The 57,671-nt window shown below is 45.2% G+C and carries 53 protein-coding genes, 1 pseudogene and 1 riboswitch (2 of these 55 running past the window's edge); of the genes and pseudogenes, 34 read left to right on the top strand and 20 right to left on the bottom strand.

Translation table 11 applies throughout. The features are described from left to right. A protein-coding gene (locus FKN16_RS11555) for a saccharopine dehydrogenase NADP-binding domain-containing protein (RefSeq protein ID WP_170902729.1) crosses the window boundary here: on the top strand, positions 1–650 show its 3' portion. It extends 433 nt beyond the left edge of the window; 650 of the gene's 1,083 nt are visible here — the last part of the coding sequence; its start codon lies off the left edge, out of view; the stop codon is at positions 648–650. A gap of 49 nt (positions 651–699) precedes the next feature. Here the strand turns inward: FKN16_RS11555 and FKN16_RS11560 are convergent, their stop codons facing one another. Next, the gene (locus FKN16_RS11560) at positions 700–3,123 is read right to left on the bottom strand and encodes a formate C-acetyltransferase/glycerol dehydratase family glycyl radical enzyme (protein WP_170902730.1); all 2,424 of its coding nucleotides are present in this window, start codon (positions 3,121–3,123) and stop codon (positions 700–702) included. A gap of 2 nt (positions 3,124–3,125) precedes the next feature. Further along, the gene (locus FKN16_RS11565; protein WP_170902731.1) at positions 3,126–4,055 is read right to left on the bottom strand and encodes a glycyl-radical enzyme activating protein; all 930 of its coding nucleotides are present in this window, start codon (positions 4,053–4,055) and stop codon (positions 3,126–3,128) included. Positions 4,056–4,269: 214 nt separating this feature from the next. Between FKN16_RS11565 and FKN16_RS11570 the strand changes: the two genes are divergently transcribed. Beyond that, positions 4,270–4,944 carry a fructose-6-phosphate aldolase gene (locus tag FKN16_RS11570; protein WP_021484062.1) on the top strand — a complete coding sequence of 225 codons (675 nt, stop codon included), beginning with the start codon at positions 4,270–4,272 and terminating at the stop codon, positions 4,942–4,944. 343 nt (positions 4,945–5,287) lie between these two features. Continuing rightward, on the top strand, positions 5,288–5,800 hold the full coding sequence (locus FKN16_RS11575; RefSeq protein WP_053808269.1) for a DUF2799 domain-containing protein: 513 nt from the start codon (positions 5,288–5,290) through the stop codon (positions 5,798–5,800). A gap of 10 nt (positions 5,801–5,810) precedes the next feature. Here the strand turns inward: FKN16_RS11575 and FKN16_RS11580 are convergent, their stop codons facing one another. Beyond that, entirely contained in the window at positions 5,811–6,266 is a 456-nt protein-coding gene (locus FKN16_RS11580) for a GNAT family N-acetyltransferase (protein ID WP_170902732.1), read from the bottom strand. A 25-nt stretch (positions 6,267–6,291) separates the two neighbouring features. Then, positions 6,292–6,762, bottom strand: a complete 471-nt coding sequence (locus tag FKN16_RS11585) for a GNAT family N-acetyltransferase (RefSeq protein WP_170902733.1) — start codon at positions 6,760–6,762, stop codon at positions 6,292–6,294. Between the two features lie 132 nt (positions 6,763–6,894). Between FKN16_RS11585 and FKN16_RS11590 the strand changes: the two genes are divergently transcribed. From FKN16_RS11590 to FKN16_RS11635, 10 genes are all read left to right on the top strand, one after another. Continuing rightward, positions 6,895–8,085, top strand: a complete 1,191-nt coding sequence (locus tag FKN16_RS11590; protein ID WP_170902734.1) for an MFS transporter — start codon at positions 6,895–6,897, stop codon at positions 8,083–8,085. Further along, positions 8,060–9,028, top strand: a complete 969-nt coding sequence (gene yidZ, locus FKN16_RS11595) for an HTH-type transcriptional regulator YidZ (protein WP_024702169.1) — start codon at positions 8,060–8,062, stop codon at positions 9,026–9,028. The genes FKN16_RS11590 and yidZ overlap by 26 nt, the downstream gene beginning before the upstream one ends. Before the next feature lie 141 nt (positions 9,029–9,169). Next, positions 9,170–10,039: a DMT family transporter gene (locus tag FKN16_RS11600; protein WP_170902735.1), complete on the top strand. Its 870-nt coding sequence runs from the start codon at positions 9,170–9,172 to the stop codon at positions 10,037–10,039. A 388-nt stretch (positions 10,040–10,427) separates the two neighbouring features. Beyond that, the gene (locus FKN16_RS11605) at positions 10,428–12,602 is read left to right on the top strand and encodes an FUSC family protein (RefSeq protein ID WP_170902736.1); all 2,175 of its coding nucleotides are present in this window, start codon (positions 10,428–10,430) and stop codon (positions 12,600–12,602) included. A gap of 10 nt (positions 12,603–12,612) precedes the next feature. Continuing rightward, the gene (locus tag FKN16_RS11610; RefSeq protein ID WP_170902737.1) at positions 12,613–14,256 is read left to right on the top strand and encodes a TolC family protein; all 1,644 of its coding nucleotides are present in this window, start codon (positions 12,613–12,615) and stop codon (positions 14,254–14,256) included. Further along, complete coding sequence (locus FKN16_RS11615; RefSeq protein WP_170902738.1) at positions 14,256–14,459, top strand: DUF1656 domain-containing protein; 204 nt, start codon at positions 14,256–14,258, stop codon at positions 14,457–14,459. The genes FKN16_RS11610 and FKN16_RS11615 overlap by 1 nt, the downstream gene beginning before the upstream one ends. 12 nt (positions 14,460–14,471) lie before the next feature. Next, positions 14,472–15,362, top strand: coding sequence for an HlyD family secretion protein (locus FKN16_RS11620; protein ID WP_006740779.1), 891 nt, complete (start codon positions 14,472–14,474; stop codon positions 15,360–15,362). Between the two features lie 16 nt (positions 15,363–15,378). After that, positions 15,379–16,065, top strand: a complete 687-nt coding sequence (locus tag FKN16_RS11625) for a potassium channel family protein (protein ID WP_005396612.1) — start codon at positions 15,379–15,381, stop codon at positions 16,063–16,065. Beyond that, positions 16,058–17,206 carry an AI-2E family transporter gene (locus tag FKN16_RS11630; RefSeq protein WP_005396613.1) on the top strand — a complete coding sequence of 383 codons (1,149 nt, stop codon included), beginning with the start codon at positions 16,058–16,060 and terminating at the stop codon, positions 17,204–17,206. Before FKN16_RS11625 ends, FKN16_RS11630 begins: the two co-directional genes overlap by 8 nt. A 216-nt stretch (positions 17,207–17,422) precedes the next feature. Next, entirely contained in the window at positions 17,423–18,094 is a 672-nt protein-coding gene (locus FKN16_RS11635; protein WP_170902739.1) for a DUF2057 domain-containing protein, read from the top strand. Positions 18,095–18,228: 134 nt separating this feature from the next. Here FKN16_RS11635 and FKN16_RS11640 read toward each other — a convergent pair whose 3' ends face one another. After that, the gene (locus FKN16_RS11640; protein ID WP_047009626.1) at positions 18,229–18,993 is read right to left on the bottom strand and encodes a ferredoxin--NADP reductase; all 765 of its coding nucleotides are present in this window, start codon (positions 18,991–18,993) and stop codon (positions 18,229–18,231) included. 210 nt (positions 18,994–19,203) lie between these two features. On the opposite strand from FKN16_RS11640, the gene FKN16_RS11645 reads away from it, so the two are divergent. Then, positions 19,204–19,656: a thioesterase family protein gene (locus FKN16_RS11645; RefSeq protein ID WP_005374933.1), complete on the top strand. Its 453-nt coding sequence runs from the start codon at positions 19,204–19,206 to the stop codon at positions 19,654–19,656. A 1,023-nt stretch (positions 19,657–20,679) separates the two neighbouring features. On the opposite strand, the gene FKN16_RS11650 is transcribed toward FKN16_RS11645, so the two are convergent. Then, entirely contained in the window at positions 20,680–20,898 is a 219-nt protein-coding gene (locus FKN16_RS11650) for a VF530 family DNA-binding protein (protein WP_005396617.1), read from the bottom strand. 150 nt (positions 20,899–21,048) lie between these two features. Between FKN16_RS11650 and FKN16_RS11655 the strand changes: the two genes are divergently transcribed. Further along, positions 21,049–21,972 carry a LysR family transcriptional regulator gene (locus FKN16_RS11655; protein ID WP_031818458.1) on the top strand — a complete coding sequence of 308 codons (924 nt, stop codon included), beginning with the start codon at positions 21,049–21,051 and terminating at the stop codon, positions 21,970–21,972. On the opposite strand, the gene FKN16_RS11660 is transcribed toward FKN16_RS11655, so the two are convergent. Continuing rightward, on the bottom strand, positions 21,969–22,259 hold the full coding sequence (locus tag FKN16_RS11660) for a putative quinol monooxygenase (RefSeq protein ID WP_005480132.1): 291 nt from the start codon (positions 22,257–22,259) through the stop codon (positions 21,969–21,971). The genes FKN16_RS11655 and FKN16_RS11660 overlap by 4 nt on opposite strands. A 69-nt stretch (positions 22,260–22,328) precedes the next feature. Beyond that, entirely contained in the window at positions 22,329–22,982 is a 654-nt protein-coding gene (gene nfsB / locus FKN16_RS11665; RefSeq protein ID WP_170902740.1) for an oxygen-insensitive NAD(P)H nitroreductase, read from the bottom strand. Positions 22,983–23,149: 167 nt separating this feature from the next. Here nfsB and FKN16_RS11670 point away from each other — a divergent pair, with 167 nt between their 5' ends. Further along, positions 23,150–24,613 carry an AraC family transcriptional regulator gene (locus FKN16_RS11670; protein ID WP_170902741.1) on the top strand — a complete coding sequence of 488 codons (1,464 nt, stop codon included), beginning with the start codon at positions 23,150–23,152 and terminating at the stop codon, positions 24,611–24,613. Between the two features lie 129 nt (positions 24,614–24,742). After that, positions 24,743–27,400 (top strand): alpha-amylase family glycosyl hydrolase, encoded by a 2,658-nt coding sequence (locus tag FKN16_RS11675; protein WP_170902742.1) that lies wholly within the window; start codon positions 24,743–24,745, stop codon positions 27,398–27,400. Between the two features lie 84 nt (positions 27,401–27,484). Here the strand turns inward: FKN16_RS11675 and FKN16_RS11680 are convergent, their stop codons facing one another. Then, complete coding sequence (locus tag FKN16_RS11680) at positions 27,485–28,642, bottom strand: D-alanyl-D-alanine carboxypeptidase family protein (protein WP_170902743.1); 1,158 nt, start codon at positions 28,640–28,642, stop codon at positions 27,485–27,487. Positions 28,643–28,852: 210 nt separating this feature from the next. On the opposite strand from FKN16_RS11680, the gene FKN16_RS11685 reads away from it, so the two are divergent. Further along, positions 28,853–30,148 carry an alpha/beta fold hydrolase gene (locus tag FKN16_RS11685; RefSeq protein ID WP_170902744.1) on the top strand — a complete coding sequence of 432 codons (1,296 nt, stop codon included), beginning with the start codon at positions 28,853–28,855 and terminating at the stop codon, positions 30,146–30,148. A 58-nt stretch (positions 30,149–30,206) separates the two neighbouring features. On the opposite strand, the gene FKN16_RS11690 is transcribed toward FKN16_RS11685, so the two are convergent. Then, the gene (locus tag FKN16_RS11690) at positions 30,207–30,698 is read right to left on the bottom strand and encodes a GNAT family N-acetyltransferase (RefSeq protein WP_006740790.1); all 492 of its coding nucleotides are present in this window, start codon (positions 30,696–30,698) and stop codon (positions 30,207–30,209) included. A 322-nt stretch (positions 30,699–31,020) separates the two neighbouring features. On the opposite strand from FKN16_RS11690, the gene FKN16_RS11695 reads away from it, so the two are divergent. Then, the gene (locus FKN16_RS11695; protein WP_047009631.1) at positions 31,021–32,001 is read left to right on the top strand and encodes a rhodanese-related sulfurtransferase; all 981 of its coding nucleotides are present in this window, start codon (positions 31,021–31,023) and stop codon (positions 31,999–32,001) included. 70 nt (positions 32,002–32,071) lie between these two features. Here FKN16_RS11695 and FKN16_RS11700 read toward each other — a convergent pair whose 3' ends face one another. Continuing rightward, positions 32,072–32,377, bottom strand: a complete 306-nt coding sequence (locus FKN16_RS11700) for a DUF6482 family protein (protein WP_006740792.1) — start codon at positions 32,375–32,377, stop codon at positions 32,072–32,074. Between the two features lie 108 nt (positions 32,378–32,485). Here FKN16_RS11700 and FKN16_RS11705 point away from each other — a divergent pair, with 108 nt between their 5' ends. The 3 genes from FKN16_RS11705 (at position 32,486) to gbpA (ending at position 36,490) form a co-directional block, all read left to right on the top strand. Next, positions 32,486–33,967 carry a deoxyribodipyrimidine photo-lyase gene (locus tag FKN16_RS11705; RefSeq protein ID WP_170902745.1) on the top strand — a complete coding sequence of 494 codons (1,482 nt, stop codon included), beginning with the start codon at positions 32,486–32,488 and terminating at the stop codon, positions 33,965–33,967. Positions 33,968–34,047: 80 nt separating this feature from the next. Beyond that, positions 34,048–34,548, top strand: coding sequence for a fasciclin domain-containing protein (locus FKN16_RS11710; protein ID WP_047009633.1), 501 nt, complete (start codon positions 34,048–34,050; stop codon positions 34,546–34,548). Positions 34,549–34,820: 272 nt separating this feature from the next. Beyond that, positions 34,821–34,921, top strand: a riboswitch (cyclic di-GMP riboswitch). Between the two features lie 105 nt (positions 34,922–35,026). Beyond that, positions 35,027–36,490 carry an N-acetylglucosamine-binding protein GbpA gene (gene gbpA, locus FKN16_RS11715; protein ID WP_170902746.1) on the top strand — a complete coding sequence of 488 codons (1,464 nt, stop codon included), beginning with the start codon at positions 35,027–35,029 and terminating at the stop codon, positions 36,488–36,490. Positions 36,491–36,543: 53 nt separating this feature from the next. Here gbpA and FKN16_RS11720 read toward each other — a convergent pair whose 3' ends face one another. Beyond that, the gene (locus FKN16_RS11720) at positions 36,544–37,416 is read right to left on the bottom strand and encodes a patatin family protein (RefSeq protein WP_005397800.1); all 873 of its coding nucleotides are present in this window, start codon (positions 37,414–37,416) and stop codon (positions 36,544–36,546) included. Positions 37,417–37,595: 179 nt separating this feature from the next. Further along, positions 37,596–38,237: a MarC family protein gene (locus tag FKN16_RS11725; protein WP_046875716.1), complete on the bottom strand. Its 642-nt coding sequence runs from the start codon at positions 38,235–38,237 to the stop codon at positions 37,596–37,598. Positions 38,238–38,432: 195 nt separating this feature from the next. On the opposite strand from FKN16_RS11725, the gene nfsA reads away from it, so the two are divergent. Further along, positions 38,433–39,155, top strand: a complete 723-nt coding sequence (gene nfsA, locus FKN16_RS11730; protein ID WP_170902747.1) for an oxygen-insensitive NADPH nitroreductase — start codon at positions 38,433–38,435, stop codon at positions 39,153–39,155. A gap of 69 nt (positions 39,156–39,224) precedes the next feature. Here nfsA and FKN16_RS11735 read toward each other — a convergent pair whose 3' ends face one another. Then, a complete protein-coding gene (locus FKN16_RS11735; protein ID WP_170902748.1) occupies positions 39,225–40,124 on the bottom strand; it encodes a hypothetical protein in 900 nt (299 codons plus the stop codon). Between the two features lie 458 nt (positions 40,125–40,582). Between FKN16_RS11735 and FKN16_RS11740 the strand changes: the two genes are divergently transcribed. The 9 genes and pseudogenes from FKN16_RS11740 to FKN16_RS24560 all read left to right on the top strand — a co-directional run bounded on the left by FKN16_RS11740 (position 40,583) and on the right by FKN16_RS24560 (position 50,621). Then, on the top strand, positions 40,583–41,701 hold the full coding sequence (locus tag FKN16_RS11740) for a polysaccharide export protein (protein ID WP_006740798.1): 1,119 nt from the start codon (positions 40,583–40,585) through the stop codon (positions 41,699–41,701). A gap of 130 nt (positions 41,702–41,831) precedes the next feature. Continuing rightward, positions 41,832–42,272, top strand: coding sequence for a phosphotyrosine protein phosphatase (locus FKN16_RS11745; protein WP_031780663.1), 441 nt, complete (start codon positions 41,832–41,834; stop codon positions 42,270–42,272). A gap of 55 nt (positions 42,273–42,327) precedes the next feature. Next, complete coding sequence (locus tag FKN16_RS11750; protein ID WP_170902749.1) at positions 42,328–44,493, top strand: polysaccharide biosynthesis tyrosine autokinase; 2,166 nt, start codon at positions 42,328–42,330, stop codon at positions 44,491–44,493. A gap of 366 nt (positions 44,494–44,859) precedes the next feature. Next, positions 44,860–46,125 (top strand): DUF1835 domain-containing protein, encoded by a 1,266-nt coding sequence (locus tag FKN16_RS11755; RefSeq protein WP_170902750.1) that lies wholly within the window; start codon positions 44,860–44,862, stop codon positions 46,123–46,125. Positions 46,126–46,527: 402 nt separating this feature from the next. Then, the gene (locus FKN16_RS11760; RefSeq protein WP_005397791.1) at positions 46,528–47,832 is read left to right on the top strand and encodes a dicarboxylate/amino acid:cation symporter; all 1,305 of its coding nucleotides are present in this window, start codon (positions 46,528–46,530) and stop codon (positions 47,830–47,832) included. 110 nt (positions 47,833–47,942) lie between these two features. Next, positions 47,943–48,309, top strand: a pseudogene (locus FKN16_RS24555) (IS3 family transposase); the annotation flags it as partial. A 645-nt stretch (positions 48,310–48,954) separates the two neighbouring features. Further along, the gene (locus FKN16_RS11770) at positions 48,955–49,428 is read left to right on the top strand and encodes a DUF6795 domain-containing protein (RefSeq protein WP_234702581.1); all 474 of its coding nucleotides are present in this window, start codon (positions 48,955–48,957) and stop codon (positions 49,426–49,428) included. Further along, positions 49,428–50,243, top strand: a complete 816-nt coding sequence (locus tag FKN16_RS11775; RefSeq protein WP_249370542.1) for a lipase family protein — start codon at positions 49,428–49,430, stop codon at positions 50,241–50,243. The genes FKN16_RS11770 and FKN16_RS11775 overlap by 1 nt, the downstream gene beginning before the upstream one ends. Further along, positions 50,244–50,621 carry a hypothetical protein gene (locus FKN16_RS24560; RefSeq protein WP_249370543.1) on the top strand — a complete coding sequence of 126 codons (378 nt, stop codon included), beginning with the start codon at positions 50,244–50,246 and terminating at the stop codon, positions 50,619–50,621. Between the two features lie 9 nt (positions 50,622–50,630). Here FKN16_RS24560 and FKN16_RS11780 read toward each other — a convergent pair whose 3' ends face one another. The 4 genes from FKN16_RS11780 to FKN16_RS11795 form a co-directional block, all read right to left on the bottom strand. Then, positions 50,631–51,005 (bottom strand): YkvA family protein, encoded by a 375-nt coding sequence (locus FKN16_RS11780; RefSeq protein ID WP_170902752.1) that lies wholly within the window; start codon positions 51,003–51,005, stop codon positions 50,631–50,633. Positions 51,006–51,176: 171 nt separating this feature from the next. Continuing rightward, positions 51,177–52,301 (bottom strand): M20 family metallopeptidase, encoded by a 1,125-nt coding sequence (locus tag FKN16_RS11785; RefSeq protein WP_170902753.1) that lies wholly within the window; start codon positions 52,299–52,301, stop codon positions 51,177–51,179. 9 nt (positions 52,302–52,310) lie between these two features. Next, the gene (locus FKN16_RS11790) at positions 52,311–52,778 is read right to left on the bottom strand and encodes a YjiG family protein (protein ID WP_005458317.1); all 468 of its coding nucleotides are present in this window, start codon (positions 52,776–52,778) and stop codon (positions 52,311–52,313) included. Continuing rightward, positions 52,778–53,515 carry a nucleoside recognition domain-containing protein gene (locus tag FKN16_RS11795; RefSeq protein WP_170902754.1) on the bottom strand — a complete coding sequence of 246 codons (738 nt, stop codon included), beginning with the start codon at positions 53,513–53,515 and terminating at the stop codon, positions 52,778–52,780. The genes FKN16_RS11790 and FKN16_RS11795 overlap by 1 nt, the downstream gene beginning before the upstream one ends. A gap of 448 nt (positions 53,516–53,963) precedes the next feature. Between FKN16_RS11795 and FKN16_RS24830 the strand changes: the two genes are divergently transcribed. Further along, positions 53,964–54,251: a hypothetical protein gene (locus FKN16_RS24830; protein ID WP_084742283.1), complete on the top strand. Its 288-nt coding sequence runs from the start codon at positions 53,964–53,966 to the stop codon at positions 54,249–54,251. A 96-nt stretch (positions 54,252–54,347) separates the two neighbouring features. Continuing rightward, the gene (locus FKN16_RS11805) at positions 54,348–55,064 is read left to right on the top strand and encodes a DsbA family protein (protein ID WP_170902755.1); all 717 of its coding nucleotides are present in this window, start codon (positions 54,348–54,350) and stop codon (positions 55,062–55,064) included. A 67-nt stretch (positions 55,065–55,131) separates the two neighbouring features. Here the strand turns inward: FKN16_RS11805 and FKN16_RS11810 are convergent, their stop codons facing one another. Both FKN16_RS11810 and mtgA read right to left on the bottom strand, forming a co-directional pair. Beyond that, a complete protein-coding gene (locus FKN16_RS11810) occupies positions 55,132–57,192 on the bottom strand; it encodes an alpha-amylase (protein ID WP_170902756.1) in 2,061 nt (686 codons plus the stop codon). 180 nt (positions 57,193–57,372) lie between these two features. Beyond that, positions 57,373–57,671 carry the 3' portion of a monofunctional biosynthetic peptidoglycan transglycosylase gene (mtgA, locus tag FKN16_RS11815; RefSeq protein ID WP_170902757.1) on the bottom strand. 379 nt of this gene lie beyond the right edge of the window, so the window shows 299 of its 678 coding nt (coding positions 380–678); its start codon lies beyond the right edge, outside the window; it ends in the stop codon at positions 57,373–57,375.

Below are 57,671 nucleotides of genomic sequence, written 5' to 3' on the forward strand. Positions count from 1 at the left end.
TTGCAGCCACATTGAAAGCTGCGCTACCAGATGCAACACACTTGTCTCTCGGTTTTGACTCTCGCTCTGGTTTTTCTCCGGGCACGGCGAAAACGTCTGTCGAAGGTTTGGCTCAAGGCGGAAAAGTGCGACTTAACGGAAAAATCACCACCGTTCCGCTAGCGTATAAAGTTCGCAACATTGATTTTGGTGACGGCGAAAAACTTGCTATGACCATTCCGTGGGGCGATGTTTCAACCGCCTATTACACCACGGGGATTGAGAATATTGATGTTTTTATTCCCGGAGCGCCGAACATGATAAAAAACGCTAAACGAGCGAATTGGGTTCGCCCCCTTCTCGGCATAACCTGGGTACAAAACCTCATAAAAAGCCGTATTGAAAGAACCGTAAAAGGACCGAATGAGGAGCAAAGAAACCAATTACCCACATACGTATGGGGTAAAGCAAGCAACAAGCTCGGACAAAGCAAAACAGCACGAGTACAAACGGCCAATGGCTACAGCTTAACCGCAACGGGATCTCTGGCGATTGTAGAACACCTGCTACATACGAAGCCTGAAGCCGGTGTATACACCCCCTCTAAGCTCATGGGCTCCAATTTTGTGTCGCAGCTTCCCGGCTCTAGTGGCATAACCATTGAAGAGTAAACAAAAAGGCACCAATCGGTGCCTTCTGCATTAACAGGGGTTGAGGCCATCACAACTCGTGTTCGGTACGAGCGATGATGTCATCCTGCGCGTCTGGTGACAGCGCGGTAAAGAAGGCTGAATAGCCCGCAACTCGTACGACAAGGTCACGATATTGCTCAGGGTTCTTCTTCGCTGCCAGCAAGGTTTTACGAGAGACGATGTTGTACTGCACGTGCCAACCTTTATGGTGATTAAAGAAGGTACGAATCAGCATCGATAGCTTGAGCTTATCCCCTTCTGAAGCGACAGCCGCTGGGCTTAACTTCTGGTTAAGCAGCACACCACCCAAGATTTTATTAGCTTGAATTTTACCGACTGAGTTATACACCGCCGTTGGTCCCAAACGGTCAGAGCCCGATGCTGGACTTGCGCCTTCCGCCAGTGGTGTTTTCGCTTTTCGACCATCTGGTGTTGCCATCGTGGATGCGCCAAATGGCACGTTGGCAGAGATGCTTGATGTTCCCGCGTAGTAGCCACCACCAATTGGCCCGCGCCCATAACGTGTGTTGACAAATTGCGCCAACTCATCGATATAAACTTGGTAAGCATCAGCCAGCAGTTGGTCGACATAATCGTCGTCATTGCCGTATTTTGGCGCGAAGTTGATTAAGCGTTGGCGAAGTTGTTCGTTCTCAATACCATCGAAGTCTTCTTCCAATGCTTTTGCCAATTCCGTTTGGCTGATTTGTGCTTCTTCAAACACCAAATGTTTGATCGCCGCCAAACTGTTACCCAAATTGGCGATACCCACTTGCAGGCCAGATACCCAATCGTATTTCGCTCCGCCTTCTTTTACGGTTTTACCACGCGCCAAACAGTCATCCACCAGCGATGAGCAGAAAATATCTTGCGCTTGCTGCTCAAGCACACTGTCGACTACGGTATCGATCTCAATCGATTTACGTGTGTAGTAGCGAATTTGCTCCGCCCAAGAAGCGGTGACTTGATCAAAACTCTCGAAGTTGCCTTTTGCCAACGACTTATCATGCGGCAAGAAGGCTTTGCCCGTCGTTACATCCACACCTTCGTTAAGCGCCGCCAGCAAAATACGCGCAAAGTTAATGAAGCTCATACCCGTGCAACGGTAACCCCATTTGCCTGGAACAGCGGTTTCAATACAGCCAATAGACGCATAGTTGTAAGCATCTTCTTTCTCGACACCTAGCTTGATGAACTCTGGAATGACGATTTCATCGTTGTTGAATGCAGGCATACCGAATCCGCATTTGATCACTTCAATACAGCCCATCAAGAACTCTTGATTCAGACCTTCATGATAGCGAACACTCAAGTTCGGTTGCGTGGAACGTAGCTGACCACAGGACTCTAAAATCGCCCAAGATAGCGGGTTTACGGCATCTTCAGGTTCTCCATTCTCATTCAGCTTTTGGCCACCGATACAGACATTTTGATACAGCGGAGAACCTGCCGATGCTTTTGAGTGCGCACCAGAGCGAATCTTGTTTACTTCAAGCAATTTCAACCAACAGCTTTGCAATAACTCAAGGGCGAACGCTTTGTTCATCGTGCCACTTTCAAGATCACGCACGTAGTAGTCGTTTAGGAACTGGTCCATCCGACCGAATGAAACAGAGTGGCCATTCGATTCAATTTGCAACATCAACTGCACAAAATAGCTCAGTTGCAGAGCTTGCCAGAAGTTGGTTGGCGCATGGAAAGCCACATGACGACAGTTTTCTGCGATTGTCTCCAGTTCCGCTTTCCTCTCTGGTCGCGTTTCGTTTTGTGCCATTTCCAGAGCGAGATCGGCGTAACTCACCATGTGCTCCTGAATCGCAAGCAAGACAATTTCGACGGACTTATAAAACTGCTCTTTCTTCAACCCTTCATACGTCGACACGTCGTTATTAGCGCGATGCTGACGAACCTCATCCAGCAGACCGTTCATACCGATCTTCAGGATTTTTTCGTTATCCACCGCAAGGTGCGCGTCGCCCGAAGTCATGTTGCCCTCGGCTTTAATGATGGTGCTGGCTAGGATCTCTTGTTGCTCGTCGGTAAAAAGTCCATAGCAGCGATCTTGAACCGTTTTACCGCGCCAGTATGGCGTAATGGCGTGAATGCTTTGTTTGTCTTCTTCACTTACCGCAAAACCAGCCCCAGGTCGGTCGGCCAGTTCGTCGATTTCCGCTTCAATCCAACGCACCGTGTATTCAGGGAAGATCGGCGCAGCGCGTACTTTGCTCGCTTGGTTGCCTACAATCAGCTCGTCGTGCTTAATCCAAATGGTGCGAGTGCGTAAGTGCTCTTGTAACGCCAACGCTCGTTGCACAATCACAGGTTTGTCTTCATTTGCCTGATACGCTCGAGTATAAGCCTCTGCGCGCTCAGTACAGATAGGCGGCGTTACGATGTTGACCAGTGCCGATTTGTGGGCTTTGATTCGCTCTGGAAGGGTATGTAGGTCCATGGTTAACCTCTAACAATCACGTTAAGTTGAGTATGTTCGCTTGCGTATTGCATTGCGTTTTCTAGCAGTTCTGGATTATTTAATGGTTTGTCAGAACACTCGTAAGGCATATCGAGCAAACGGTATTTATTGATGCCGAGGGTGTGATACGGCAGCAAGTGAAGTTCTTGACAGCTTTCTAAAGAAGCAGCGAAATCAATGATCGCTTTGAGCTCATCAATGGTGTCATTGAAGCCCGGCACAACAGGAATACGAATCACAATGCGTTTCGCAATTGGTGCCAATTTTCTAAAATTGTCTTTGATGCGTTTTAACGATCCCTTCGCCCAACAGAGAAACTTTTCTTCGTCGGTGTGTTTAAGATCCGCTAACCAGCAATCGATATACGGCGCAACTTTTTCTACGTTTTTCCACGGAACATGCATGCACGACTCCACCGCCGTAGACACATGGTTTTGATGCAAACGTTCGGCAAGTTCTGCCACAAGACTTGGCTGCATCAGCGGCTCGCCACCAGAAAACGTCACGCCACCTTGGCTTTGATCGTAGAAAGGCTTGTCTTTCATCAACACTTCAAACAGGTTGTCCGATTTCGCCGCTTCTCCACATATGCTGAGCGCTTGTGTTGGACATACGTTTCGCAGCGCTATGATCTGTGCCTCGCTCATGGCTTTTCGATTGATGATGATTTGATCGTCAATGCGTCGGATACCATCGCTTGCCATGTCGCCGTTTACGGTTTGTTTATAAGCCGACACACAAAGCTGGCAGTCCGCTATACAACTGCGCTCATCAAACAGCAGAGAGTGCTTTTCACTGCGGCTTTCTGGGTTTTGGCACCAAGGACAGGACAAACTGCATCCCTTCAGAAACAGAATGGTGCGAATACCATCACCATCGTGGGTCGAGAACCTCTGAATATTGAAATACATTGCTGTCCGCCTCTTGGTTTGCTCTTCTACTTTTCACGCTTTTCTTTTTCTGAAAGCTTCATTTGATAATGAAATATTGCCACTTAACTTTCGTTTTGTGAAATTATTATAGTTTCAATTGAAATTACAATTGATCAAAATCAAGATCTCAGCGGATTGTCAGATCTATAGTGATCCCATCATCAAAACGAAGATTTTGTATAAGGTAGAACCCATGATCGAACTCTATTTAGATACTGCTGACGTGGCAGAAGTAAAACGCTTTAACCAATGCCTACCTCTGAAAGGGGTAACCACAAATCCAAGTATTTTGGCGAAATCAAAACAAGGCTTGAACCAAACCTTAGCTGGCATGCAAGAAGCGTTAGGGGGCACACCCCGTTTCCATGCTCAAGTGGTGAGCACAACTGTAGAAGGCATGGTGGAAGAAGCGCGCCAAATCCATGAATTACCTTATGATATGGTCGTCAAAGTGCCAGCAACCGAAACAGGCTTATCGGCAATTAAGTTAATGAAAAAAGAGGGAATTCAAGTGCTCGCCACTGCTATTTACTCTGCCCAGCAAGGTTTCCTTGCGGCATTGTGTGGCGCTGACTATCTTGCGCCTTATGTGAACCGTATTGATGCGATGAACGGAAACGGTGTAGAAGTGGTCGCAGACCTGCAATTGCTACTGGATCAAAACCAACTGCCTGCAAAAATTTTAGCAGCGAGTTTTAAAAATACCCAACAAGCGATGGAAGTGATGAAGTTAGGCATTGAAGCGATCACCTTGCCTGTCGATGTGGCCGCGCAGATGTTTTCTCATCCAGCAGTTCAGCCGGCTGTCGATCAATTTGATAAAGACTGGAAATCCGCGTTTGGCAACAAACTTTCATTTGAAAGTTAAGCATAAAATTATCGAAAGTCCCGTTCCTCCTCGATCGAGGGGCTTTTGATATGGGAATCTCTGAGAAAAAGTAACATTCGCGCAGGCAACTGTTTGTAGATGCGGCTTACGAAGAGATTCCCAGCCCACTAGTCTCACCTCTCCCTTCACGCAAAGCACTCTATTCGTAACATCACTACTGACGAACAACGCTCGTTCCACAAGCAAAAAATTTTTGCTTCAAGCCGACAAACTCACAAGCGAAACGCATCAATAACTCGGTAATTATTAATTTTATATATTGGAAATGAACACTGTTCATTTATAATCAGCGAACCTAACGCAGTAACAAGGAATCCACTTCATGAAACGCATTGCGCTTCTCTTTGCCATATTTGCATTACTTTCTGGTTGTAGCAGCATGTCGCCAGAACAATGCCAAACCGCAGACTGGTATCGCGTCGGCTACCAAGATGGCCGCTCAGGCAACAACCCAAACATTTTGTACGAATACATTAAAGACTGTCGCGAAGCAGGCGTAACGCCAAATCACGTTGAGTGGCAAGACGGTTTTGATAAAGGCACCATTCTTTACTGTTCGCCAGACAATGGTTACACGGTGGGTGTAGAAGGAAAAACCTACTATGGCGTTTGCTCTAACGATCTTTTCCTTAAAAACTATCAGTTAGGCCATCAAGAATATCAGCGTCAACAACGCATTAACGCGTTAGATGCGGAGATATCACGCCTTGATCATCAATTGGATGCAAACTTAGATAAAGACAACGCGAAGCGTATTAGAGAGAGAAGAAAACAACTGGCGCGTGAGCGTGCATCACTCATCTCGCCAGGAGCTAATTACTACTTTAACTTTTAGTCGCGACGGGCTACAACGCTAGGGTCATAAAGCGGCTGTTTGGATCAGGTTGATAGTCACCAAACTGCTCGCAGTACGCGAAGCCATGTTTTTCATATAGGCGATGCGCGGGTTCAAAAAATGCCATCGACCCAGTTTCCAAACTTAGACGTTGTATCCCCTGATGTTTCGCTTGCTCAATCACGTGATTGAGTAAGCGGGATGCCACACCCTGTTTTCTCGCCGACGGCGTCGTACGCATCGATTTCAACTCTGCGTGACCATCTTCTAGTTGGCTCATTGCCACACATCCCAATAGCAGCTCACCATCCCAGCCCGTCCAAAACGTGATTGAAGGCAACTTCAACTTGCTTACATCTAACGCATGCACGCTCTCTGGTGGCGATGTAGCGTACATGTCCTGTAAATGCTCTTCCAACAACGCAATCACCTGCGGCCGTTCTAAATTGTCGATTTCAATTCTCATATTTCCATCCTTGGTGTTTTTCTAGTTAAAGCGGCTGCATCATGATGTGCTGCGGTCCAACGGGGCCGCCGTGGTAAAGCTCATTGGTATCTTCAAACCCTGATTTTAAATAGCACTGATAAGCAGGTATGTTGCGGCAATTCACGGTGAGATAAAGCGCATCAAACTCGGGATAATGGCGTTTGGCGAAATCGGCAAACTGTTGAATGGCTTGCTTGGCGATGCCTTTGCCTTGATGACGGTGATCCACCAGCAAAGCACGCACGCCTAAACTGTTTTTCGAGCAAAAATCGTATTTCTCGTTGTAAGCAGCATCAAATAGAAAAAAGCCAACCACGTCATCGTCCGCCAAAATCAGATGCGGAAGCTCTGTGGGTTCAAGACGTGTAAGCATTTCACCCACATCCGCGACCGTAAACTGCGATTGCTCTTCTAGCACGCTAAGTTCGCAAGTTTGTTCATGTCGCTCAGGCGAATACTTTTCAATAGTAATCATAATCTTCCTTGTTGTTTTTATGCTCAATTCATACAGGGTATGTCGTAAATAGAAATACCTAGTGTCGTATTTCCCACTCGCAGGCAAACGTTTAGCACTCTATTATCCTCGCCATTCGATAGAGAGGTTTCCATGTCCCGTTTTTTACTTTGTAGTTTTGCACTCGTTTTACTCTACCCTACTGCCATTGATTTGTATCTTGTTGGTTTGCCTCAAATTGCGTCAGATCTCAACGCCAGTGAATCTCAGTTGCATATTGCGTTTTCGATCTATTTAGCTGGCATGGCTACCACCATGTTATTCGCGGGGAAAATTGCAGACTCTGTGGGACGAAAGCCTGTTGCCGTCGTCGGCGCGATGATCTTCGTGCTCGCGTCTTTTCTCGGCGGGATGGCTGAGCAACCAAACGCTTTCTTGATTGCTCGCTTTTGCCAAGGCATCGGAGCTGGATCTTGCTATGTCGTCGCGTTCGCGATTTTACGCGACACGTTAGACGATGAGCGCCGCGCGAAAGTATTGTCGATGCTCAATGGCATCACCTGTATCATCCCAGTGATCGCACCCGTGATTGGTCACTTGATTATGCTGAAATTTCCTTGGCCGAGTTTGTTTACCACAATGGCAGGAATGGGCATTCTCGTCAGTGTATTGGCCATTTTTGTTCTCAAGGAATCACTACCCAGCCAACAACGTGAAGAACAGACAGCGCCAGAGAGCCATCAAGAGACTTTCTTCGAGCGATTTTTTATCAGTAGGCTGATCATTACTGCGCTTGGAGTGACCACCATTCTGACCTTTGTTAACGCTTCACCAATTGTCGTGATGAGCATGCTTGGTTTTGATCGCGGTGGCTATTCTTCCATCATGGCAGGGACTGCGACGATCAGTATGTTGATTTCGTTCTCGGCGCCATTGGCATTGGGGATTTTTAAGCAGCGAACCTTAATGATGACCTCTCAAGTATTGCTCGCTTGTGCAGCCATCGTGCTCAGTGCTGCCCATTTCCATGATGGACAATCTCTTTACTATGTATTCGGACTTGGGCTGATTTGCGCTGGCTTCGCTTGTGGCTTTGGCGTGGCCATGAGCCAAGCGCTCAGCCCATTCTCTCAACAAGCTGGCGTGGCAAGCTCGTTACTGGGCATTGCTCAAGTTTGTAGTTCAGCGTTCTATATTTGGTTTATGGGTTTCATCGGCGTTAGTGCTCTGAATATGTTGGTGTTTATCTTAGTGTTAGGTAGCGTAATCAGCCTTGCTCTAATACTATTGATTCCAAAGCCTGTTCACGATACCCATTATGAAGAAATCCCTAGCGCGACTTGATTTAAACTTATTGTTCACTCTGCAATTATTGCTGCAAGAACAAAGCGTCTCGAAAGCCTCGAAAAAGCTGAACGTTACGCCCTCTACCGTAAGTAAGTCGCTCAACAAACTTCGTCATTGGTTCGATGATCCTTTGTTTGTCAAAACACCTAAAGGTCTTGCGCCAACACCTTTGGCGCAAAGCATGGAGCAAGATCTTGCAGAATGGCTGCAAATTGGCAGCCAGATTGCAGAAAAACGCAGCGATATTACGCCTAAAGGAGTGCGTTTTGATATCACGATTGAGTCGCCATTAGTGCTCACGGTACTGGACAGACTCATCGTCGCTATCCACCAGCGATACCCTGAAGCGAAAGTAAAAACCAGTAACTGGGATTACGATTCACTCGACGCCATCATTCGAGGAGAGGCAGATATCGGTTTTACCGGCCGAGAAAGTCACCCGAGATCGAAAGAGTCGTTGGATCTTCTGCCGTATTTCTTGGATTTTGAGATTCTATTCTATGACCTACCGATGGTGTATTTGCATAAAGATCATCCGGCATTACAGCAAGAGTGGAATCTCGAGACCTTTCTGAGCTACCAACACATTAATATTGTTTGGGAAAAAAGTGAAACTTGGGCGTTGGATGAAGTGTTAACGGAACTAGGGCTACAGCGCTCTATCGGGCTGACGATGTCCAACTTTGAGCAATCCCTTTTTATGGCAGCGCAGCCCACGCATGACATGATCACCACCGCGCCGCACTATTGCAAAAGCTACACAGAAAAGCTGCATCTCGATTTGGTGTGCTTGCCAATTCCGTTAGACCAAACTCAACAAGACAAGTTACTGATTCCATTTACCATGATTTGGCATAAACGCAATGCGTACAATCCCAAATTGCTATGGTTGAAAAACACCATCAAGTCATTGTACGAACAACCATCCCTACCACAGTAACACTTAGGCTAAGGTCAGGTTTTCTCTGGTGATTTTTGATGATTTTCTCGCTCTGACAGCTATAAGTAATCACTTTATCAACTAATGAAAAAGGTCGTTTGACGCTACACTCAATCCATATTTCTGCGTTAAGGGCCAAGGATGTCGACCTTTTTACTCACTGCTATTACGATGCTGGCGTTCGCTGCCAATTCATTATTGTGCCGACTTGCATTGGCCGAAGGGTTGATTGATGCAGGAAGCTTCACTCTCGTTCGATTGATATCTGGCGCGATTACCTTAATCGCATTGCTTGTCGTGAGAGGTCAGTGGAAAACCGATCGGCCAACTTCTCGCTTTCGCTTTTTTTCTGGCATGGCTTTATTTGGTTACGCTGCCCTTTTCTCTTTCGCGTACTTACAACTGGCGACAGGAACCGGTGCTTTGCTTTTGTTTGGTGCCGTGCAACTGACGTTACTGGCCATCTATTGGTGGCAAGGTGAGCGCTTTCAGTTTCTCGAAATCATCGGTATCGGCCTTTCGATTGCTGGCTTTGTTTGGTTAATGTTGCCATCTGCCACTCGCCCCGACATCTGTTCTGCACTTCTCATGTTGATTTCTGGCGTTTGTTGGGCTGCGTTTACTGCGCTCGGCAAACAAGCGCCTTCTCCAAGTAGTGGCATCACATGGGGGTTTATCGCTGCATCTATAATTGGCATACTCCTATCACCGTTGATGCTGTCCTCAATCTATCTCTCTTTGAGCGGAATCTTGCTCGCTATCACGTCTGGCGCCATTGCATCTGGCCTTGGGTATACGCTTTGGTATCAAGTCATGCGTAAGCTCTCTTTACTTCAAGCCGCCGTCAGCCAACTTTCCGTGCCAGCCATTGCTTTGCTGTTAGGTACCGTCGTACTCCACGAGTCTCTTTCACTGCATACACTTTTAACCAGTGGCATCATTCTTGGTGGTATCGCTTTGGTTTTTTTATCTCGATCCAAAAAAACAAGCAAACAACCGGCAAGCCGATAAAAAGTAATAACTTTCCCTCTCAAATACCCATTCATCATCTATGCTTTTTAAAGCAGCAAAGCTCATTGCAGATGGTACGAGCGGCCTGCTTTAGTATCAGGCGAAGGGTATAAGGTGAGAATTGGCTCACACAACGCGACGATTTTGTTTCAAAAGTGAGAATTGTCACAGATCGCGATTTTGCTCGTTTTAGGCGTTTCGTCAATAACGCCAAGGGCTAGCGCGAGATCGAGCCAAATACGCACTTTGTGTTTTGACAAAGGGTTTACAAAGCACACTTTTTCACCCGCTATATTCCGCCCCCCGAATTTATTCAGAACAAGATTCTGATTATTCACATAAGAAATTCATCAACTTATAACGATAAGCCTGAGCAAACTTTGACACTATGAACGACAAAATAAAATTCGCTATTAAAGTATCGCTTAGCCTGACTCTGGCTTATCTAATCCCGTTTGCCATGGGTTGGCCGCAAGCATCGACGGCCGCAACCACAGTGATGCTGATTGCATCCACAGGCAGTCGTCGTGAATCCCTCGCCAAAGGTACCTTACGTGTGTTCGGTACGTTGGTTGGCGCCGTCGTTGGCTTGTTACTGGTGGGATTGTTTGCTCAAGACCGCTTGCTGTACATGCTGAGCGTGTCGGTTGTGGTCTCTTTCATTTTTTACTTCCGTAATGCCTATCAAAAAGATCCAACGTTACTCATGCTGACCGGTGTGATGACGCTGATGATGTCCAATGGCGGTGACGCAGAAGGTGCGTTTCTTTATGGCGTTGACCGCGCTTATATGACGGTGTTTGGGGTGGTGGTTTACACACTCGTGGGGACTTTCTTATTCCCGACCAAAACAGAACAAAATCTAAGACAGCTCATCGAACAACTCAACCAAGCACAACGCGCGTTGTTCACCGCTATCCTGCAAAATTTCGAGCAAAAATCGGCAGGACAAGTCTCTCCTCAACAAGAGGGAGAAGAAAATCCAGAAGCAGGAGAGCCACAACCTAGCGTGGATTCTCTTATCGAACAGATGTTTGCCACCCAAAATGCGCTCGAACAGCGTTTTGCTACAGTCAGTGTGGAATGCAGCGACGTGTCGGCCTACATGAAAGAGTGGCGCTTGGCGGTTCATTTGAACAAGCAGGTAACGCAACAATTGACCGTTGCGGCGCACAGCCACTTTAGCCACCAGCAAGACCGTGAAAGCATCAGCAACTTTGATCAAGCCGTTGCGGAAATTGACGCGCTATTTGATACCTGCCAACAAGTCTGGGACGAAAAAGAGCCCGCTTTTCGTGCTCAAGAATTCAAAGTCGAATACAACCAAGCGTTGCTTGAAGACGCAGCGCACCTAGAGAAAGGCTCTGCGCTTATGCTGGGGCACCTCTTGGGGCTCATGCATCAAAACTTGTCGCGTTTGGCGGAGAGCATTAGCTGCATTGACTCTGTGACGAACAATGTCTCCTTTGACGTGCCACTGCCGAAACCGAAAGGCAAGTTTCTATGGTGGGACGCAGAAAACTTTAAAACCGCGGTCAAGACCTTTGTCACCTATTGGGTTGCAGGACTGATTTGGATTTATTTCAATCCACCAGGCGGCTACTCGTTCGTAGTCTTCTCGACCATGTTTATGTCTTTGCTGTCGTTCGTGCCTGTGCACCCGATTTTGTTGCTTGTGCTGTTCACTTTCGGCTTCTTGTTCGCGGTGCCTTCTTACGTCTTCATTCTTCCGCAATTGGATCTCGGGTTAGAACTTGGCCTGTTCATTTTTATCTACACCTTTATCGGCTTTTATCTGTTCAACGGGCCAGTGACGATTTTCTACATGGTGGGCTTGTTTGTTCTTGGTTTAGACAACAACATGTTCTATCACTTCGGGATCCTCATGACGATCATGCTGCTTTTCTACATGGTGGTATTCATGATCATTTTCGCGCACTACTTCCCGTTTAGCTCACGACCAGAACACCTCTTTTTGACTATAAAAGAGCGCTATTTTAGGCACACTCGGGATCTGTTTGACTCCTATCAGAAGCAGTCCAGTTCGATTATTACGCCGCTCAAACGGGCCTTACACTTGGTGACGCTCAACGTTTCATCGAAAAAGCTCAAGGTGTGGGGTTCGAAAATCAACCACAAACACTTTGACAAAACCACGCCAGAAGCGATTGCCGCGTTTAGCAAAGCGTGTGATGTACTCAGTAGTCACATCAATATCTTAATGGCCGCCGAGAAAAAGTTGCTGACCAATCCGCTGATTACTCAACTTCGCCAACAACACCGCGATTCCATCATTCCTTTGATGGCGGGCGCTTTAGCCAGCCATCAAGCAACACAAGAACTCGATTCCGTATTCGACCAATACAGTCAGGATTACCAATCATTCGAAGATAAACTGGAAGATTTTTTTAGTGAGTTAGATTTATCTGACTACGCTTATTCTGAGATAGCCGGTTTTTATATCTTGCTGAATTTAAAACGGAACGTGTTCGAAGCAATCAAGCATTGCAAGCAAACCTACGAGGATATCGATTGGGTGAACTTACAACAGAAGCGTTTTTAAAGGTGGGGATATGATGCTTCCAAAACTAACCAAACCAAGCCTCGCCATACTTTCTTTGCTCGGACTCAGTGCGTGTACCACTGTGGGGCCAGACTATGTTCATCCAAAGCAGGCGCCAATGCCAAGTGACTGGTCGGTGCAAAAAGCAGCCAAAGATACGCAGCAATCAGAGCAACAGCTACAACAATGGTGGCAGCAATTTAATGACTCAACTCTCAATCAGCTGGTTGAGTTGGCGAGCAAACAAAACCTCGATTTAGAAGCCGCGGGACTGCGCATTGTCCAAGCTCGTTCATTGCTTGGCATTTCGACTGGCTTGCAATACCCGCAAGTTCAAACCGTGTCAGGAAATCTAGCGCGTGCCTACGTGAATGATCAGGGTGTAAACAACGCCGCTCTGTCGTTTGATGCTGCGTGGGAAATGGATATTTGGGGCAAGTATGCTCGCGGTATTGAGTCGGCAGAAGCCGGTTATTACGCATCCATCGCGTCGTATCACGACATAATGGTCACCATCACCGCAGAAGTGGCGCGTAACTACATTAACTATCGCACGTTCCAAGAGCGCATTTTGCTGTCTCGTCGCAACATCGAAATTCAAGAGCGTGTCGTCCGCATTACACAGGTGCAGTTCGACTCTGGCAACGTTACAGAATTGGACGTTCAGCAGGCGAAAAACCAACTCTATACTACCAAAGCGGCATTACCGAGTCTCGAAGTTGCGATGAAACAATCACGTACCGCGTTGGCGTTATTACTAGGTGCATTACCGGAAGAAGTAGACGAGCTGCTGCAATCAGATGGAATGCATAAGCAAATTGCTGACTACGAAAAACAGTTCAAATCGACAGGCAGAAAATCGGCGTTATCGGGCACCGACGAGCGCTCCATTGTGCCGCGCCCACCGCTGTTGGATACCCAAGTGGACGCAAACTTAGTGATGCGACGTCCAGATTTGCAAGTCTCTGAGATGCAAGCTCGCGCGCAGAGTGCGCAAATTGGCGTGGCGGAAACCGCTCTGTACCCAAGCTTTTCGTTGTTCGGTTCTATCGGTATCGACAGTACGGTTCCCGATGGCAGCAGTTTCAGTTTTAGCGATTCGCTCACCATGGTGGTTGGCCCAACGTTCAGTTGGAATATTTTCCAATACGGACGCGTGAAAAATAACATTCGTTTCGAAGATGCTCGCTTCCAAGAAACGCTGACCAACTACAACAAAAAAGTGCTGCAAGCCGTTAATGAAGTCACCAATGCAATCGAAGCGTATGACCTGTATTTACAGCAAAAAGATTTACGCTTGCAATCAGTCAACTCTTCCATTCGTGCATTCAACATCTCCATGACACAGTACGAAAACGGCCAAATCTCTTTTGAACGTCTGCTCAACTCGGTAGAGAAAATGACCCGTGCGGAAGACAGCTACGCAACGATCAAAGGGAACGTGGCGAACCAAGTTGTTGCACTCTATAAAGCCCTCGGTGGAGGCTGGCAAACCCAAACAGGCAAACCCTTCCTCAGTGAATCTATTGCCAAGAAAATGACAGAACGAACTGACTGGGATGGTTATTTAAATGAAGAAAACCGCGTATTGCCGCCTTTGCGCCTCGAAACTCCGGATGAGACCAGTGATGAGAACAAAACGGAGGATCTCTAATGCCTCATGAACTCTCTTGGGGAGACATTTACTTTTCTCCCACGTTACTGGTGCTCTTTCTCGCCGTCACGGCAACGTGGATAACGGTGATGATATTGAACAAGACACGTCTGTCTCGCTTCATTGCTTTTCCGTCTCTGACGTTTATTGCCATCATAGTCGGTTATGTGGTGGCCATCGACAGCTTTTATATTCAATTTTAGGTGCCAAACAAGATGAAAAAACTATTCGTAATCGCACTCAATCTTGTCATTCTTGGTGGCGCAGCTTGGCTCGGCTATCAAAAATTTGAAGAGTATTTTAATAACCCTTGGACACGCGACGGCCAAGTGCGCGCGAACGTCATCAAAGTAGCTCCTCGTGTATCAGGCCCAATTGTAAATGTCGCGGTGCAAGACAACCAAGAAGTGAAAACAGGCGATTTACTGTTTGAAATCGACCCTGCGACTTACGAAGTTGCTTTGTCTCAAGCCGAAGTGGCGCTAGAACGCGCCATTGTTAGCTCTCGCGGTAAAAAAATCGAATACGATCGCCTTAAAGACATTCGCGCGAAAGACCGCGGCGCTGTTTCTCACAAGGATCTGATTCGTCGTGAAATCGCTTACGAAGAATCGCTACTGCAAATCAAATCTGCAGAAGAGCAATTAAAGTCAGCGCGCCTTAACCTCAGCTTCACCAAAGTTTATGCGACCGTCGATGGTTTTGTGTCTAACCTCGATATTCGAAACGGTACACAAGCGGTCGCAAACCAGCCACTGCTGGCGCTGATCGACAAGAACAGTTTCTGGGTGTTTGGTTTCTTCCGTGAAAACCAACTCGCACAAATCGAACCGGGTAGCCAAGCACGTGTCACTTTGATGTCTCACCCAGACACGCCAATTGACGCAACGGTTGACTCTATCGGTTGGGGTATTGCGCCGAAAGACGGCACGGTCGGCTACAACCTTCTTCCAAACGTGAACCCTGTTTTTCAGTGGATTCGCTTAGCACAACGTATTCCGGTACGAATCTCAATCCAAGAACTTCCAGAAGATGTTGATCTTCGATTCGGGCTTTCTGCGTCCATCATGGTGATGAAAGATTCATCGGCAGAAAATGAACAGTAACTAAGTGAGAAGAACCATGGTCATTGGTAAAAAACTCAAAAACATTAATGAAGAAAACAACTTCTTCTATCTAACTTTAGCGCTGGTGATTTTGTTGCTAGGGAGTGCAATGGCACAAGTGGTGGGCGAAGGGACGATTGAACACATACTGCAGGCATTCACGGTTCTCACGTTCATTGTTTGTTTTGCCAGCCTTCGCTTCGACAAAATGTGGTCTCGTTTCCTCTATACCCTGTTTGGCGTTTGGGTTCTTGTGATTGTGATCAAGACCGTTTTCAACATCCGAGAGATGAATGTAGTGATGCTTGCCCTCACCTTCGCGTTCTTTTTCGGCACTTTTAAATCCATCGCAAGGCAGATTCTTTTCACTGGCCACGTCAATAGCAACAAAGTCATTGGCTCAGTCGCGCTTTTCTTGCTGCTTGGTCTGATGTGGGCAATTGCCTATCTCATTCTTCTAGAGTTCTCGCCAACCTCATTCACTGGGATGGAAGCCATTTCTTGGGGGCAGAATTTCTCTAATGCGGCGTATTTTAGTTTCGTCACCTTAACCACGCTTGGTTATGGCGATATCAGCCCTCTAACGCCATTGGCTCAAGTCGTGGTGTATTTAGAGGCCATTACAGGTGTTTTCTATATGGCGATTGTTGTTTCAAGTCTCGTCAGTTCTAACATTGATCATCAGGTAAACAAAAATGGATAAACAATCGGTAAAAATCGACAGTAAGCTTTTCATTAGTAATATGGTGGAATCGGCAATACGCATTGGCTTGATCTTCGTCTTGCTGATGTTTACGTACGACATCATCAAACCCTTCATTCTTCCCGTTATTTGGGGTGCAATTATAGCCGTCGCTTTAATGCCACTTACAAAAAAGCTGGAGCGTGCATATGGAGGTCGTAGAGGCCTGGCAGCCACAACGATTGCTTTACTTGGTATTGCACTCTTAGTCACACCACTTGTTATGGTATCAGGCTCCATTGTAGATGGTGCAACGCATGCGCTTGAAGTATTGCAAAACGGACAAGTGAAGATCCCAGGTCCAAAACCTTCCGTTGCGGATTGGCCTGTCGTAGGTGATAAGCTCTATGAGGTGTGGACCCTATTCGCGACTAACCTTGAACAAGCGATTCAAACCTTTATGCCGCAGATAAAGTCCGCGCTCACTTCTTTGCTAGGCACACTTGGCGGTGTATTGGGAAGTTTATTGCTTTCAATCTTGTCACTTGCGATTGCAGCAGGTTTTATGACGTACTCTGAATCTGCAGCATCAGGGCTAAGAACCATCGCTATTCGTACCGCTGGTGAAAACGCTAAAAGCTGGACCACGCTTATCGCAGCAACCATTAAAAGCGTACTGCTTGGCGTAGTGGGTGTGGCGGCGATTCAAGCCCTATTGATCGGTGCTGGTTTCTTTGTATTTGGCGTTCCGGCAGCTGGTTTGCTCACTCTGATTCTGATGATCTTGTGTATCGCTCAGCTACCAGCGCTGCTTGCCGTACTACCAGTGATCGGCTTTATGTACATGACTCAAGATACAACGACAGCCACCATGTTTACTGTCTGGGTAGTAGTTGCAGCTCTTTCTGAAAACCTGTTCAAACCAATGTTAATGGGACGTGGTGTCGACGTACCAATGCCTGTGATTCTGCTCGGTGCCATCGGTGGTATGCTTTTCTACGGCATCGTTGGTCTGTTCTTAGGTGCCGTTATCCTGGCGATTTGGTATGAGTTATTTGTTTGGTGGTTGAGCATTGAGAAAGCACAACAGCAAGAAGAAATGGCAGAACAACAAGACGCTTCTGATGACCAATCAGAGCCTGGACACGGTGCTGGCATATAATAAATCAATAAGTTAAAAAGAAATTTAATCTATAACTTATGATATCAAACCGCTCTATTGCAGCGGTTTGATTCTATTTGGATCACAGTTTCCCCGTAATAAATGCGATAAAAATGACGTTCTTGTTAAATTTTCATACTTCTTACACTTGGGAGTTGCAATCGGGCAATGAACGATGCACTCTCGATGACCACTAATTTGCTTAGGATAAAAACAATGAAATTGATCAAGCCTTTAACTTGTGCGCTTGCTCTCGCAATGAGTGGCATGGCATTCGCAGATGTAACCGTGAGTGTTCCTGACAACGTTTCAGTATTAGCGGCTAACGGTGAAAAAGCAGACCTTTCGGGTGGTTTTTTCGCCTCGGAAAGAACACTAACGTTACCTGATGGCGTTAACCAAGTCGTATTTCGCTTCGCCCCTTACTTTAACCAAGGCAATGACCGTTTAAGTGTTGAAAGCGATGTTATCGTTACACGATTTGACGCTGCCAATGCCGAGCTGACGCTACAAATGCCAGAATACCGCAACCTTCGCGATGCGGAAGAAAAGATCAAGGACTTAGATTGGAAACTGGTTGATGATTCAGGCAACACCGTCGCCGTTGAGCAAGACAAATTGATCAAACCGGGTATGCAAATCGGTCGTGATTACGTACGTGAAATCGAAGATTACAACCAAGCTGGCGGTGCAGCAGCAGTGGCTTTTGCTGGCGCAGCGACCATGCAGCCAGTCACGCTTCCTGCAAAGGTTCCTGCAGATACGAAGCAAGTGAGAGCAACTGCGGTTAAATCAGATTCGACAGCAGAAGAGATGCTGCACTTCTGGTACCAAAAAGCAGACGCAGAAACCAAAGCTCGCTTTAAAGCGTACGTTAATCAACAATAAGTCTGATTAACTCTATCGATATTAAAAAAGCCACTTCATGTGGCTTTTTTGATCGAACAAGCTAGGACGTTTGAACGACTTTGGTATTGGTGATCATCATGTGTTCAATATGGTTATATCAATTTAACCAAACGCTACCAGTAACGCTCATAGATGATATTGCCTCCTGTTTTAGGACGATACTTTTCCAACCCAAGCCCTTGTAAGACTGGCAAGGTATCTTTGATCATCTGCGGGTTCCCACACATCATGACAAAACTACTTTGAGCAGAGAATGGCACATCAGCAGCGTTGGACAGTCTACCCGATTCGATGAGTTCGGGAATTCGACCTTGTAACTGGCCATCCACCACTTCCCTACTGACTATCGGGATGTACTTTAATCTGCCTTCATATCGTTGCTGTAGTTGCTCAATCAGATATTTGTAGACCAGATCTTTTTCGTAGCGAACCGCATGAACAAGCACAATTCGCTCATTATGGGGTGGTAAGTTTATATCATCCAGTAGCGATAAAAACGGTCCAATACCTGTACCTGTAGATAGCAGCCACAGATCATGAGCCTGTTTAGGAATAGAGTCGTGGATTAAGTCACCATGTGCGGTCTCACCAACATAAATACTATCACCAGATTTAAGCTTTTGGAGCCTTGGAGAAAGTTGTCCTTGAGGGTCCGCTACTATTAGGAACTCCAACCAATCGAACTGTTCGCTTGGTGCATTAACCACAGAGTAAGCACGGCTGATCGGCTTGCCCTCATCATCTAGCAAAGCAAGCTTGGTGAACTGGCCGGCTTTAAAGGTAAGAGGCGCGCCTGAGACCCTTAAACTGAACAGCTCGCCAGTCCAGTCAATGCGTTTTTCCACCTTGGCTAGATTGAAACCTTTCAGCTCAGTCATGAGACACCTCCTATTTGGTTACTCTTAGTTAAACTTACGCCTTCAACTCGATTATGTAAAGTTTCTAGTTTACATAATAAGATTGCCATTTCATTTCACATTTTAAAAACAATTTTATTACATATTAAATGATTACATCTAGAATAAATGCTCAAAGTGATAAGTCGCGTCGCAATTTGTGGCAATGCAGATGAAAAAGGAGCACTAAAAATGGACACACTGTTAAAGGACTTTCCCGTTATCACAGAGATCAAAGTCGCATGGGGTGAAATGGATGCTCTGCAACACGTCAATAACGTGGTCTATTTCCGCTACTTCGAGACAGCGCGTTTAGATTACTTCAACAAAATTAATCTGCTAGTCGACCTGCAAACCTCGCAAATTGGGCCAGTACTGAGCGAGACGCAATGCCGCTACAAGCTTCCTGTCACTTACCCAGACACGTTATTAGTCGGCTCGCGCGTAATCGACATGCAAGAAGATCGCATCACGATGGAATACCAAGTGCTGAGTAAGAAGTGGGGTAAGATTGCGACCATCGCGACCGCTACTGGTGTGATGTTTGATTTTAAGAACAACGTAAAAGCTGCGATTCCAGACCACGTTCGCCAGTCGATTTTAGACTTGGAAGGAACTGTGGGTAGCACGCATCATTTAGAGTAGCAAGAAACGAGAGATTAAAGGCGAGGTTCTCGACAGCGCTTCTTCATCGCTATCGGGAATAATGCTGAGGTACTATTCCAGCCTACACGATAAGAAAAGCTGCGTCATTCTAGCGAGCCATAGCGAGACTAAGAATCTACTTACCGCTTGCTGCAGACCCTAGAGCGATGAATAAACTCAATACAATCTGAGAGTAGATTCTGAATCACGCTCGTTCCTCGCTGTTCAGAATGACGGTTCGAGTTTAGCTCTGACCTCTATAAAACCATCTAAAAAGCTATTCCAGAGAAGCCTAAGTGACCATCCGGAATCTCTCCTTAAATGTAACAGCAGAGCTACTCTTCCAGCCTACGCGATAAGAAAAGCTGCGTCATTCTAGCAAGCCAAAGCGCGACGAAGAATCTACATACCGCTTGCTGCAGGCCATAGAGCTATGAATAAACTCAATACAATCTGAGGGTAGATTCTGAATCACGCTCGTTCCTCTCTGTTCAGAATGACGAACCTCGTTTAGGTTCTGACTCTAAAACACTATCTAAAAAAACATCCCGGACGAGCACAAGCGAGTCATTCGGAATCTCGCTTTAGACGTAATAGCAGAGCTACTCTTCCAGCCCACACGATAAGAAAAGTGGCGTCATTCTAGCGAGCCAAGGCGAGACTAAGAATCTACTTACCGTTTGCTGCAGGCCATAGAGCTATGAATAAACTCAATACAATCTGAGGGTAGATTCTGAATCTCGCTTTAGACGTATCAGCAGAGCTACTCTTCCAGCCTACGCGATAAGAAAAGCTGCGTCATTCTAGCGAGCCAAAGCGAGACTAAGAATCTACTTACCGCTTGCTGCAGACCCTAGAGCGATGAATAAACTCAATACAATCTGAGGGTAGATTCTGAATCACGCTTTAGACGTAACAGCAGAGCCACTCTTAAAGCCCACACGATAAGAAAAGTGACGTCATTCTAGCGAGCCAAGGCGAGACTAAGAATCTACATAACGCTTGCTGCAGACCATAGAGTGATCAGCAGAACGTCTCGATATATAGCGCTTCCACCTTATCTCTTGCCCATTGCGTTTTACGCAAAAACTTCAGCGAAGATTTGATCGACGGATCTTTCTTAAAACAGTTCACTCGAACGCGCTCATACAGGCCATTCCAACCAAAGTGTTCAACTAGTCGGGTGACGATTTTTTCTAAACTCAACCCATGCAGAGGGTTATTCGGCTGTTCGTTGCTCATGTTGTTGATCCAGTAGCGATGTAAGTGGCGGGCTAATCTAACTCAAAGTGACCACTTAACCTAATGTTTTCACCTTCAAAGGCGTTTAGCTTGAATTACTTTGCTCATCTCCCCTATAGTAGCTCAAACTTCACAAACATCCTTTTCACGATGAAAGCCCTCAACGACCTCAATATTTTTGTCGAAACAGCGCGCCAAGGCAGCTTTTCAAAAGCTGCTAATAGCATGGACATGACACCTGCCGCCATTAGCGCATCGATTAAGCGTCTTGAAGGGCAAATCGGTTTCCCGCTGTTTGTGCGTTCCACCCGAAGCCTGCGTTTAACCTCAGAGGGCGAACTATTTTTAGACAAAACCACGCAAGCGTTGGCAACATTGCAAGAGGGGTTGGATCAGATCTCAAGTGCACGTGGCGAGTTATCTGGTCAACTGCACATTACTGCGCCCTCCGATTTTGGTCGCAATATGTTGCTCGATTGGGTGGATGAGTTCATCGATCTCTACCCAAATGTTTCCATCAAACTAGAGCTGTCCGATAGCTTGACGGATATGTACACCAAGCCTGTCGATATTGCGATTCGCTACGGCGAGCCTGCCGACTCCAATCTGGTCGTGTTGGCTTTGTGTGGGTCAAACGAACGGATCTTATGTGCATCGCCAGAGTACGTAGCTACACATCCAGAACTCACCTCTCCTGCAGATTTAACGCAACACAACTGCTTGTGCTATATGGTCGCGGATTCGGTCTACAACAAATGGACGCTCACGCGTGACGGCGAGAAAGAACAAATCGTGGTCAGCGGTAACTTGATGAGCAACGATAGTGACTTGCCACACCGGTTAGCGATCAAAGGCAAAGGCATTGCGAATAAATCATTGATGGACATCAGCCGAGACTTAATCGAGGGAAGATTGGTGCGAGTGTTACCAGAGTGGGATTGCGGCCCAGTACCGCTCTACATGGTGTGCGCCGATCGTCGCTTACTGACGCCAACAATTCGGACTTTCCGCGACTTTATCCAACAAAAATGCTGCCAGCAACGCGCCAACGTGCTGGCAACCTTCTGTCATTAGGCGATAAATCGAAGAGGACGAATCTGGGTATATTCAACCCAATCGTTCTCTTCCAATGTTTCAAGAAACGTCGCCATGTGCGGGCTTTGCAAATGCTTATCCAAGGCCTCTTGCGATGCCCAAATTTCTTGGAACATAAATAGGCCTTCAACTTTCTCGTCAAGATACAACTCGTATTGGCAACAGCCTTCTTCTTGACGAGTTGGCTCTAGTAAACCAGCAAGCAAATTCACCACCTGATCCTTGCTGTCTGGGTAGGCTTTCACTTCTGCAACTAAGTGGATCATCGTTTTATCACTCTTTTGCGATTTATATATTGATTACAGGGTTCTACGTCACCTGTAAGCAAGCTCGAATTAGATCTCGGTGAATACGGTTTCTGCGTCCCAGCGAGACTTTGGCGTTTTCGCGTTGAAGTCATCTTCCGTGTGGTAGCCAAGCGGCACGATCACAACGCTGGTGTAACCTTTTTCGCGCAAGCCAAATTCTTCATCCAGCACTTTGGGATCAAACCCTTCAATTGGCACTGCATCGATTTCTAGCGTCGAAGCACCCAGCAGCAACGTACCCACGTTGAGGTAAACTTGTTTCTCCATCCAATGGTTCGCATCTTTCAGATCAAAACGGTGCATGTTCACAAAGTAGCTACGACCACCGCGCACGGCCGCTTTCGCTTCTTCGGTTGGGAATCGGCCATCTTTTTCTTCTTGCGCCATTAGCGCTTCAATGTAGTCGTTATCAATGCCTGTTTTCGCACAAAACACCAATACGTGAGAAGCGTTGAGAATCTTCGCCGCGTTAAACGCGTAGTTCTCTTGTGCCGCTTTAGCGATGCGCTGTTTACCTTCTTCTGTGCTTGCCAGAATGAAATGCCAAGGTTGAGAGTTCACACTCGATGGACTAAAACGAACCAGCTCTTTAACTGCATCGATTTTTTCTTGAGGTAGCTTGCGTGTTGGGTCAAACACTTTCGTTGAGTAACGAGATTTTGCAGCTTGTACGATATCCATGAGGTTCTCCAATTAATGAGTTTAAGCTGAGTAACAGCATAACCTCATGAGATAAAGGGAAAAACCGATTTCGATTAAAAACATTTTCAAAATAAATTTGAAAATAAAACGATAAGAAAGGCTTTGAGCGTTCTCACTGAACTTCTTCATCTTTTCGGCAATAATGCATGTTTGCTCGCAACCAAACTCAACTCATGCTGCCTCAAGATAACGTTATTACATCCTTTCTGTGCAAAAAGCTCGGTCACAATCACCTTCGAATTGCCGGCGAATATTGGCACATTGAGAAGTTGGTGGCCTTGCAATGCATGATGTTGAAAGAAGCGCCTAACCTCCAAGAAGGGCTGCTTTGGTGGAGTAAAAGTGTCTCATTATTCGACCGCCGTTTGTACGTCACATTTCAACATGGTGATGCCCAAATCCATCTGCAAGTCGAATGTAGAACGGCCGATATGCCAAATTGGGCGGAGTCGGTGTTTGGCTTGCTCAAAATGCAGTTGGAAATGCTTGAGCTAAGCGAATCAATACAGGTACAAGTTCACGCCAACAATCCACTCGCGGCCGATATTTTTCTAGAGGAAACGCGAGATTCTAAAACGAGTTCAAGCGTGTTTGAACTGGTGAAACATGTTTATTTGCTGCTTTCTCACCAGCCCATTGAACAACCAGAATTGCTGAGTGTTTTGAACGCCTTGTTCATCAAAAACAGCAATTACGCGCTCAAGTTAGAGCAAGCGGCAAGGCAACTGGGCGTCTCCAAACGCACCTTGCAACGTCGACTGCAAGAAAAGCAAATGAGCTACTCTCAATGCGTTGATTTCGCTAAAAGAAAGCAAGCACTCACTTTGCTTGCCGACACCCAACTCACAACGCAGCAAATCGCCTATCAACTTGGTTATGAAGAACCATCGAACTTTCACCGCACTTTTCGCCGTTGGTATCCGTTTTCACCCATGCAGTATCGCCAACAATGTTTGGATAACCGAACTCAGCTAAATCAGCAACCGATCCGCTTGTACTACGCCAAAGCCAATACCTTCGACGATAACCACATCGACCAACCTGTCGGCAAAATCTGGATGGAAGTGGACAATATTGCGTTTGAAAAAGTGGTCTCAGTAGAATGCCGTGACCGTGATGGCGCATGGCGGCGCTACCCCGCCTTCTTCGAGCGTTTTTTAAGTCATGGCACCGAACTCTGGGCAACGACCGAACTTCCGGTGGCGCATCCCCTGACCTTTCGCCTGTGTTACGAAGTCGATGGGGAGCGTTACATTGAGAATAACCACCAGCGTGATTATGTAGTTTCTAAGGGGCTTTTAATTGGCGCAACGGAATATATTGTCCCGACTCGGCAACTTATTAACATTGGGGCGCAATATACGCTCTTTGTCGAACTGGCATGCCGACTTGAAAACGTTGCGAGGATAGACGGTTACGTCGATGATGACCCCACACCTCACGCAATGCGCTTGACCCAACACTCGCTACATTATGCTTGTTGGGTGCTACAATTATCGCTCACTCAAACTGCAAAGCAGTGCCGTTTCCGCCTTTATGATGAATCCGACAACGAGCTCGCGAAAGAGCATTACCCGATACAATATCCTATTGTGCAACCGCTCAATTAAAACTGTCGGTCAGATCAAAGTCGCCGCTTCGTGACATCATTTCACATCTTTTTTGGCGTAAATTGACACTCTCAATTTCAAACCTTTGCTTTATCGTTTCTGCATTGCTGCATAACGGAGGCAAAAACTGTGTTTGAAACTCTACCTAACCCAATGAATAAAATAAAAATACTTCCTTTAGCGATCACTCTTGCTCTTTCTGGCTGTGGAAGCGACGAAACCACACCAATCGATACAGGCAGCCACGTGGCATCTCCTGATTGGCAAGATCAAATCATTTACTTCCTGATGATCGACCGTTTTAACGACGGCGACAACGCTCTCAATGATCAAGGGCAAAACGAATTCGATCCGACGTCGGATAAAAAATTCAGCGGCGGCGACCTCGTTGGTGTGAGTGATAAGTTAAGCTACATCGAAGATCTCGGTGCCACATCGATCTGGATTACTCCGCCAGTTGCAAACCAATGGTGGGATGCAGAGCAAAACTACGGCGGCTACCACGGGTACTGGGCGCGCGATTTCCAAAAAGTGGATGAACACTTTGGTGACATGGAAAGCTACCAGGCGTTAGCACGCGAAGTGCATGCGCGTAACATGTTCTTAATTCAGGACATCGTGACCAACCATGTAGGCAACTTCTTTACCTACGATGATCCTTACAGTTATGATCCAAGCCTACCTTGCCAAGGCTTCCGTTTGATTAAAAATGCACTGCCCGCCGGACAAGAACTGCCGTACCCACTCAACATGAACGAGTGTAAAACAGACGGCACAGGCAGCTACCACTGGACGCCAACCATCACCGACCACAATGATCCGGTACAAGAAAAAACTTGGCAGCTCTCTGATTTGGATGACCTTAATACGTCCGATCCTGAAGTACGCGCTTATCTAAAAGAGAGCTACCGAAAATGGATTCGCGAAGTCGGCGTCGACGGATTTCGTATCGATACGGTGAAGTTTGTTGAACACGATTTCTGGAACGATTTCCTACACGCCGACGATGGTGTGATGACGCAAGCGGTTGATACCGGTCGTGACAACTTCCTCACTTTTGGTGAAGTATTCGAAACATCTACGCCTTACCACACCGAAGGCGAAGAGAAGATGCTGACTTACATCGGTGAAAGTGGCTCGCCGAAACAGCTAACCTCGGTACTGAACTTCCCATTGCAAGCGACCATGACGCGCGTATTTGCATCAGGGCAACCGACCGACTATTTGCGTTTCCGTCTTGAGAAAATGATGGAGATGTTCCCGAATCCATACATCATGCCGAACTTCATTGATAATCACGACATGCCGCGCTTTCTGTCGCAAGGTAGCGTGAATGACATGAAACAAGCACTGATCACCATGATGAGCGTACCGGGTATTCCTGTGATTTACCAAGGTACAGAGCAAGCAATGTCAGCAGCGCGCGATGCGATGTTCGCCGGAGGGTATCGTGAAGATGGCAACTACGTAGACTCATTCGACCAAAACAGTGAGATGTACTTGTTTATTCAAGAACTTGCCAAGCTACGCACTGAAAACAAAGTCATGACACGTGGCGAAATAAAAGTGATTGGCAGCGATAAAGCGGGCGCGGGCGTCTTCGCCTTTACCCGAACGTTGGATAACGACGAAGTCTTGGTTGTGATGAATACATCCAACTCGCCGATGTTGATGAACCAACTCGATGTAGAACAAGTTGGCGGCACCGTCTTCCAACAACAAATCATGTCGAACTGGGCAGAAGCTCCAGAACAGTTAATCGCAGATGAAAATGGTCACGTAACCCTTGAGCTACCAGCCAAGTCTGCAGTGATTTACTCAAAAACAGGCAGCAACCAATCTGTAGATACCCCAGACCTCAATATCCGACTTGCTCAAGATTGGGAAGGACAAACCATCACTGATGACATAGTGATCACTGGTACTGCTAACGCAAACGAGAAATTGAACCTTGTCGTAGACGGTAATCTGGAAACAGCACAAGCCATTACCGTAGGTGCTGACGGTCAATTCAGCGTGACTTTATCTACCCGTCACTTTGCGATTGGCGAACAGCAACACCGCTTCGCGATTTATTCTACTGAGAAAAAAGCTGGCATTGAAGATGTTAACTTTGTGTCGGACTTAAGCTGGTCGAACACGCCAGACGACACTATTGATGACGCGGGTGATGCGCAAGATGGCATGGGCGGTCCTAACGGTAACTATTCGCTACCAACGGACCCAACATTCGATAAAAACAATAGCCAACTCGCAATCAACAAAGCTGAGGTATTTACCGTTGGCAGTAACGTACGTTTGACCTTCACCATGGACAAGATCACCGACACTTGGTTACCACCAAACGGCTTCGACCACGTAGGTTTCACCATCTTCATTGATTTACCTGAAGAAGCCGCAACCAACTTGTCTGAGCTACCGAAGATCAACGCTTCTATGCCAAGCGGAACCTGGAGTCGCAATGCGGTTGTTTTTGGCTGGCAAAGCTCTATTTACAACACCAAAGGAGCAAATGCGACGACATGGGGAGAAGCCGTAACGCCAGCACCAACAGTGACAGTAGACAAAGCCGACAACACCATTTCAATGGACTTTGCTAGCGATGCACTAGGCCGCCCAGATTCGCTCGATGGTATCCGTTTCTATGTCACGACTTGGGACTTAGACGGTCTTTCAGCAACTTACCGTCCGCTAGAGCAAGACAAAGGCCCTTGGAACTTCTCCGGTGGCGCATCGGATGAAAGTAAGATTTGGGACGATTTACCAATCATCACCTTGTCGGAATAAACCGTTAAAAAAGACACCGCCCAGCGTTTAGCTGGGCGGCCATCAACAAAAGAATGCAGAAAGACACTTCTGCTCGTTTTTATTCTAGTTAAAGAACGATTTCACCCACAGCACCAGACTGTCCCAAAGCTGACCGAACCACGAGCCCTCTTCTACTGCTTGGCTGCTGACCAAGGGATAACTCGCCACGGTACTGTCATCGCTTTTCCAAACGACCTTACCAATCTCATCCCCTTGCGCGAGCGGCGCAATCAACGGTTCATTTAACACCACACTCTTATCAAGCTCAGCCGTCATAGAACGAGGCAGAGTGAGATAGGTATCTTTGGCGAAGATCGCCTCAACTTGATTGGCATTTCCCTTCCAAACGCGAACTTTAGACTCAACCTGCCCTTGTTTGGCAACTTGTTTGGTGTCATAAAAACGAAAACCATAACTGAGTAAATTCTTGGATTGGCTCGTTCGAGCCTGTTTACTTGGCGTACCCATCACCACCGAGATAAGGCGCATTCTTCCTTCTTTGGCCGAGCTCACCAAGCTGTATCCGGCATTGCTGGTGTAGCCGGTTTTGCCTCCGTCGACATCAATGGAATTATCCCATAACAACTTATTGCGGTTGTACTGCGTAATGTCGTTCCACTTGAAGACTTTCTCGCTGTATAGCGCATACACATCAGGAACATCGCTGATGATCGACTGCATGAGTTTTGCCATATCGGTTGGTGAGGTTTGGATGCCATCACTATCAAGACCATGGGAGTTCACAAAATAGGTGTCTTGCAGTCCTAATTTCTCCGCCCAACCATTCATCAAGGCGACAAAGCCGCGTTCACTGCCTGCAACGTGCTCAGCCAGTGCAACGCACGCGTCATTTCCTGATTGGATGATCACGCCGCGCATTAAGTTCGCAACACTAATTTCATCTTTCGGTTTGATGAACATTTTAGAAGAACCGGGAAACTTGGCCGACCACGCGTTTTCGCTCACGGTGACAACATCATCCCATTTCAAACGCCCCGCTTTGATTTCTTGTCCAACTACATAAGCGGTCATCAACTTGGTTAAACTCGCCGGAGCAAGGCCTGCTCGCCCGTTATGCTCGGCAATAATGGCACCGGATTGAAAGTCCATTAATACGTAGCCTTTTGCCTGTAACTGAGGTGGGTTGGGCGTAACAACGGCAAAAGTAGGTACGCTTATTAAACAAGTCACAATTGTCCATCGAGCCAGTGACACTTTCATCCGACTTCCTCCATGCTCTTACTTTGTCGCAACTCTATTGAGCATAGCTCACTCAACCAGTTGCACCAGTCGCTAATCGTTTCATTTTCTTGAACTTACATTGATTTGACCAAGGTATGGAACTGAAGAGGCAATTGGGAAATAGCATTGGTTCTTCGCGCCATTCGCAGTAAAGTAGCGCTACCCCTCAATAAGGAAATAAAGATAACAATGAACGCTCAATCATTTATCGACGCAGGATTGCATTACACTCCCCACAGTTTTACCGTTCCTCTGGATTACCAAGACGCGAGCAAAGGCACCATTGAAATCTTCGCCCGTGCGGTTTGCCTAGTTGGCGATGAAGAATCGACCAAACCTTGGTTGGTTTACTTTCAGGGCGGGCCTGGCTTTCCCTCTCCGCGTCAAAACGGCAATAGCGGCTGGGTAAAACGCGCGCTGCAAGAGTACCGAGTTTTGCTTCTCGACCAGCGCGGTACGGGCAATAGTTCGGTGATTAATCATCAGACTCTGGCTCATTTCACGCCACAGCAGCAGGCCGAGTACTTAAGCCACTTCCGAGCGGATAACATCGTGCGCGACGCGGAATACATTCGTAAGCAATTTGGCGTCGAAAAATGGGCGATCTTAGGTCAAAGCTTTGGTGGTTTTTGCTCCCTCACCTATTTGTCTTTGTTCCCAGACAGCTTGCTACAAAGCTACATCACAGGTGGCGTGCCATCAGTCTCGCGTCATGCCGACGATGTGTATGAAGCCACCTTCAAACGCACCATGGAGAAAAACCAAGCGTTCTTCCAACAATTTCCAAGTGCGCAACAACTTTGCCAAAACATTGCGAATCACTTGCTGGAAAATGAAGAGTACCTACCAAATGGTCAACGCTTCACGGTGGAGCAATTTCAACAAATCGGCATCAACTTTGGTGTGAGTGATACTTTCTTGCCAACTTACTATTGGCTAGAAAGCGCGTTGATTGAAGTGAACGGCAAACCACAACTTCGTTATGAGTTCTTGAACGATATGTTGGCGCAGCAAAACTTCCAAACCAACCCGATCTACGCCATTTTGCATGAATCGATTTACTGCCAAGGCTTTGCGTCGAATTGGAGTGCACACCGTGTTCGCCAAACCCGACCAGAGTTTAATTATGAACCTGGCAAGCCATTTTACTTTACGGGGGAAATGGTCTTCCCATGGATGTTCGATCAATACGTCAACCTCAAGCCACTAAAAGATGCCGCTGAAATATTGGCCGCGAAAGAAGATTGGACTGCGCTGTACGATCAAACACAACTGGCTCAAAACAAAGTGCCTGTCAGTTGCGCCGTTTACGCCGATGATATGTTTGTGGAAATGGATATCAGCCAAGAAACGCTCGCGTTAATCCCAAACTCAAAAGCGTGGATCACTAACGAGTACGAGCACAACGGTTTACGTGCCGACGGTGAGCGCGTTTTAGATAAGTTAATTGCGATGGGGAATCAAACCGCCGCTAATTTGAAATAAATACTATAAAAACGCCTCTTCTAGAGGTAAGAGGCGTTTCATTCCTACCATCTTGTTTTTACGAATCTCTTACGCGCTTGGTCATACGTTTCGTCATCACCCGGTAGCCCATTTTATGATAGAAATCCTCACCTTCATGGTTAAATGACGCCACGGTTAAGCCGATTTCTTCTATTCCTTGAGCACACAAATCACTTTCCATCTTATCCATCAGCGATAAACCTATTCCTAAGTTTCGATGGTTCTCTGAAACAATAAGCTCATTAATAAAGCCAACGCGTTTTTCTGGTGAAATCAGCGACTGAACGTTACGAACCGAACCAGAGATAAAACCGACGACCTTTCTTTGCGAGCAAGCAATAAAAGCGCTCACGCTCCCGTCAAAATACTTTTCGAAGGTGCTATATGATTCTCTTAGTTGCGCCAATTCCTTGGGTGGACGATAGAAGTTCGGTTCAGCTTCATAGTGCGATGTATCGAGTTCAACGAGTAATTGTTTGAGCAAGGGAGCATCTTCTTCCCTCAGCCGCCTGATATAAAACTGCTGCATGTCCTTTCCTTGCCAACTGATCCGATTATTATTTTGTGGCTCTTGCGCACAACTTTAATGAAGAGCCGAAGAAGGAATCACAGTACAAATTTAAACCAAAAGTGTCGAGTTCAACTTACCTTGTTCTCTACAATTTATGCTTATAATTTGAACACATAGCGATTTTACCCGCGTGACGCTTTGCCGCATCAAACACCGCTACATCCCGCCTAGCCATAATATCCGCATAATTTGTCCGTATTTCCGACTAATTTAGTCAGGTATACTTCGTGCCGCTAAAATTTAAAGGTCGTTGACCTCCTGTATTTTTAAAGGAAACCTCATGAGTCAGTATGTAGTTTGTGCGCTGTACAAGTTTGTTGAGCTGAATAACTATCAAGAACTACGCGAGCCATTACTTGCGTTGATGGAAAAACACCATATTCGCGGGACATTACTGCTGGCAAGTGAAGGCATCAACGGCACTGTTGCCTCTGATCGTGCAGGTATTGATACGCTACTTGAGTGGCTAAACAACGAACCTCGTTTGACAGGCACCGTATACAAAGAGTCGTATTCTGAGACCCAGCCATTCAATCGCACCAAAGTGAAATTGAAAAAAGAGATCGTAACATTAGGTGTTGAAGGCATAGACCCTCGCCACGTAGTGGGTACTTACGTGAAACCTCAAGAGTGGAACGATCTTATTGCTGATCCTGAAGTGTTTGTTGTCGATACACGTAATGATTACGAAATCGAGATCGGCACATTCAAAGGCGCTGTAAACCCAAATACTGAAACCTTTCGTGAATTCCCAGACTATGTAAAAGAAAACATGGACCCGGAAAAGCATAAGAAAGTGGCGATGTTCTGTACCGGTGGTATCCGCTGCGAAAAATCAACTGCTTACATGAAAGAACAGGGCTTTGATGAGGTCTACCACTTAGAAGGCGGCATTCTTAAATATCTTGAAGAAGTTCCTCAAGAAGAGAGCATGTGGGAAGGTGACTGCTACGTTTTTGATGGCCGTGTTGCAGTAAACCACCAGCTAGAAAAAGCAGATTACGACTTATGTAACGCTTGTCGTCTACCGATCACTGAAGAAGACAAACAGTCTGATTTGTTCGAGCAAGGCGTGAGCTGCCCGAAATGTCACGGCACACACTCAGAAGAACAAATTGCTCGATTCCGCGAACGTGAAAAACAAATTGTTCTTGCAGAACAACGAGGCGAGCAGCATGTTGGTGGCGAAAGTGCCAAGCAAAGAGAAGCTCGACGTGCCGCTAAGTACGCACAAAAAGAAGCTCAGCGTAAACAAGACTAAGCTCGACTCTAATTCTATTTTAAGCGAGCTGCCGTAAGGTGGCTCGCTTTTACTATGCACCAACACTCTTTCAATACAATTTTGTATCCCTCACCAAAACCTCTAGTTGATTGTCTCTTTTGCCTTCGGGTAGCCCCACCATCTCATCATAAGCACTTTGATGTACTAAGACCTGCTTATTTGCTTTGATATTCTTGCACTTCTTTTGCATCTCGATAAGGGAATGAGCCCTCAAAAAGATACCGTTGTCATCAGTGATGAATTGCGCTTTCCCATCAACTACGACAGATGCTTGATACAATGCGAGATCAAGCGAGTGAATGATCAATTTATCTACGTAGAAGAACTTTTCTAACTTACTCAGTGGTATCGACATATCTCACCTCCTTGTGAGCAACCTCTACGTTTTAATGAACAAAACCGATCATTAGGTGAGGTTTCTTCGGATCATTTGCGTACAACATCGGAAACAAAGAGGATTCCGATGCAAACAATCAATGTCGTGTGGTTAAAACGAGATTTAAGACTGACTGACCACCAGCCCTTAACACAAGCATTGTCGTCAAAGCACCCAACGGTACTTTTATATATTGTTGAACCGTTGCTGTTAAACAACCCTCACTATTCTGAGCGTCACTGGCGATTTATTTGGCAATCATTGCAATACATGAATGAGACGCTCAAAGCCTACGGACACCGCATCACGGTTCTGTTTGGCGATGCCTTAGCATGTTTTCAATCAATTCAAATGCAATATCAAATCAACGCTGTGTTTTCTCATCAGGAAATAGGGCTCAACTGCACCTTTGAGCGCGATAAGCAAATTGCCGACTGGCTGCATGAGCAGAACATCACGTGGTTTGAGTTCGAGCACGGTGCTGTTATTAGAGGAGCAAAAGACCGGCAGGGTTGGGACAAACATTGGGATTTGGTCATGAGAGCCTCCATAAGCCCTCTTGAGCTGCAAACCAACTTGTTGCATTCATTGGATGCAGAATCACTCGGCTGCGCGTTTTCGCCACCTTCATCCTGGCTATCAAAATGCAAAGGAATGCAAACGGGAGGAAGCCAACTCGCTTGGAAAACACTGGAGGACTTTTTCAATCGTCGAGGTCGTGATTACTATCGAAGCATTTCTAGTCCCACAGCCTCACGTACAGCCTGTACTCGCCTTTCTCCATACCTCGCTTGGGGTAATATATCCTTGCGTGAAGTTTATCAGTACCTATTGAAACACTGGCAAGTTGTTGGGTTTCGTCGCAGCTTAATTGCGTTGTCTTCACGGCTGCATTGGCACTGCCATTTCATACAGAAATTCGAGTCGGAATACGACATGGAGTTTTACTGTGTTAACCGGGCTTACGAATCGTTGATTAAACAAAGTAGCACTTTCGATGAAGAAAAGTTAGCAGCATGGAAATCTGGATATACTGGCATACCTTTGATCGATGCCTGTATGCGCTGTTTGCATCAGACTGGCTATATAAACTTTCGCATGCGCGCCATGCTGGTTAGTTTTCTCACTCATCACATGAACATGGATTGGCGAACTGGCGTGACGCATTTAGCGCAACTATTCCTCGACTTTGAGCCTGGTATTCATTACCCACAATTCCAAATGCAAGCCGGGGTAACTGGGACCAATACAATCCGGATTTACAACCCGGTTAAGCAAGCCCAAGAACATGACCCTGATGGCGCGTTCATCTATAAATGGGTGCCTGAATTGCAAATGGTCCCCACCCCACTATTGTTCGAGCCCTGGACAATGACACAGATGGAAACCGTCATGTACCACTTGAAACCGGATAGCCGTTACCTAGCGCCTATTGTCGACCTAAATAGCGCAGCTAAAGACGCAAGGGAGCGTCTATGGGCATGGCGGAAACGGGCCGATGTAAAACAAGAAGGCAAACGGATTTTAACGCGACACGTGAGGCCATCGAAAGAAAGCAGGGCTCGTTGATCATCTTTTCATTTAGATGCGTACAAACGAAGACATTCTCTAGGGAAACCGTTGTACCCCCAACTCGTAAGGAACACATTATGTTTAAACGTATCTTGGTTATCACGGCTACATTGATGGCGACTTTATCTTTTATGCTTCCCGTCAAGGCTCATGAGCATGGCATGATGAAGGCTGATATTGTCGACGTTGCCACTGAAAACGGCTCTTTCAATACACTTGTCGCTGCAGTGAAAGCGGCTGATCTAGTCGATACACTCAAAGGAGAAGGCCCATTTACTGTTTTTGCACCAACGGATGACGCTTTTGCAAAACTGCCTGACGGTACAATCGATATGCTCTTAATGCCGGAAAACAAAGACAAGTTAGTATCCATTTTGACTTATCACGTCGTCCCAGGGAAAGTAATGGCTGCCGATGTTGTTAAGCTGGACAAAGCGACTACGGTTCAGGGCCAAGATGTGATGATTAAAACCATGGGCGACAAAGTCATGGTCAATGGTGCAAATGTAATGGCAACCGATGTAAAAGCTAAAAACGGCGTCATTCATGTTATTGATACCGTCATTATGCCTAAATAACATGATTCAGAGGGCGGTGTATTCCGCCCTTTAAACGGTGCTTCTTCTATCCTTAATACTGCCCCTTCCCACCTTCAACCCAACAACTAGCAACCCATTCACTCCAACTATAAAAAAGACAAAAACAACATCAAAACCAATACCTTAGAAACAAAAAAGCACAATATCAATGAGGTTGGCGTACCGTTACCTTTCAATTTGAGAACATGATTCCATGTCAGTGTCGTTTACTTTTCCACATGTAAATTCTTGAGCTAAATTTTGGCTGCTCAATCACATTTCGGCAAACCATTCGAAAGGGTGGGACGCAAAGCTTCCGGTCTGTCAGCATTCCATCATCAAAAGTAATGCTCATGATAGCGGGGTTGCCATGTTGCAACACTACATTATCCAAAGTATGGATTCATGCAGCGTTGCTTCGTGCTCAGCATGCGCCGAGGTGTGACATTAATTTGTCAGCCATAACAGAGGACATGTGATGAAATCCTTTCCAACCAAATCCGTACTCACGTTAGCACTTGCAAGCATTAGCTCAGGTGCTGCGGCTCACGGCTACGTATCAGAAACCAATGATGGTGTCGCTGCAAGTCGCGCGGCACTATGTAAGTATCCAACACCTGATACTAACGAAAAAAATAATAACTGCGGTGCCATTCAATACGAGCCACAAAGTGTTGAAGGTCCTGATGGTTTTCCACAAACAGGGCCTCGCGATGGAAAAATAGCAAGTGCCGAAACCGCTCTAGCTGCCGCTCTTGATGAACAAACTGCCGACCGCTGGGTTAAACGTCCTATTCAATCAGGTACACAGACTTTTGAATGGACATTTACCGCTAACCATGTGACGCGTGACTGGAAATATTACATCACCAAACCTGATTGGAACCCAAATGCCTCACTATCACGCGACTCGTTTGATCTGACTCCTTTCTGTGTAGTCGACGGCAATATGGTTCAACCTCCAAAACAGGTGAGCCATCAATGTAATGTGCCTACGCGAGAGGGGTATCACGTCATTCTGGCGGTATGGGATGTTGGCGACACAGCGGCTTCATTTTATAACGTGATCGATGTGAAATTTGATGGTGACAGTCCAGTCATTCCAGCTTGGACGCAAGGCGGTCAAATTATTCCGACGATGGATTTAAATGTTGGAGATTCGGTTTATACACGCGTATTTGATCAGGCGGGTGAAAACATAGCTTATCGAACCGAGCTAGAAATTACCGATGCAGTCATGGGCAAAGCGAAAAATTGGTCTTACGCTCTAGCAACGAAGATCAACCAAGAGCAAACTAAACTGCAAGCTGGACAGTATGCCGAGGATAAATTCACTCCTGTTTATGGTACTAACCCGGTGTACCTGCAAGCTAATAGCGGCCTTGAGCGTGTAGAAATCGGCTACAAGATAGAAACTCCCGCTCCAGAGTACTCACTCACAGTAGATGGCTTAGCAGACGAATATATTATTGAGTCAACACCGACAACGTTGGAGCTGACACTAACTGCTGAAGGCGATTTAAACGCAGAACTCACCGTGTACAATCACCACCGTGAGCCACTTGCAAGCTGGGCAGACGAAATGAAAGACGGCTCGGTGGAGGCTGTATCGCTCGCTTTAAGCAAATCAGAGCCTGGTCACCATATGCTAGTGACTCGTATTAAAGACAAAGATGGCAACTTGGTGGATCAGCAAACGCTCGACTTTCACTTAAAAGAAGAGTCAGTAACGCCACCACCATCTGGCGAGTACGATTTTGTCTTCCCTGAAGGGCTATCTAGCTACACGGCGGGCACAAAAGTGCTTGCAAGCGACGGTGCCATTTACCAATGTAAACCCTTCCCATACTCTGGTTACTGTGTACAGTGGAAAGAAAGCGCAAACCAATACGAACCAGGAACAGGTTCACACTGGGAAATGGCTTGGGATAAAGTCAACTAAATCGCCCTTTGAATGTTAAGTAAAAAGAGCCTCGCTATGAGGCTCTTTCATTATCAAACGCAAAAATGGCAGTTTTCCCGATCTAAACCATGAACACCTGACAAATTAGCCAAATGAGCCCGCCCTTCAATAAGCCCCATTTCATAACCTTCCAATAGAACGGTTTGTCGCATTGATAAGCGCTGAACAGGAAAATTATCTGGTGGTGCAATCACTCTGACATGCGTTCCCGGTGGAGGATTACGAATAAATTCCAACGATTGATTGTAGTTATCTGCACGTCTTAACATCGCGTCCGCCATTTTAGGATGTTCGGCAAATAACTTCTTCATCAGCCATGTGGTTTTTACTGGCTTCTTGGCATAATTTAGCGGGTGAGAAAGCACAACGGTTATGTCGCGAGCCCCGCGACGATAAGCCTCACGCACTGGGATAGAATCTGCCACCCCGCCATCGGTATAGCAGCCTCCAGAAAAACAAGGGGTATGCTTGTATGCAATGGGTAACGCTGTTGTCGCTTCAATCGCATGATGAAAATTATCACGCGTCACGCGATAATAATCTGCCTGTCCTGTATCTACATTCGTCGTCGCTGCCAGAAAAGGAATACCATTAAACAGTTTATTTTCATCGACGGGATACAAACGATTAGACTCTTCAAACAACCACTTCACATCAATAAGATCCCCACCTTTAACGAATCGAGTCGGATCAAAAAAGCGTTTACTCGTTGCCAGCTTAGTAATGACATTGATGCTGCGATGCGGATAGTCGGTCAAATAACCAATCAAGTTTGATGCGCCAGCAGATACGCCAATGGCAAAATCAAACGGTTTATAGCTCTGCTCTAAAAATGCATCTAGCACTCCGCTTGCGAAGACACCTCGCATCGCGCCACCTTCCACTACAATTGCTTTTGTTGCCATATTTCCCCCATTATTCTTGCCAAAAGAGTAATGAAATTCGTGCAATCAAAACAATTGAATATTCTTATTATTGAAATAGGTGAAGTCTATTTATTTCTTTCTTAGAAAGTGAAAACTAAAGTTCAAAAAATCCACACCAGCTAGAAATGTAGGTGTGGATTTAGACGAGATGGAGACGCCTATGAGAAAACAGTTTTATAGGCTTCGCCCGCGCCATCAATAAACATTTGAGTACCGATAACCGCTAGGATTAAGCCCATCATTTTCGTCACGACGTTCAGAGCACTCGGTCCAACTGCTTTGACCAATTTGTCTCCAAATAAAAACAGTATATAGGTAATAACACACAACACAGCAAAAGAAACGATGGTAATAATGGTTTGATCAAAACCACCCGCCGTAGCAAAGTTCATCGCGGTAGCAATCGTTCCAGGCCCTGCTAATATCGGCATTGCAAGTGGAGAAACGGCAATGCTCAACGCCGCCTGCTGCTGCGCTGGAGAATACGCTTTCTCTTTAGTTTTCTGATGCGTCGAATCACCTTGAAGCATATTAAAACCGATCAAAAACACCAAGATACCGCCCGTTATTCGCAAGGCGTACAGCGTGATACCAAACAAATCAAAAATTAATTTACCGGCAATCGAAAATATCGCAATGATGACAAATGCAATAAAAACCGAACGAAGCGCCATGGAACGCACGGTTTCTCTATCCTCATCAGCCGTTAAACTCAAAAAGATAGGAATATTGGCGATGGGGTTCATGATCGCAAAGAAGCCCATAAACACCGTGACTGTATGAACGATGAGTTCTTTCATATTTTCCGCTGCAGTTAAATTGTTGATTCTAAAAACAGTATATACGCTCTCAAGCAGAGCGAGTGATATATTCTCTATTCATCTTCACACTTATGCGCTAAGCATTGTTTTTCTTTTGAGATAGTTTACCGACTCATCAAATATCGCTAAGGTGAGGCTTCAGCCTTTACATGTAACAGGGGATGTTAAGTCACCATGAACAGTACGATACAAACAATTCTCAATCACCGCTCAATTCGAAAGTTTACCTCACAACCTATTGAGAGCGAACAATTAGAAACGATTCTACAAGCTGGCCTTGCGGCGTCTTCATCAAGTATGTTGCAAGTCGTCTCAATTATCCGCGTGACCGATAAAGAAAAGCGTACGCTATTGGCACAATATGCGGGGAATCAAGGGTACGTTGAAAGCGCTGCTGAGTTTTTGGTGTTTTGCATTGATTACCAGCGCCACGCAAGTATCAATCCTGATGTGCAAGCTGATTTCACCGAGTTAACACTTATCGGTGCTGTTGATTCTGGCATCATGGCACAAAACTGCTTACTTGCAGCAGAGTCTATGGGACTAGGAGGCGTGTATATTGGTGGCTTACGAAACAATGCTCAAAAAGTCGACGAGTTATTAAGCTTACCTAAAAATACAGCCATTTTATTTGGTATGTGTCTTGGTCATCCAGATCAAGCCCCTGAAGTTAAGCCACGTCTACCTGCTCATGTCGTGGTGCATGAGAATCAGTATCAAGACCTAAATTTGGATGATATTCAGGCTTATGACCAAACCATGCAAAACTACTATGCAAACCGTTCGAGCAATCAAAAACAAAGCACTTGGTCACAAGAAGTCACCAGTAAACTAGCTGGCGAATCACGTCCGCACATCCTGCCTTACTTAAACAGTAAAGGGCTCACTAAAAGGTGATGAACACAGTACGATAGGATCAAAAAAGGCCTCTGAAGAGGCCTTTAGAATTTATCAGCAAAAACTCGCTTAGTTACCGCCTGTCGCGCCAGTACCTGGAGCTGGTGGATCTTCGGGTTCAATTGGCTCACCTACTTCCGCATCAGGAATTGGTGGCACTACCGGTTTGAAATCATCTACAGGTTTTCCTGCTTCGATCTCTTTTTCAACCTGGTTAACAACATCTTTAGTATCTTTTTCAGATATCTCTACGTAGATAACGTCACCAGAATCATTTTTAGGGTAATTTGGGTTCTTCTTAATTACCTCTTCAGTTACAGCTTTAGCTGCTACTGAAATTGCTTTAGGTGAAGCCGTAGGGTTCGCTTTAATGACATCCGAAACTACATTCGCTGTAGCAACCAGTTTAGTCGCTAATGCTTTTGTTGCAGCATCACCACTCTCATCTAACTGCTTAACTACACTTTCAGTATTGCGAAGCAAATCATTAACTGAAACACCCATCGCATTGATATCAAGACCTAAGTCAGCAAACACTTGCTCTGCAACTTCTGGCGTGTAAATTGCGCCCTCTTCTAAGGTATCAGTTACTAGAGTAGTGAACGGAGAACCTGTTACAGGTGTATCTGCCTGCGCCAAACCCTGTGGGATTTTGTAAGTTGTAGAGATTGGCTTGCCGTTTGAAGCATCACGACTTGTCGCTGTAGGACTTAGAACAAACGAACAGTCTTCTGGATCACTTACTACATCTACGTGACTAATGCGCGCATAACCAACCATGCCTTTGTAGTTTGTGGTTAGTTCATCAGCCTCACCTGTTAAGTCACCACAGGTGTAAGTTACTTTCATGTCGATAACAGCTGGATCATAAGCCTGTACTGAGTATGTTTTTACCTCAGGATCGCTGTCACTACCACAACCTGCTAGTAGGACTGCTGCCACACTTGCCGTTAAAAGTTTGATTTTCAAAATTAGCTCCAATATTTGTTGTTATATCCGACCGCAACAGGAAGCATAACGGCAGTTGCATATGGTGTAAATAGTATACATACAACTTTGGCATGAGTTTTTTCACATTCCCGCCTGTTTACTTGTGCAAAATCATGCATTCATCTCAATAACGTTAAATAGACACAATTTTGTCATGTATTCGTCAGTATTTTTTTAAGTATCTTGTTGCCTTTATTGCAACCAGATGGATAATAGTTGACTATTTTTTGTGGGTCAGATTTTTACACCTTCATTAATGAAACTAAGAGCTCTAAGTCGCTAGCAGCCATTTGGAGTGTTTATTACACAAATAATTCTGAATGGACTCGCTTTCTAAAGGCTTAAAACTGCAGTAAATCGTCAACATTGATGAAATGCAGTTCAATTAGAATGAACCAATTTCAGTCGGCAAACTTTCTTTCGGTAGTTATAAACCAATGAACACATTTAATAAATTTTTGGGGATATCAGTACTTCCTATCCTTCTTACAGGGTGTACTCTGCCTGGTAGCCACCTTTCGGTCAGTGACAAAACAGTAATGAGCACTGAATCGAGTGATATAGAATCGCAGGTTACGGTTTATCCTTTAACTTTGGAGCGAGTGACCTCTTTAAATTCAATAGATCCTTTTTCAAAGCCAAATCCAGAGTTAGATATTGAAATCGCCAAGTATGAATACGAAGTAGGACCTGGCGATATCTTAAATATTACTATTTGGGACCACCCAGAGCTCACGATCCCAGCTGGCTCATATCGTAGTTCAGCAGAAGCAGGTAACTGGGTGCACTCAGATGGCACGATCTTCTACCCTTACATTGGCGTTGTACACGTTGAAGGTAAAAACGTTCGCCAAATTCGTGCAGACATTGCCAACCGTCTTGCAAAATACATTGAGAGCCCGCAAGTCGATGTAAGCGTTGCAGCTTTTCGTTCTAAAAAGACTTATGTGACTGGCGAAGTGAACAAGCCTGGGCAACAACCAATCACAAACATTCCTCTTACACTTCTTGATGCCGTAAATAGAGCAGGCGGACTGGCAGCCGAAGCCGATTGGCGTAATGCAACACTGACGCGAAACGGTGTGGTTGAAAATGTCTCTTTATACGCTCTGATGCAACAAGGCGACTTAACTCAAAACCGTCTTCTAAAGCCAGGTGATATTGTTCATATTCCCCGTAACGATGCACAAAAAGTATTTGTTATGGGCGAAGTTAACGATCCGAAGCTACTCAAAATTGATCGCAGCGGTATGAGCCTTACTGAGGCTCTAAGTAGCGTTGGTGGCATTAATGAAATCTCCGCCGATGCCACTGGCGTTTTCGTCATCAGACGTTCAAAAGAAGAAGCTAAAATGGCGGACATCTATCAGTTAGATGTTTCTGATGCTTCTGCTTTGGTGATTGGAACAGAGTTTGATCTCAACCCATACGACATAGTCTATGTAACAGCTGCGCCTGTTAGCCGTTGGAACCGCGTTATTGCTCAACTTGTTCCAACCATTTCCGGCTTTAACGAATTAACCGAAGGTGTACTACGAGTACGCACTTGGCCGTAAAAACGACGTGCCGCAAGAAAGTTATCTCTTGCGGCATGCATTCAATAGTTACGTAGCTCAATTGTGCAATATAAAGAAGCAAGCACTCCAGTTGGGATCATAGGCATACAATTTAAAATAGGGTAAGCATTTGTTTTCTAATATTCTTGTCGTCTGTGTAGGTAATATTTGCCGCTCTCCAACAGGAGAGCGGCTTTTGCAGTCTTTACTACCAAACAAACATGTCGCGTCAGCGGGAATCGCGGTGGATAAAAGTCATTTAACAGGAAAAGCTGCTGATGATATGGCAACCACCATCGCGAACGAACATGGCGTAAGCTTAGATGGACACGAAGCTCGACAATTAACACCTGAGCTTTGCGCTCAATACGATCTGATATTGGTTATGGAAAAAGGTCATTTAGAAGCCTTAACCAAAGTCGCTCCTGAGGCACGAGGCAAAACGATGCTGTTTGGACAATGGATAAGTGAAAAAAACATTCCTGATCCATACAGACAAAGTAGAGAAGCCTTCGAACATGCTTATACGCTTATAGAAAAAGCAGCAAAAGCGTGGTCTCAAAAACTATAAGCCGCAAGGCTAAATATATAAACGCCAATGGCAAGGTATTTAAGAAGTTAAAGTAATGACAACACAAACTATTAAGCAATCACGTCAAGCCGACGATGAGATCGATTTGGGAAAGTTATTTGGGATCATTCTTGATGCCAAATGGCTCATTCTATGTACCGTAGTCCTATTTTCAATTATAGGCGTCGGCGTTGCCATTCTATCAACACCTATCTACAAAGCTGACGCTCTTATCCAAATTGAAAGTAAGAGCTCCGGTGGTATTTCAGCGATGGTTGGTGATATGGGAGAGCTGTTTTCAGCAGAGTCATCAGCGACAACAGAAATTGAGATCATTAAATCTCGTATGATTTTGGGTGGTACAGTTGATAAGTTCAACTTAACCACGGTCGTCTCTCCGAATTACATGCCTATCGTCGGTAAGGGCTTAGCTCGACTGCAAGGCGAACAAATCAGTCTGAGCGTTTCACGATTTAATACCCCTTCTTACGCAGTTGGAATTCCTCTAACTCTCGAAGTTATTGATTCTGAAAAACAGACGTTCAGACTTATAGAAGATGACAATAACGTCATTTTAGAAGGTAAGGTTGGCGAGCTCATTGAAAAGAACGGCTATCAATTCTTAGCTACAGAAATGATAGCGCAAGACGGCGCATCGTTTACCGTGAGTAAAGTCAGCAAGTTAGATGCAATTAATAAACTTCAAGAAAACTTATCGATAAGCGAACGTGGTAAGCAAACCGGGATTATTTCTTTAAGCTTCTCTGGTGAAGATCGCGCTAAGATTCAAGCTATCTTGAACGACATTAGCCAGAACTACTTCTTGCAAAACGTTCAAAGAAACTCAGCAGAGGCAGAGCAAAGTCTCGAGTTCTTGAAAGGTCACCTTCCAGACATCAAAACAAAACTGACCGCTTTTGAAGACGTTTTAAATCGATTCCGTCAAGAAAATGAATCTATCGACTTAGGCCTTGAAGCTCAATCAACGCTTAAAGTGATGGTTGAATTAGAAGCGCAGTTAAATGAGCTGACATTCAAAGAGAGTGAAATCAGCCAGCGCTTTACACAAGATCACCCGGCTTATAAGTCTCTGCTTGATAAACGTGAGACGCTACTCAAAGAGAAAGAGCGTCTTAATAAACAAGTTCAAAAGTTACCGAAAACACAGCGTGAAGTTCTACGCATGACGCGCGATGTAGAAGTAAACCAACAAATCTACATCCAGCTATTGAACAAGGTTCAAGAGCTCAACATCATTAAAGCAGGAACCGTTGGCAACGTTCGAATCTTAGATAACGCTCAATCGTTCTCTAAGCCAATCAAGCCGAAAAAAGCGCTTATCGTTGTGCTAGCAACACTGCTTGGCGGCATGGCAGGCGTGGCTTTCGTATTAATTCGTGCGGCATTCCACCGTGGTGTAGAAACACCAGATCAAATTGAGCAGATTGGTATGCCTGTTTACGCTAGCGTTCCAAAATCTATTCAACAACTGGAATTTGCAAACAAGCTTAAACGAAACAAAGGCAGCAACGATGAGCTAGTCCTTCTTGCTGAAGCTAACCCGGCCGATCTTTCCATCGAGGCCCTGCGTAGTCTTCGTACTAGCCTGCACTTTGCGATGATGGAAGCGAAGAACAATGTTCTTATGATTTCAGGTCCAGCACCATCTATCGGTAAAACGTTTGTATCGACAAACTTTGCAGCAGTCGCTGCAAAAACAGGTCAGAAAGTACTGCTTATCGATGCGGATATGCGTAAAGGTTATTTGCAGCAATGTTTTGGTTTACGTTGGGATAACGGTCTTTCTGATTATTTGAGCGGCAAGACATCCCATAGCAATATCATTAAATCAACATCCATCGACAATCTAGATGTGGTTACTCGTGGCCAAGTACCACCAAACCCGTCAGAGCTTTTGATGCATCCTCGCTTTAAGAGCTTTGTTGACGAAATGTCGGCGCAGTACGATCTTGTGATCATCGATACGCCGCCTGTACTCGCGGTTACCGACCCAAGCATTGTTGGTGCAATCGCAGGAACAACACTGATGGTAGCTCGTTTTGATCAAACGACTTTGAAGGAAATTGAAGTCGCACAAGGCCGCTTTGAACAATCCGGCGTGGAAGTAAAAGGCGTGATTCTAAACGCCGTAGAGAAGAAAGCGTCAAACTCATACGGATATGGTTACGGCTACTATAACTACGCTTACAAGAGCGAGTAATTAATATCTACATATATTACAAAGCCCTGCTAGACCTAGCAGGGCTTTTTTATTACTGGATCCTGTAATGCATATCTACTAGAAAACGGATGGTCGTTAACATCTACATAGGCATTGGCTGTCAAACTATTCAGCACTTCTTTAATGGGGCTGATATTTTGTGATGCAGCTCTCTCATGAATAGTTGCATGATGGATTGTGAAACCCTACTATCAGTCTGCTCACGCCTAAAGCCCCCAACACTCGCGGAAAGAACTTGGTTCACGGCAACTCTTCCACCCTGCTCTGTATAGCAGGAACAATCTGTTTTTACCTTCTTTTTAGCTTCTATTTAGGCGAGTGTGGAAGAGATAAGAAAGGTGAAAAATGAACTCTACAAATAGCTTCTTAATCAACATTAACCAACAAAAATCCGTTGCTAAAAAAAGGCTCAAAGCTATACGTCAACACGATGATGAGATGTTGGATCGAGTTAAGCGATTTCACTCCAAACCAGAATCATTAGCTCCCAATACAATTCAATTAGCTGACGTTCAACATTCGCTAGCCAGAGAATTAGGTTTACCAAGTTGGAGTAAATTAAAAGCGCATGTCGAAGAGTTAGAAGCTCACAAAGGCGCCATCAAAAATCACTTCCCTCCTCTTGATAGCGAACTAAAAACGCTCCATGTCCGCTGTGGGCATGATATTCAGCAACGGCTTAAAGACAGCGGATTCGAGGGAACATTTTTAGCCCTAATAGATCCGCTTTGTATTGGCCCCATACCAGCAACACCACAAAACTTCCTTGCCATTCGTGCCCAATATGTCGTAGAGACTCTGCTGCCCGTGATGAAGCGTGAAGATTCAGTGCAGGATATTGTCAAATTTGAGCAAGCTAATATTGATACGCTGCTCAGTGATACATTTGAACGAATCGTCTTTTGGGTCGAACATGACAGCTATGACCAATTAATGCTGCTTCGTGCCCTAACCTTGTTAGAGAATGTAGAAAACAAGGTGATAGAGATCATTGAGTTGAACCAGTTCCCTGGCACTGAGCGATTCATGGGTTTGGGGCAGTTGCCTAAAGAGGCTATTCGCGCTTGTTGGCAATACCGTAAACCCGTGACAGCCAAATTATTCAGTCAGGCTAAACATTCCTGGCACGCTGTCACATCACCGACACCCATCTCTATGGTTAATTTGATCGAGCAGCATGATCTAGATTGCTTACCCAATATGCTCAACGTGCTAATACGCCATATGCAAGAGTTACCTCATTCACAAACAGGATTAAGCTTGACTCAGCAGATTGCATTAAAGGTCCTAAGTTCTCAAAATCGTTCAATTCTCATCAAAGATTGGTTTGAGCAATATCAACAATGTGAACCTCTACCTTACCTGGGCGATGTGATGTTTTACGCCTTACTCCTCCCTCTAGCACAATGTCAAAAGCCTTTAATCACGATTGAGTCACGTGAAAGGGACTGGTGGGAACAGAGCGTCCATATCACTGAGGCTGGTCAGCATTGTTTGGAAGGCTTCATGCTAGCGAAGCAATGCTATTGGGTTGGGGGTATTAGCAATACCAATCAGAATTATTGGAGTTGGGATCACCTCCAATTATCTACATTGACCAACCATCATTGATTCAGCGGATAGGTAACATAAGCAGGGGCATAGACGGCTCGTTAGCCCCTTGTGTTCAGCCCAATACAAAAACAGTCAAAAAGAGACGGCTTCTAGCCTGAATAAAATCTAGATAGTTATGCAAGAGCAACATTCCTTAGAGATAATATGCACTCCATTTACTACTAAAAATAAATGTAAACACTCCTTCTTATCGGTTGTATGTTCGATAAAAGTGTTAAAATACAAACTTTTCGACCAGTCAAATAGTTAAGATTTGGTTAAAACTCTATTTTTATTAGTGATAAAGTTCACATCTATTAACCATTTAGAGGATTATTCTTTCGTATTTTCTCACTCCACTGCTACTCTGCTCGCCGCTTTGAAGTGAACTCAAGGTGCATAACTATAAGGAGTGTTCTCATGAATACCAAGAAACCGATGTCGCTAACCAGCCGCGTAATTTTGGGTATGGTAGCGGGTATCTTGACAGGATTTGCAATTCGCACACTTTTTGCCGGCAACGGATTTGTCGACGCATACATTGTTAATGGATTATTTGAAGTTGGTGGACAGATCTTCGTCGCCAGCTTAAAAATGCTCGTAGTCCCTCTAGTGTTTGTTTCACTAGTTTGTGGTACTAGCTCCCTCAAAGACCTTTCTACACTGGGTCGCATGGGTGGTAAAACCCTCGCTTTCTACGTTACAACAACGGCTATCGCGATTACGCTTGCTCTAACTATGGGTACTCTGTTCCAGCCAGGTGCTGGCGCTGACCTAACCGCAGCAAGTTCATTCAAATCAGCAGAAGCACCATCTTTGGGTCAGGTGATCATCGATATGTTCCCAACCAACCCTATCAGTGCGATGGCTGAAGGTAAAACCCTGCAAGTTATTGTGTTTGCGGTGCTATTTGGTATCGCGATCAGCGCAGCAGGCAAACCTGGTGAACGTATTGCAGCGTTCTTCTCTGATCTGAATGAAGTGATCATGAAACTGGTTGCGATTTTGATGAACTTGGCGCCTTATGGTGTGTTCTTCTTAATGGCGAAGCTATTTACTGGTCTTGGTCTGGGCGCAATCGTCAATCTGGCGGAGTACTTCTTAGTACTGGCGGGTACGCTTGTCCTGCACGGCCTAGTCACTTACAGCTTAATGTTAAAAGGTTTCACTGGTCTAAATCCAATTACGTTCCTACGTAAGATGGAAGACGCGATCATGTTTGCTTTCTCGACCGCATCATCAAACGCGACGATTCCAGTGACAATGGAAACGGCTAAGCACCGTATGGGGGTTGAGAACCGCGTATCATCGTTCACAGTACCACTTGGTGCAACCGTGAACATGGACGGTACGGCGATCATGCAAGGTGTCGCAACCGCCTTTATTGCTCAAGCCTTCAATATTGATTTAACTATGGGCGATTACCTCATGGTAATCATGACAGCTACATTAGCATCTATCGGTACTGCGGGTGTCCCTGGTGTTGGCCTTGTAATGCTAGCCATGGTATTGAACCAAGTTGGTCTGCCGCTTGAAGGTATCGCGCTCATCATGGGTGTTGACCGTCTACTTGATATGATTCGTACTGCGGTAAACATAACTGGTGACAGTGCAGTTACCGTCATTGTCGCAAAATCAGAAGGCGCATTGGATGAAGCTCGCTTCAACGATCCAATGGCAGGCGTAGCCGAAGAAGAAGTGCATCTTAAACGCGCTGACGCCTAAATCGTTTTACGATTAAGTTATCCTGTCTAAGAAAAAACCACCTTATTCTAAGGTGGTTTTTTTGTTTCCATGTGTTGTCCTGAAATGTATTTACACATTGAGGACAAATTATGACTACTGCACATAACCCCTACGTTAAGCGAACCCCGCGTGAAAGCACACTATGCTTTAAATTACAGGTCGTCGATGCTATTGAAAAAGGCTACATGAATTACAAACAAGCCCAAGCAACCTATGTTATTCAAGGGCGTTCAACGGTTTTAACCTGACTAAGAAAATATGGAAAAATGGATTGGATACATAACCCAAGGAAGAACACCATGCATAAAAAACGAAACCGAAAGAGTCTCCGGCTAAAAAATCCAACGACTTGAAAGAGAATTGGAAGATGAACGGGTGAAGAACCTCTCCTTTAACGAGTTAATTGATATTATCGACTCTGAACATGGGACGAATCTCATAAAAAAGTATCTCGCCTACTATCCTTTGCTTCTCACCATAGAACACCTGCCTTCATACTTTGGTGCAAAAACTACATGATATTTATAATTCCATCGCGTGTGCGCTAAGCTCTTTTTGTATCCATTGGGACCCCTTTCAATTCTTAATTAACTCTGCAATTGCCAGACCACAAAACGTTTTTATCAAATTGAAAGGGGTTATATAACTGACTTATAGCTGTAAGCTTTACGAGAAATCCAGCCTAACTGGAGGCCTCTATACAAAAAGCCAACAGCTAACGAAGTTGGCTTAGTGTAAAAAATGTCAACGCATTTTAATACGAGATGCCCCCGCTAAAGGTGCTAATGTACAGATATAATTGCTTCTAGACTTTTCTTAGTTACGAATCGGTAAGTAGCTAGGTTATGATAATAATTCTTCTGAAGAATTAGAGTTTTACTAGTCTATGTTTATCATTTTGAAAATGACATAAGGGACATTTTCATCATATAGAGATACAAATTCCATTATTAAATTAAAGATCAAAACCAAATCGCGATAGGTAGTAGTCTGATAATTAAGTTGGTACTAAGATACATACATCATAAATTCATGTTTAAAAATAGTCTTTTTTTATTCAGTTTCTCATTTCCAATACTTGTATTAGGTTTCAACGAAAGTATGTTCGGTTTTTTTAAGAAATTTAAATACACATTAAGCCCAGAGATAAAAGGTACTTTAGTTCTTGAGCAAAGACCTCTAGAAAATGTAACCGTTTACTTAGAAGCTAATTTTTTAAAGAATAATTACAAAAGGAGTTCAAGTACTAATGAGTTAGGTGAATTTCACTTTAAACCAGTCATACATTCTCAAAGGTTCAAAGAATCAGCTTTGAATCAAACATATTCATATATCGGAATATATACCTATATAAATGAAGAAAAGAAGTACATTTGGGAGTCCCAGTTAAACTACGTTTCACCGCCTATATTTATAAAAGATAACTTAAATAACCTTTACTGTGAGCTTAAAAATAAAGAATTCCGATATTTTTTCAAAAATATCAATCTAGATAATGCTCGAGATCTAATGGTTATTAGCAATTGCAATTTAAATGGATTTTTATATAAAACAGAGTTTACGGAGGATACATAATGCCGTCTTTAACACCAAAACTTGCATCAGAGATCGCGAATATACCGTATGGAGTATATCAGGGGCAAGGGAGACTAGCGTTCAAGGGACAAGGAGGTTTTGAAAAACACTTTGCATTTTCGCAGCAAGATGTTTTTAGTGGCCGAACTGGAGGTATCACAGGATTAGATCGTATACCATTGTTTAGAAAAGTGATACCTGGTGTAATGAGAACATCTGAAGCGTTTGCGGTAATTGGTGTTGGGAAAGGAAAATATAAGGGAGATTTAGTAATTTCCATTAGAGGGACGCAAAACGCCAATGATTGGGTAACCAACCTAAATGTAGGCCTTAAAGGCTCTCCAAATGGCTCTATTGCTCATGCTGGATTTATTAATTCATTTTCAAGTATCAAACCAAGTATAAAACAATATTTACAGCAATTCCAAAGTTTACCTAACCGAATTCATTGTGTTGGGCATAGTTTAGGAGGGGCTCTAGCTTCATTATGTTCTGATTGGCTGAGAGAAGAGTATTCATTAAGAGTGAATTTATATACTTTTGGCGCACCTAGAGTTGGTTTAGAACAATATTCCCGTAAATCTAGTAAAAGCAACGACAAAGTATACCGCTGTACTCACGGCGCAGATCCTGTACCTAAAGTACCTGTCTGGCCATTTATTCATGCGCCACATAATGGCGATGAGTACCGCTTAGACGCTAGTACTGGCTTTAATTTAAGTGCTCATAGTATGTCTAGCGAAACAAGTTTAGGGTATTTAGATAATGCTAACTCCGAAACGTGGGGAGCAATAAAAGTCAGATCTAACAAGTAGTTGTATACTCCTACTAGATTTAAGTTTGAGCACAGAAACCAAGCATCATTTACAGAGTATTGGTCAGAAAGAATTCAAGCAGCATTAATAACATTATTAAAAGATACTGGCTTGTATTCAGCAATAGCAGCCCAAGCCACAGTATCTACTGGAATGACATTTTATGACATACTCGCTAGAAATATAGAAAAAGTAGCTAAAGCAACTAAAGTAAGAGAATTACAAGTCAAAGGGCTTTTAGGCCATATGCTGGTGTTTATTGGAAAACCAGTAACAGCAATTGAAGATATGTCTGCAAAATTTATTAGAAATGTTTTTCTTATGGTATTTGGAAAACTTTATCGAGCAGCACAAATGGCTATTAGCGCTGTACAATAAATTTTCAACTTAATCCGCCATCGAATTCAATTTTTCTCTGGCTCGTTCTTCGTGTTCTTTAGTGATGGCATTGCCGACAGAGTTAGCGGCTAACGTAAGCGCTGCCATGTCATCGGTAAAGCCGACGCCTGCTAACACATCTGGCACCATATCGGTGGGTAATACGAAGTAAGCCAATGCGCCACCTAAAATCGCCTTATGGCGAACGGCGGTGTTGGAATCTGTCATCGCGAGCCATGATTTGATGCCCATAACGGCAATTTCTTCACCCGCTTTCTTAACCGACCCTTTCATTTTGCGCCAGAATGTTTTCTCATCTGGCGCTTGCATCGTTTTATCTTTGGCGTCTTTCGGCGCCGATTTTACAGACATTGTTGTGCTCATCGTTGCCTCCGAAATTTATGACTGTGGCCAACATATTAATAAATCGAACCTGAACGCAAGATTAATAACAAGAAATGATAGTAAAGTGAAACAAAAACACAGATAGAAAAATCCCCAAACCGAAGTCCGGGGATTATTGTCTTGGGAACCAAGCTTTAGAAGCAGAATGCCTTATTGAGCAATCTTCTCCAGTACACGCATCAGCATTTTGATACGTGGTTCGATAGACTCAAGCAACAAGTACTCTTGGTCACTGTGAAAACCTGCACCGATAGGTCCTAGACCATCCAAAGTTGGAATGCCAAGAATTGCCGTATTGTTTGCATCAGAGCCGCCACCCACTTCTTTCCAGTTGATGTCGATAGCCAGTTCACTTGCGGCTTCTTCAACTAATGCCATCAGGCTTTCGGTTTGCGCGCTTGGCACCATAGAAGGTTTGTAAGCTTCACGAACCAACTCGATGCTAACGCCATCAACGAATGGTGTTTCCAGCATGCCGTTTAGCTTGCTATCGACATCATCGTATTCTTCATTACTCCAGAAACGCACATCCACGATCGCTTCAGCGTGCTCAGGGACGATGTTTGCGCCGTTACCGCCAGACACAATACCCACGTTTAATGTGGTGCCAGATTCGAAGTTCGTCATGGCATTGATTACGAGAATCCAGTTCGCCATCTCGGTGATTGCACTGCGGCCATTTTCTGGCTCGTTGCCAGCGTGGGCTGCAATGCCATTAAACGTGATTTTGTAACGCGCCATGCCTTTGCGCGCTTTGACTAAACCTCCGTCTGCGCGTGCTGCTTCTGCCACCAATACGTTTTTCGCATTTTTTGCAACAGATTGAATCCAGTCGACCGAATCTAACGATCCGGTTTCTTCGTCTGGGTTCATGCAGATACAAATCGACAGTTTATCCAACACCGCCTGGTCGAGGTTACGCATCGCGTACACAATATTCAGCAAGCCAGATTTCATGTCCGAGACACCCGGACCGTACGCTTTGTCAGCGTCTTGAGACATAGGGCGTAATCCAGCGGTGCCGACAGGGAACACGGTATCCATGTGACCAATCAGCATCACGTCAACTTGCTCAGCTTCAGGCTTGTTTCGAACTTCAAGACCAATACCCGCTCTGCCACAGTCGATGCGTTTTACGCTCCAACCTGACATCGCTTGGTACTTCTCTTCAAATTGAGAAGCGATGAACTCAATGCCATCAGTGGTGTACGTGCCACAATCGACATTGATGAGAGGACGAAGTTCTTCGAGATATTCATTGAGAGAAAACTGCATGATTGCTCCTTAAACAAACAAGTTCATGACTAGCATTGCGCCAAATGCGTTCAATACGGAAATCGCAATCATAATTGGGATATAACGACCTTCAGTACCGATAGGTCCCATAATTCGACCCATGTACTGAACCTGTGAGCCCATTAGGTAAATTGCAGGTGCAAGAATCGCGATGTGCGTTCCGTTCAAGATGCCTTGGTCAAACAATGTGATAACCACGCCAACTGCGCCGCCCATCGACATCCAAGCACCAATCAGCACCGCAGCCGCTTCACCTGGCAAACCAAAAACCGCCATTACTGGAGAAAATACCGAGCCCATCAAATCCAACGCGCCAGTAATCTGCAACGCTTTAATGATGACAAACGCCATAAGAACGTTAGGCACGGTTGATGTTGTCGCAATAACCCAGCCTTTTTTAGCACCTTCAACGAAAATATCTGTCACCATCGGCTTACTTACTTTTACGTCACTCATTACGCCGCCTCCTCTTTTAAGTTCTCAGATTTGTTTTGATCTTGCTTGTCTTCTTTACCTTCTGTGATGTTTAGGTAGATACGGAATAAGTTCGCGCCCACAATTTTAAACAAGAACATCACCACAACCGCCAAACCAATAGAAGACGTTACGGCAAGCGAGCCATCCGCCATCGTCAGCGTAAACAGCACCGCACCTGAGGAAAAAAAGTTAACAATGGTGGCACCAGCGGTGAACTGGAACATAGTGAACACATCGGTTTCGCGTTTGGTAAGATGGCCTTCATCTTTAAGCTGACGAGTCATCGCCGCACCTGCGTCGGTACTTTGCAGCGAAGCGATAAGAGCCAAACCAGAATTACCCGGAATACCCATAATTGGACGAAGAAGCGGCGTTAACAGTTTGCGTGCTGCTTCTAGTGCGCCATAGTGCTCAAGTACATTGATCATACCCAGTGCGAACATAACGGTAGGAATCAAAGTAAGTGCAAAAATGAAACCGTCACGTGCACCGCTACCACCAGTACCACGAAGCGACGTTGTTGCAACTTGCACACCGTCATCCGTTTCGGTGACGCCATAAGCCACCTTGCCGAAAGAGCCATTCAACGTGGTGAAATCAAATACGCCATACCATTCATTCGATTGCATGAGACCAGAAAAGAAGACGACCGCAAACGCCAGTGCAACGTAGCACCCCAGCGTAACCTTGCGCTCGGTTTGAACAGGATTTTTCATAACATTACCTACACATGTGGGACAGGACACATATGTTCACTCGAATAATGTGCTAGAGAGATGATCAAAATCAATCCGCCTGCCGAACATTCTAGCGACTCAGTTATGAAGTTTTGTTTTATGATTTTAATCACATTTGAAAGATAATAAAAATTTGTGCTAACAATTAGGTATATTAATCTATATCGATACCTCTGGACTTCTTCATCAATCAGACCAATGATTCCAACGAATATTGCTTTCTACAACATTCATGACGTACTTCATACTTTGGCATTGAGGCGATATCGATTAACTCGAAAGTAACATTCCATAATGAAATTTAGGTTAGGATTGTCCGGTCATATTCAAACGGCATAAACCAGAATCAACAGGACTAGGCAGCCCATTGTTACGCTCACAACCTAAAATAGCCAAGTGGACACTCGCCCTCGTGTTTTGGGTGGTGATGGTATGTTTAAGCCAAAATTCCGGCTTCTCGAAAAGCTGCCCTAAGGCTCACCAAATACAGAGTCAGCAAGATGAAAGTGTGAATTTATCACCATCTTGCGACCTTTCAGAGAAGCTGGTTCAAGCGTACCAACACCAGTTGGACCATATTCTTATTCCATTTTTTCTGTTTGCTTTGATTGTGGCGCTGCCGATGGCATCCACAGCAATTCATTATCTGGAATACACAGAACCGATACCGGAAAAGTATCGGGTTCACCTAAAACTTTGCGTGTTTAGAGAATAAACCTAGCAAGGCGAAAGATCTTCTCGCCTGACTTTTGTACGTATTTTATTCACTTCACATAACAAACAACGAAATCTAAAAGTTTTAGGAAATATTATGACATTCACTCGTACACTTTTGACGTTAACGATGGCTATCGTACCTGCCGTATCTTTCGCATCAGAAAAGACCGCAGAACAAAAGCTGGAGGAAGTTACTCAGATACTAAAAGAGAATCCTCAAATTCTTGATTCATTGCACCAAAACCTTCAAGAGTACATTGCGTATCAACAGTCATTTGGCGACACCTTGAAGGAGGTTCGTCACTATCTAAGTGATGGCAAACATTCCTCTTTTGGTGCTGAAAACCCCGAGTTAACCATTATTAACGTAACGGACTACAGTTGCCCTTTTTGTAAACGTTTAGAAGGAGAACTGGTCAAAGTTGGTGAGGAATATCCGCAGATAAAAGTGCTTAACCTCAATGTCTCTTTTAAAGAACAATACGAGAAAAACGGCTACAACTCGGCAAGTTACGCATTAAATGTTTGGCAAAACCAACGAGATAAGTACGAACAAGTGCATGAGTTATTGGTGAAAAAACCGGGCGCACATGATGCACGCTCGTTAAAGCAAATCGCGAAGAAAACGGGGACAGAAGCGCAGCTTGTCGACGACAAAGAGACCAAAGCGCTGCTTGATAAGAACTATCAGTATTTCACGCAACTTGGTTTACGCGGCACGCCTGCGTTGATCATTAATGATCAAGTCATTCCTGGCTATGTGCCGTTTGACGAGCTAGAAAAAGTCATCGACCAAGAACTGGCGAACTAAAACAACAAAGCCCTTCCTTGATAACTCAAGGAAGGGCTTTTTATTTATCGACATAAAGAGCGTTTAGTTACTTATTACGTCCTACAAACGCCACGACGACTTTGTCATTGCCAAGCGAACGAGAGAACACATACGCGCCTTCTTGTTCAATCACTTCGTGCTGACCCGCACCAATCGCTGGGTGCGCTTTACGAAACTGACCAAGGGTTTGCCAATGTTTCAACAGCGCTTGCTTCTCATCCGATAGTTTCCATACCATGTCAGAGCGTGTGCCTTGGTGGAAATCATCCGCGTAAGGGCCAATGTTACGGCCTACTTCATCGCCATAATAAACCTGAACCGCTCCTGGGCTAAGGAGCAATGCGTTCGCGGCGTTACGTTGCATACCGTAATCTTTAAAACGTGAGAAAAACAACTCCGTATCGTGAGAAGACATGTAACTGACTGGGTTGAAGTCTTTCTCGTTCGCGATAGTGTCCGCATAGCTTCGGTAAGTGTCTGCCATTTGGCTAAAGCACGCCGCGCCTTTGTCTAGCTTCTTCTGCATATCGAAGTTGATCAACGCGTCAAAACCATCATCGAAATAAGGGCTGCGATACGCGGTGTGTCCCCAGACTTCGCCCATCATCCAGAACGGCTGACCTGATTTGCCATTTTCTTTACGCCACTGTTCTAGGCTGTTCGATGCTTCTTCTTTTAGACGCTTCCAAACTTCACCTTCGACGTGTTTCACCGTGTCGACGCGATAGCCATCAATGCCGAAGCGTTTCACCCAATCGGTTTGCCACTCAATCAAGTAATCCGCCACGGTGTAGTTGTCTCGAGCTTCTACGCGAGTCCCTGGGTTATCTAATAGCCACTGAGCTGGTTTTACAGCTTTGCCTGACTCGGTGATAAAGTCAGGCAGCCCCGCCAATGACATAGTGATATCACTGCTACCCGGAGCTGGGTATCCCGGTAGACCTGTTCTTACCCAGTCACCGCCCCACCATTTCGCCCAGATCGGACTCTGATAATCAATATTCTGGTGATAGCTATGCCAACTTTCACCCGCTTTTGGTTGCCAGTCGCCCCATTTCTTGGGCAGATCGGCATTAGGCTTTAACACCTCAATACCGTCAAATTGCAAATCGGCTAACGTTGAGTAACCAGTGTGGTTGATTACTGCGTCCATCAAGACTTTAAGGCCACGTTTGTGCGCCTCTTCCACCAGCGTTTTTAAATCTTCTTCGTTACCGAAGTTCTCATCAATCTTGGTGAAATCGCGCGTCCAGTAGCCGTGGTATGCATAAAACGGAAATGAACCACTATCGCCACCACCGACAAAGCCGTGCACTTGCTCAACGATTGGCGACAACCAAATCGCGTCTGTACCTAGGCTCTTAATGTAATCCAGTTTCTCAATCACGCCTTTAAGGTCACCCCCGTGGAAAGTACCTATCTCTTCTTTGCCGTCTTTTTTGCGACCATAACTGTTGTCGTTACTTGCGTCTGCGTTGTTGAAACGGTCAACCATCACGAAGTAAATGTTCGCGTTTCGGTAATCAAATAGCACCGCTTCTTTGGTTTTCTGTACAGGCTCTAAAAGCACTAGGCCGCCAGAGTCTTTGCTTGGCGTCAGCGATACTTGCTGATCTTGCACTTCAACCATTTTCCCTGAGTAAGCATCTCGCAACTTGGTGCCATCCGGGAAACTATCACCTAACGCAATGGTGACTTCTCCGCCTTGGTAAACCTCACATTGCACTTGTGGGATTGGGCGTTTGAATTCAGTTTTGGCGGCTTTCTTAGGTTCACGCTTAAAACGCAGTGTTTTGGCTTCTGCATCAAAAGCAAAAGAGTAATCGCCGGTAAAGCGGATTTTTAACGGCAGTTCCGTTGGTTTTCCGCAGTTCAGCGCAAGAGGTTTGTTGAACTTCACTTTCTGACCATCGGGTGCAACGCAATCACCTTCAACGCCCGTGATTTTAAGCGTGTATCCGTCTTTGGTTAGAGGCACAACCAAAGGCTGCTCTGCACTTAATGGGAAGTCACGGCTGCTAGTCGTGGTAGAAATGGTGATGTTAGGCTCGGCGATGGCACTTGCCGACGCAAGCAGTAAAGTAGTGGTAATTAGGTTCAGTTTCATCGTTCAGTCCATTGGCAGCACATGGTAACCATGCACATTTATTAGTTTTATTCACACTAATTGTGCCGAGATAAGAAACTGAACACATCATTCTAACTGCCTACGCCCCAAAGGTCGTGACGCTTCACATTTTATTAATATAGGGGCGTAGTTCTATTTAAACACAATGAATTTAGGAACTTAAAGTTGCACGCTGCCAAGATTGCTCATTTGGTTCATCGCCCACCTTGTGCGGCGAGCGGTGTAATCACTTTGCGGATAGACTTTGATTCGATATGGGTTTGGCAACACCACGGCTAAACGCGCTGCTTGCCACTTCGAGAGTTGCTTTGCACTGACACCAAAATAATTCTGCGCCGCCGCTTCCGCGCCGTAAATACCGGGACCAAATTCAACCACATTTAGATACACTTCGAGAATGCGCTCTTTGCTCCACATCAGCTCCATTAGCAAGGCAAAGTAAAGCTCGTAAGCCTTGC

The organism is Vibrio sp. 11-4(1), from assembly GCF_013048625.1.
GTDB lineage: Bacteria > Pseudomonadota > Gammaproteobacteria > Enterobacterales > Vibrionaceae > Vibrio > Vibrio diabolicus.

Bases quoted from the DNA above. Each gene is read 5' to 3' on its own strand.
- FKN16_RS11560 (WP_170902730.1), bottom strand. From the start codon at position 3,123: ATGGACCTACATACCCTTCCAGAGCGAATCAAAGCCCACAAATCGGCA.
- FKN16_RS11565 (WP_170902731.1), bottom strand. From the start codon at position 4,055: ATGTATTTCAATATTCAGAGGTTCTCGACCCACGATGGTGATGGTATT.
- FKN16_RS11570 (WP_021484062.1), top strand. From the start codon at position 4,270: ATGATCGAACTCTATTTAGATACTGCTGACGTGGCAGAAGTAAAACGC.
- FKN16_RS11575 (WP_053808269.1), top strand. From the start codon at position 5,288: ATGAAACGCATTGCGCTTCTCTTTGCCATATTTGCATTACTTTCTGGT.
- FKN16_RS11580 (WP_170902732.1), bottom strand. From the start codon at position 6,266: ATGAGAATTGAAATCGACAATTTAGAACGGCCGCAGGTGATTGCGTTG.
- FKN16_RS11585 (WP_170902733.1), bottom strand. From the start codon at position 6,762: ATGATTACTATTGAAAAGTATTCGCCTGAGCGACATGAACAAACTTGC.
- FKN16_RS11590 (WP_170902734.1), top strand. From the start codon at position 6,895: ATGTCCCGTTTTTTACTTTGTAGTTTTGCACTCGTTTTACTCTACCCT.
- yidZ (WP_024702169.1), top strand. From the start codon at position 8,060: ATGAAGAAATCCCTAGCGCGACTTGATTTAAACTTATTGTTCACTCTG.
- FKN16_RS11600 (WP_170902735.1), top strand. From the start codon at position 9,170: ATGTCGACCTTTTTACTCACTGCTATTACGATGCTGGCGTTCGCTGCC.
- FKN16_RS11605 (WP_170902736.1), top strand. From the start codon at position 10,428: ATGAACGACAAAATAAAATTCGCTATTAAAGTATCGCTTAGCCTGACT.
- FKN16_RS11610 (WP_170902737.1), top strand. From the start codon at position 12,613: ATGATGCTTCCAAAACTAACCAAACCAAGCCTCGCCATACTTTCTTTG.
- FKN16_RS11615 (WP_170902738.1), top strand. From the start codon at position 14,256: ATGCCTCATGAACTCTCTTGGGGAGACATTTACTTTTCTCCCACGTTA.
- FKN16_RS11620 (WP_006740779.1), top strand. From the start codon at position 14,472: ATGAAAAAACTATTCGTAATCGCACTCAATCTTGTCATTCTTGGTGGC.
- FKN16_RS11625 (WP_005396612.1), top strand. From the start codon at position 15,379: ATGGTCATTGGTAAAAAACTCAAAAACATTAATGAAGAAAACAACTTC.
- FKN16_RS11630 (WP_005396613.1), top strand. From the start codon at position 16,058: ATGGATAAACAATCGGTAAAAATCGACAGTAAGCTTTTCATTAGTAAT.
- FKN16_RS11635 (WP_170902739.1), top strand. From the start codon at position 17,423: ATGAAATTGATCAAGCCTTTAACTTGTGCGCTTGCTCTCGCAATGAGT.
- FKN16_RS11640 (WP_047009626.1), bottom strand. From the start codon at position 18,993: ATGACTGAGCTGAAAGGTTTCAATCTAGCCAAGGTGGAAAAACGCATT.
- FKN16_RS11645 (WP_005374933.1), top strand. From the start codon at position 19,204: ATGGACACACTGTTAAAGGACTTTCCCGTTATCACAGAGATCAAAGTC.
- FKN16_RS11650 (WP_005396617.1), bottom strand. From the start codon at position 20,898: ATGAGCAACGAACAGCCGAATAACCCTCTGCATGGGTTGAGTTTAGAA.
- FKN16_RS11655 (WP_031818458.1), top strand. From the start codon at position 21,049: ATGAAAGCCCTCAACGACCTCAATATTTTTGTCGAAACAGCGCGCCAA.
- FKN16_RS11660 (WP_005480132.1), bottom strand. From the start codon at position 22,259: ATGATCCACTTAGTTGCAGAAGTGAAAGCCTACCCAGACAGCAAGGAT.
- nfsB (WP_170902740.1), bottom strand. From the start codon at position 22,982: ATGGATATCGTACAAGCTGCAAAATCTCGTTACTCAACGAAAGTGTTT.
- FKN16_RS11670 (WP_170902741.1), top strand. From the start codon at position 23,150: ATGTTTGCTCGCAACCAAACTCAACTCATGCTGCCTCAAGATAACGTT.
- FKN16_RS11680 (WP_170902743.1), bottom strand. From the start codon at position 28,642: ATGAAAGTGTCACTGGCTCGATGGACAATTGTGACTTGTTTAATAAGC.
- FKN16_RS11685 (WP_170902744.1), top strand. From the start codon at position 28,853: ATGAACGCTCAATCATTTATCGACGCAGGATTGCATTACACTCCCCAC.
- FKN16_RS11690 (WP_006740790.1), bottom strand. From the start codon at position 30,698: ATGCAGCAGTTTTATATCAGGCGGCTGAGGGAAGAAGATGCTCCCTTG.
- FKN16_RS11695 (WP_047009631.1), top strand. From the start codon at position 31,021: ATGAGTCAGTATGTAGTTTGTGCGCTGTACAAGTTTGTTGAGCTGAAT.
- FKN16_RS11700 (WP_006740792.1), bottom strand. From the start codon at position 32,377: ATGTCGATACCACTGAGTAAGTTAGAAAAGTTCTTCTACGTAGATAAA.
- FKN16_RS11705 (WP_170902745.1), top strand. From the start codon at position 32,486: ATGCAAACAATCAATGTCGTGTGGTTAAAACGAGATTTAAGACTGACT.
- FKN16_RS11710 (WP_047009633.1), top strand. From the start codon at position 34,048: ATGTTTAAACGTATCTTGGTTATCACGGCTACATTGATGGCGACTTTA.
- gbpA (WP_170902746.1), top strand. From the start codon at position 35,027: ATGAAATCCTTTCCAACCAAATCCGTACTCACGTTAGCACTTGCAAGC.
- FKN16_RS11720 (WP_005397800.1), bottom strand. From the start codon at position 37,416: ATGGCAACAAAAGCAATTGTAGTGGAAGGTGGCGCGATGCGAGGTGTC.
- FKN16_RS11725 (WP_046875716.1), bottom strand. From the start codon at position 38,237: ATGAAAGAACTCATCGTTCATACAGTCACGGTGTTTATGGGCTTCTTT.
- nfsA (WP_170902747.1), top strand. From the start codon at position 38,433: ATGAACAGTACGATACAAACAATTCTCAATCACCGCTCAATTCGAAAG.
- FKN16_RS11740 (WP_006740798.1), top strand. From the start codon at position 40,583: ATGAACACATTTAATAAATTTTTGGGGATATCAGTACTTCCTATCCTT.
- FKN16_RS11750 (WP_170902749.1), top strand. From the start codon at position 42,328: ATGACAACACAAACTATTAAGCAATCACGTCAAGCCGACGATGAGATC.
- FKN16_RS11755 (WP_170902750.1), top strand. From the start codon at position 44,860: ATGAACTCTACAAATAGCTTCTTAATCAACATTAACCAACAAAAATCC.
- FKN16_RS11760 (WP_005397791.1), top strand. From the start codon at position 46,528: ATGAATACCAAGAAACCGATGTCGCTAACCAGCCGCGTAATTTTGGGT.
- FKN16_RS11770 (WP_234702581.1), top strand. From the start codon at position 48,955: ATGTTCGGTTTTTTTAAGAAATTTAAATACACATTAAGCCCAGAGATA.
- FKN16_RS11775 (WP_249370542.1), top strand. From the start codon at position 49,428: ATGCCGTCTTTAACACCAAAACTTGCATCAGAGATCGCGAATATACCG.
- FKN16_RS11780 (WP_170902752.1), bottom strand. From the start codon at position 51,005: ATGAGCACAACAATGTCTGTAAAATCGGCGCCGAAAGACGCCAAAGAT.
- FKN16_RS11785 (WP_170902753.1), bottom strand. From the start codon at position 52,301: ATGCAGTTTTCTCTCAATGAATATCTCGAAGAACTTCGTCCTCTCATC.
- FKN16_RS11790 (WP_005458317.1), bottom strand. From the start codon at position 52,778: ATGAGTGACGTAAAAGTAAGTAAGCCGATGGTGACAGATATTTTCGTT.
- FKN16_RS11795 (WP_170902754.1), bottom strand. From the start codon at position 53,515: ATGAAAAATCCTGTTCAAACCGAGCGCAAGGTTACGCTGGGGTGCTAC.
- FKN16_RS24830 (WP_084742283.1), top strand. From the start codon at position 53,964: ATGGTATGTTTAAGCCAAAATTCCGGCTTCTCGAAAAGCTGCCCTAAG.
- FKN16_RS11805 (WP_170902755.1), top strand. From the start codon at position 54,348: ATGACATTCACTCGTACACTTTTGACGTTAACGATGGCTATCGTACCT.
- FKN16_RS11810 (WP_170902756.1), bottom strand. From the start codon at position 57,192: ATGAAACTGAACCTAATTACCACTACTTTACTGCTTGCGTCGGCAAGT.